51 protein-coding genes (1 of these 51 only partly in view) are annotated in these 57174 nt (G+C 74.4%); 31 read left to right on the plus strand and 20 right to left on the minus strand.

The window, feature by feature from the left end; all coding sequences use genetic code 11:
- Positions 1-94 precede the first annotated feature (94 nt).
- From ABT369_RS48545 to ABT369_RS48575, 7 genes are all read left to right on the plus strand, one after another.
- Entirely contained in the window at positions 95-1078 is a 984-nt protein-coding gene (locus ABT369_RS48545; protein WP_350623811.1) for a LacI family DNA-binding transcriptional regulator, read from the plus strand.
- A gap of 33 nt (positions 1079-1111) precedes the next feature.
- Complete coding sequence (locus ABT369_RS48550) at positions 1112-2299, plus strand: extracellular solute-binding protein (protein ID WP_350623813.1); 1188 nt, start codon at positions 1112-1114, stop codon at positions 2297-2299.
- Complete coding sequence (locus ABT369_RS48555) at positions 2296-3345, plus strand: ABC transporter ATP-binding protein (RefSeq protein WP_350623815.1); 1050 nt, start codon at positions 2296-2298, stop codon at positions 3343-3345. Before ABT369_RS48550 ends, ABT369_RS48555 begins: the two co-directional genes overlap by 4 nt.
- Positions 3345-4217 (plus strand): ABC transporter permease, encoded by an 873-nt coding sequence (locus ABT369_RS48560; RefSeq protein ID WP_350623816.1) that lies wholly within the window; start codon positions 3345-3347, stop codon positions 4215-4217. The genes ABT369_RS48555 and ABT369_RS48560 overlap by 1 nt, the downstream gene beginning before the upstream one ends.
- Complete coding sequence (locus ABT369_RS48565; protein WP_350623819.1) at positions 4214-5047, plus strand: ABC transporter permease; 834 nt, start codon at positions 4214-4216, stop codon at positions 5045-5047. The genes ABT369_RS48560 and ABT369_RS48565 overlap by 4 nt, the downstream gene beginning before the upstream one ends.
- Position 5048: 1 nt before the next feature.
- A complete protein-coding gene (gene manD, locus ABT369_RS48570) occupies positions 5049-6257 on the plus strand; it encodes a D-mannonate dehydratase ManD (protein WP_350623822.1) in 1209 nt (402 codons plus the stop codon).
- A gap of 143 nt (positions 6258-6400) precedes the next feature.
- Positions 6401-6862: a chemotaxis protein CheX gene (locus ABT369_RS48575; RefSeq protein WP_350623824.1), complete on the plus strand. Its 462-nt coding sequence runs from the start codon at positions 6401-6403 to the stop codon at positions 6860-6862.
- Between the two features lie 13 nt (positions 6863-6875).
- On the opposite strand, the gene ABT369_RS48580 is transcribed toward ABT369_RS48575, so the two are convergent.
- Both ABT369_RS48580 and ABT369_RS48585 read right to left on the minus strand, forming a co-directional pair.
- A complete protein-coding gene (locus tag ABT369_RS48580) occupies positions 6876-8024 on the minus strand; it encodes a molybdopterin molybdotransferase MoeA (RefSeq protein WP_350623826.1) in 1149 nt (382 codons plus the stop codon).
- Positions 8025-8214: 190 nt separating this feature from the next.
- Positions 8215-8928, minus strand: a complete 714-nt coding sequence (locus ABT369_RS48585; RefSeq protein ID WP_350623829.1) for an SDR family NAD(P)-dependent oxidoreductase — start codon at positions 8926-8928, stop codon at positions 8215-8217.
- Between the two features lie 82 nt (positions 8929-9010).
- Between ABT369_RS48585 and ABT369_RS48590 the strand changes: the two genes are divergently transcribed.
- The 4 genes from ABT369_RS48590 (at position 9011) to ABT369_RS48605 (ending at position 12629) form a co-directional block, all read left to right on the plus strand.
- Entirely contained in the window at positions 9011-9649 is a 639-nt protein-coding gene (locus ABT369_RS48590; RefSeq protein WP_350623831.1) for a TetR/AcrR family transcriptional regulator, read from the plus strand.
- The gene (locus tag ABT369_RS48595; protein ID WP_350623832.1) at positions 9649-10641 is read left to right on the plus strand and encodes an aldo/keto reductase family protein; all 993 of its coding nucleotides are present in this window, start codon (positions 9649-9651) and stop codon (positions 10639-10641) included. Before ABT369_RS48590 ends, ABT369_RS48595 begins: the two co-directional genes overlap by 1 nt.
- Before the next feature lie 78 nt (positions 10642-10719).
- Positions 10720-10911, plus strand: coding sequence for a CsbD family protein (locus tag ABT369_RS48600; RefSeq protein ID WP_350623833.1), 192 nt, complete (start codon positions 10720-10722; stop codon positions 10909-10911).
- A gap of 95 nt (positions 10912-11006) precedes the next feature.
- A complete protein-coding gene (locus tag ABT369_RS48605) occupies positions 11007-12629 on the plus strand; it encodes a copper resistance CopC/CopD family protein (protein ID WP_350623835.1) in 1623 nt (540 codons plus the stop codon).
- Between the two features lie 2 nt (positions 12630-12631).
- Here the strand turns inward: ABT369_RS48605 and ABT369_RS48610 are convergent, their stop codons facing one another.
- The 3 genes from ABT369_RS48610 to ABT369_RS48620 form a co-directional block, all read right to left on the minus strand.
- Positions 12632-13345, minus strand: coding sequence for a hypothetical protein (locus tag ABT369_RS48610; protein ID WP_350623836.1), 714 nt, complete (start codon positions 13343-13345; stop codon positions 12632-12634).
- A gap of 188 nt (positions 13346-13533) precedes the next feature.
- Complete coding sequence (locus ABT369_RS48615; RefSeq protein ID WP_350623837.1) at positions 13534-15126, minus strand: HAD-IIIA family hydrolase; 1593 nt, start codon at positions 15124-15126, stop codon at positions 13534-13536.
- Positions 15123-15290: a hypothetical protein gene (locus ABT369_RS48620; RefSeq protein WP_350623838.1), complete on the minus strand. Its 168-nt coding sequence runs from the start codon at positions 15288-15290 to the stop codon at positions 15123-15125. Before ABT369_RS48620 ends, ABT369_RS48615 begins: the two co-directional genes overlap by 4 nt.
- Before the next feature lie 97 nt (positions 15291-15387).
- Here ABT369_RS48620 and ABT369_RS48625 point away from each other — a divergent pair, with 97 nt between their 5' ends.
- On the plus strand, positions 15388-16782 hold the full coding sequence (locus ABT369_RS48625; RefSeq protein ID WP_350623839.1) for an aldehyde dehydrogenase family protein: 1395 nt from the start codon (positions 15388-15390) through the stop codon (positions 16780-16782).
- Positions 16783-16817: 35 nt separating this feature from the next.
- Here the strand turns inward: ABT369_RS48625 and ABT369_RS48630 are convergent, their stop codons facing one another.
- Genes ABT369_RS48630 through ABT369_RS48645 form a run of 4 tightly spaced genes read right to left on the minus strand, consistent with a single transcriptional unit; the run spans position 16818 to position 21623 of the window.
- Positions 16818-17954, minus strand: a complete 1137-nt coding sequence (locus tag ABT369_RS48630) for a SigB/SigF/SigG family RNA polymerase sigma factor (RefSeq protein ID WP_350623840.1) — start codon at positions 17952-17954, stop codon at positions 16818-16820.
- A 22-nt stretch (positions 17955-17976) separates the two neighbouring features.
- Positions 17977-19854, minus strand: a complete 1878-nt coding sequence (locus ABT369_RS48635) for a CheR family methyltransferase (protein ID WP_350623842.1) — start codon at positions 19852-19854, stop codon at positions 17977-17979.
- A gap of 9 nt (positions 19855-19863) precedes the next feature.
- Entirely contained in the window at positions 19864-20607 is a 744-nt protein-coding gene (locus ABT369_RS48640; RefSeq protein WP_350623843.1) for an ATP-binding protein, read from the minus strand.
- Positions 20604-21623, minus strand: a complete 1020-nt coding sequence (locus ABT369_RS48645) for a chemotaxis protein CheB (RefSeq protein ID WP_350623845.1) — start codon at positions 21621-21623, stop codon at positions 20604-20606. The genes ABT369_RS48640 and ABT369_RS48645 overlap by 4 nt, the downstream gene beginning before the upstream one ends.
- 122 nt (positions 21624-21745) lie before the next feature.
- On the opposite strand from ABT369_RS48645, the gene ABT369_RS48650 reads away from it, so the two are divergent.
- Entirely contained in the window at positions 21746-22753 is a 1008-nt protein-coding gene (locus ABT369_RS48650) for an LLM class flavin-dependent oxidoreductase (protein WP_350623846.1), read from the plus strand.
- 35 nt (positions 22754-22788) lie between these two features.
- On the plus strand, positions 22789-23820 hold the full coding sequence (locus ABT369_RS48655; protein ID WP_350623847.1) for a hypothetical protein: 1032 nt from the start codon (positions 22789-22791) through the stop codon (positions 23818-23820).
- A gap of 56 nt (positions 23821-23876) precedes the next feature.
- On the opposite strand, the gene ABT369_RS48660 is transcribed toward ABT369_RS48655, so the two are convergent.
- From ABT369_RS48660 to ABT369_RS48670, 3 genes are read right to left on the minus strand one after another with little or no spacing between them, the layout of a single operon-like run.
- Positions 23877-24821, minus strand: a complete 945-nt coding sequence (locus ABT369_RS48660) for an acyltransferase domain-containing protein (protein WP_350623848.1) — start codon at positions 24819-24821, stop codon at positions 23877-23879.
- 10 nt (positions 24822-24831) lie between these two features.
- Positions 24832-26067, minus strand: coding sequence for an MFS transporter (locus ABT369_RS48665; RefSeq protein ID WP_502891923.1), 1236 nt, complete (start codon positions 26065-26067; stop codon positions 24832-24834).
- Positions 26064-26639 (minus strand): TetR/AcrR family transcriptional regulator, encoded by a 576-nt coding sequence (locus tag ABT369_RS48670; RefSeq protein ID WP_350623851.1) that lies wholly within the window; start codon positions 26637-26639, stop codon positions 26064-26066. The genes ABT369_RS48665 and ABT369_RS48670 overlap by 4 nt, the downstream gene beginning before the upstream one ends.
- Positions 26640-26660: 21 nt before the next feature.
- Here ABT369_RS48670 and ABT369_RS48675 point away from each other — a divergent pair, with 21 nt between their 5' ends.
- The 14 genes from ABT369_RS48675 (at position 26661) to ABT369_RS48740 (ending at position 45368) form a co-directional block, all read left to right on the plus strand.
- Positions 26661-28088, plus strand: coding sequence for an FAD-dependent monooxygenase (locus tag ABT369_RS48675; RefSeq protein WP_350623852.1), 1428 nt, complete (start codon positions 26661-26663; stop codon positions 28086-28088).
- 105 nt (positions 28089-28193) lie between these two features.
- The gene (locus ABT369_RS48680) at positions 28194-28544 is read left to right on the plus strand and encodes a hypothetical protein (RefSeq protein ID WP_350623853.1); all 351 of its coding nucleotides are present in this window, start codon (positions 28194-28196) and stop codon (positions 28542-28544) included.
- A 91-nt stretch (positions 28545-28635) separates the two neighbouring features.
- Positions 28636-29799 (plus strand): hypothetical protein, encoded by a 1164-nt coding sequence (locus ABT369_RS48685; protein WP_350623854.1) that lies wholly within the window; start codon positions 28636-28638, stop codon positions 29797-29799.
- A 60-nt stretch (positions 29800-29859) separates the two neighbouring features.
- Positions 29860-31113, plus strand: a complete 1254-nt coding sequence (locus ABT369_RS48690; RefSeq protein ID WP_350623855.1) for an ABC transporter substrate-binding protein — start codon at positions 29860-29862, stop codon at positions 31111-31113.
- A gap of 86 nt (positions 31114-31199) precedes the next feature.
- Entirely contained in the window at positions 31200-33164 is a 1965-nt protein-coding gene (gene dxs, locus ABT369_RS48695) for a 1-deoxy-D-xylulose-5-phosphate synthase (protein ID WP_350623857.1), read from the plus strand.
- A 204-nt stretch (positions 33165-33368) separates the two neighbouring features.
- Entirely contained in the window at positions 33369-34760 is a 1392-nt protein-coding gene (locus ABT369_RS48700) for an outer membrane protein assembly factor BamB family protein (protein ID WP_350623858.1), read from the plus strand.
- A complete protein-coding gene (locus ABT369_RS48705) occupies positions 34757-36058 on the plus strand; it encodes an outer membrane protein assembly factor BamB family protein (RefSeq protein ID WP_350623860.1) in 1302 nt (433 codons plus the stop codon). Before ABT369_RS48700 ends, ABT369_RS48705 begins: the two co-directional genes overlap by 4 nt.
- On the plus strand, positions 36055-37401 hold the full coding sequence (locus tag ABT369_RS48710) for an outer membrane protein assembly factor BamB family protein (protein WP_350623861.1): 1347 nt from the start codon (positions 36055-36057) through the stop codon (positions 37399-37401). Before ABT369_RS48705 ends, ABT369_RS48710 begins: the two co-directional genes overlap by 4 nt.
- A gap of 12 nt (positions 37402-37413) precedes the next feature.
- Positions 37414-38772 carry an outer membrane protein assembly factor BamB family protein gene (locus ABT369_RS48715; RefSeq protein ID WP_350623862.1) on the plus strand — a complete coding sequence of 453 codons (1359 nt, stop codon included), beginning with the start codon at positions 37414-37416 and terminating at the stop codon, positions 38770-38772.
- An 18-nt stretch (positions 38773-38790) separates the two neighbouring features.
- Positions 38791-40170: an outer membrane protein assembly factor BamB family protein gene (locus ABT369_RS48720; protein WP_350623863.1), complete on the plus strand. Its 1380-nt coding sequence runs from the start codon at positions 38791-38793 to the stop codon at positions 40168-40170.
- Between the two features lie 81 nt (positions 40171-40251).
- Entirely contained in the window at positions 40252-40917 is a 666-nt protein-coding gene (locus tag ABT369_RS48725) for a response regulator transcription factor (RefSeq protein WP_350623864.1), read from the plus strand.
- Entirely contained in the window at positions 40914-42116 is a 1203-nt protein-coding gene (locus ABT369_RS48730) for a sensor histidine kinase (RefSeq protein ID WP_350623865.1), read from the plus strand. The genes ABT369_RS48725 and ABT369_RS48730 overlap by 4 nt, the downstream gene beginning before the upstream one ends.
- 81 nt (positions 42117-42197) lie before the next feature.
- Complete coding sequence (locus ABT369_RS48735; RefSeq protein WP_350623866.1) at positions 42198-43952, plus strand: diguanylate cyclase domain-containing protein; 1755 nt, start codon at positions 42198-42200, stop codon at positions 43950-43952.
- Between the two features lie 441 nt (positions 43953-44393).
- A complete protein-coding gene (locus ABT369_RS48740; RefSeq protein WP_350623868.1) occupies positions 44394-45368 on the plus strand; it encodes a LysR family transcriptional regulator in 975 nt (324 codons plus the stop codon).
- 154 nt (positions 45369-45522) lie between these two features.
- On the opposite strand, the gene ABT369_RS48745 is transcribed toward ABT369_RS48740, so the two are convergent.
- Entirely contained in the window at positions 45523-46104 is a 582-nt protein-coding gene (locus ABT369_RS48745) for a TetR/AcrR family transcriptional regulator (RefSeq protein ID WP_350623870.1), read from the minus strand.
- 64 nt (positions 46105-46168) lie between these two features.
- Between ABT369_RS48745 and ABT369_RS48750 the strand changes: the two genes are divergently transcribed.
- Complete coding sequence (locus ABT369_RS48750) at positions 46169-47191, plus strand: glycoside hydrolase family 113 protein (RefSeq protein WP_350623871.1); 1023 nt, start codon at positions 46169-46171, stop codon at positions 47189-47191.
- A gap of 91 nt (positions 47192-47282) precedes the next feature.
- Here the strand turns inward: ABT369_RS48750 and ABT369_RS48755 are convergent, their stop codons facing one another.
- From ABT369_RS48755 to ABT369_RS48765, 3 genes are read right to left on the minus strand one after another with little or no spacing between them, the layout of a single operon-like run.
- Positions 47283-48242, minus strand: coding sequence for an asparaginase (locus ABT369_RS48755; RefSeq protein WP_350623873.1), 960 nt, complete (start codon positions 48240-48242; stop codon positions 47283-47285).
- A complete protein-coding gene (locus ABT369_RS48760; RefSeq protein ID WP_350623874.1) occupies positions 48239-48925 on the minus strand; it encodes a Clp protease N-terminal domain-containing protein in 687 nt (228 codons plus the stop codon). The genes ABT369_RS48755 and ABT369_RS48760 overlap by 4 nt, the downstream gene beginning before the upstream one ends.
- A 24-nt stretch (positions 48926-48949) precedes the next feature.
- Positions 48950-49903 (minus strand): helix-turn-helix transcriptional regulator, encoded by a 954-nt coding sequence (locus ABT369_RS48765; RefSeq protein ID WP_350623876.1) that lies wholly within the window; start codon positions 49901-49903, stop codon positions 48950-48952.
- Between the two features lie 91 nt (positions 49904-49994).
- Between ABT369_RS48765 and ABT369_RS48770 the strand changes: the two genes are divergently transcribed.
- A complete protein-coding gene (locus ABT369_RS48770) occupies positions 49995-50513 on the plus strand; it encodes a VOC family protein (RefSeq protein ID WP_350623878.1) in 519 nt (172 codons plus the stop codon).
- 19 nt (positions 50514-50532) lie between these two features.
- Here ABT369_RS48770 and ABT369_RS48775 read toward each other — a convergent pair whose 3' ends face one another.
- From ABT369_RS48775 to ABT369_RS48790, 4 genes are all read right to left on the minus strand, one after another.
- On the minus strand, positions 50533-51675 hold the full coding sequence (locus tag ABT369_RS48775) for a peptidoglycan DD-metalloendopeptidase family protein (RefSeq protein ID WP_350623880.1): 1143 nt from the start codon (positions 51673-51675) through the stop codon (positions 50533-50535).
- A gap of 107 nt (positions 51676-51782) precedes the next feature.
- Positions 51783-53855: a 3-hydroxyacyl-CoA dehydrogenase NAD-binding domain-containing protein gene (locus ABT369_RS48780; protein WP_350623882.1), complete on the minus strand. Its 2073-nt coding sequence runs from the start codon at positions 53853-53855 to the stop codon at positions 51783-51785.
- Positions 53852-55045, minus strand: a complete 1194-nt coding sequence (locus ABT369_RS48785) for a thiolase family protein (RefSeq protein WP_350623884.1) — start codon at positions 55043-55045, stop codon at positions 53852-53854. Before ABT369_RS48785 ends, ABT369_RS48780 begins: the two co-directional genes overlap by 4 nt.
- An 80-nt stretch (positions 55046-55125) precedes the next feature.
- Positions 55126-56394: an HRDC domain-containing protein gene (locus ABT369_RS48790; RefSeq protein ID WP_502891924.1), complete on the minus strand. Its 1269-nt coding sequence runs from the start codon at positions 56392-56394 to the stop codon at positions 55126-55128.
- Positions 56395-56808: 414 nt separating this feature from the next.
- Between ABT369_RS48790 and ABT369_RS48795 the strand changes: the two genes are divergently transcribed.
- On the plus strand, positions 56809-57174 hold the start of the coding sequence (locus ABT369_RS48795; protein WP_350623886.1) for a S1C family serine protease. Its footprint extends 501 nt past the window's final position; 366 of the gene's 867 nt are visible here — the first part of the coding sequence; the start codon lies at positions 56809-56811; its stop codon lies beyond the right edge, outside the window.

Consider the following 57174-nt stretch of genomic DNA (forward strand, 5'->3'; position numbering starts at 1 on the left):
GTGCGCCGTGTCGTCGCTGCCCGAAGCGCGACCGGCCTCTTGACAAGATTCTGAAAAGGTTTGCAAACTCGACGGTGATCGATGGAAGGCATCGATGCCGGTGACGATCAAGGACGTGGCGCGTGCGGCTGGAGTGTCCGCGTCCACTGTCAGCCGCGCGCTTGCCTCGCCCGATCTCGTGCGCGCCGACACCCGGCTGCGGGTGCGCCAGGCCGTTGCCGCGCTCGGATACCACCCGAACCGGGCCGCCCGCGGGCTGATCACCGGGCGCACCGGCAACCTCGGGCTGCTCGTGCCCGACCTGGCCAATCCCTTCTTCCCCGGCGTCGTCAAGGGCGTGCAGGCCCGCGCCCGCGAGTTCGACTACGCCGTCTTCCTCGCCGACACCGACGAGGACCCGGCCGCCGAGGCGGGCCTGGTGCGCAACCTCAGCAAGCAGGTCGACGGGATCGTCCTGTGCTCGCCGCGGATGAGCGAGGACGAGGTGCGCGCGCTCACCGGCGACACTCCGATCGTGCTGCTCAACCGGCGCGTCGGGCGGGTGCCGTCGGTCACCGTGAACAGCGTCGGCGGGCTGCGGCACGCCGTCGGGCACCTGAGCGCGCTCGGCCACCGGCGGGTCGCGTACGTGCCGGGGCCGAAGGCCTCCTGGTCCAACCGGGAGCGGCTGCGGGCCCTGCGGCAGGTCACCGCGGCCGCGGGTGTCGACCTCGTCGAGACCGGCAACGCGGTGCCGAACTTCGCCGGTGGGGTCGCCGCGGCCGACCAGGTGCTCGCCACCGGCGCGACCGCGGTCTTCGGCTACAACGACCTGGTCGCGATCGGCATGCTCAGCCGGTTCGCGGCGCGCGGCGTCGCGGTGCCCGGGCGGATCAGCGTCGTGGGCTTCGACGACATCGTGCTCTCCGAGATGGTCAGCCCGGCGCTGACCACCCTGGCCCAGCCGAAGGAGCAGACCGGCCGGGCCGGTGTGGACCTGCTCCTGCAACTGCTCGAGGACCCGGCCCACCCGATCCGGCGCCGGGAGCTCGAGTCCCACCTCATGGTCCGCGACAGCACCGGACCCGCCGCCGCCTGAAGTGAAGCGACAGCAAGTGAAGGGAACTCCGCCATGTCCCTCACCCGACGCACCCTCGCCCTGACCGCGGTCCTCGCGCTCGCGGCCTGCGGCGCCCCCGACAAGCCCGCCGGCAGCACCGCCGAGAGCGGCGGCGCGGTGCCGGACACCCCGTCGGCCCCGGTCAGCCTCAACATCCTCGACGTCGCCGGGAACCTGCAGCTCACGCAGGGGATGATCGACGAGTTCACCAAGCAGAACCCGAAGGTCATCTCGAAGGTGACGTACGCCAAGGCGACCGCCCCCGAGCTCGCCGGGAAGATCAAGGCGCAGCAGGACGCCGGGCGGGTCGACATCGACCTCGTGCTCACCGGCGTCGACGGGCTCGCGGCCGGCATCGACCAGAACCTGTGGCTGCCGATCGCGAGCAAGGTCACCGCCGACTATCTGCAGGGCGCGCAGGCGATGCAGAAGCTGGCCGGCGAGTTCGGCGTCACCGTCACGTACTACCCGTCCGGGCCGCTCATCGAGTACCTGCCGGCGAAGGTGCCCAACCCGCCGAAGACCGCGCAGGAGCTGCTGGACTACGCCAAGGCGAACCCGGGCGCGGTGCAGTACGCCCGCCCCGCCAACTCCGGGCCCGGGCGCACCTTCCTGATGGGCCTGCCGTACCTGCTCGGCGACAAGGACCCCAAAGACCCGGTCAACGGCTGGGAGAAGACGTGGGCCTACCTCGCCGAGCTGAACAAGTCCGTGACGCTGTACCCGTCGACGACGAGCGAGACGATGAAGAGCCTGGCCAACGGCTCCGCGAAGATCATCGCGAGCACGACCGGCTGGGACATCAACCCGCGCGTGCTCGGCCAGGTGCCGAAGGAGGCGGCGATCGGCTCGCTGCAGGGCTTCCACTGGGTCACCGACGCGCACTACGTGACCGTGCCCAAGGGCGTCTCGGCCGACAAGCAGTCCGCGATCCTGCTGCTGCTCAAGTCCATGCTCACCAAGGAGCAGCAGGCGAAGGCGTACGACAAGGGGTACTTCTACCCTGGCCCGGCGGTCAAGGACGTGCCGCTGTCGATGGCGCCCGCCGACAGCCAGAAGGCGATCGCCGACTACGGCCGCCCCGAGTACGACGCGCTGATCTCCGGCAACCCCCTGGAGACGCCGCTGGACGCGAAGTCGCTCGTGGCCGCGTTCGACAAGTGGGACCGCGAGATCGGCGGCGCGAAGGTGAACAAATGACCGGGCCGGCCCTGAGGCTGGAGGGCGTGACCCGCAGGTTCGCGGGTCACGCCGCCCTGGCGGACCTCACCCTGGACATCGAGCGGGGCGAGTTCATCGCCCTGCTCGGCCCCTCCGGCTGCGGCAAGACCACGGCGCTGAACTGCCTCGCCGGGCTGTTGCCGCTGTCCGAGGGCCGGATCTGGCTCGACGACCGGCGCCTCGACACGCTGCCGCCGGAGCGGCGCGGCTTCGGCATGGTGTTCCAGAACTACGCGCTGTTCCCGCACCTGAGCGTGCGCGGCAACATCGCCTTCGGGCTGCGGATGCGCCGGCTGCCCCGGGCCGAGATCCGGCAGCGCACCGACGAGGCGCTGCGCCTGGTGCGCCTCGAGGAGCACGCGGCGAAGCTGCCCGGCCAGCTCTCCGGCGGCCAACAGCAGCGGGTCGCGATCGCCCGCGCGGTCGTCGTCTCGCCCTCGCTGGTGCTCATGGACGAGCCACTGTCCAATCTGGACGCCAAGCTGCGGCTGGAGATGCGCACCGAGATCCGCCGGCTGCACCAGCGCCTCGGCCTCACCACGGTCTACGTCACCCACGACCAGGAGGAGGCGCTGTCGCTGGCCGACCGGCTCGTGGTGCTGCGGGCCGGGCAGGTGCAGCAGATCGGCTCGCCGGAGGAGCTGCACGACCGGCCGGCCAACCCGCACGTCGCCGACTTCATGGGCTTCCGCAACCTGCTGCGCACCACGGCCGAGACCGTCGACGGCGACCGGGTCGGGTTCCGGATCGAGGGCGTGCCGTGCACCGGCTCGGCCGTCGGCGACGTCCGGCCGGGCGCCGGGGTCGTCGTGGCCGTCCGGCCCGAGAACCTGGTCCCGGCCGAGGACGGGCTGCCGTGCGTCGTGGACGTCGCGGAGTACCAGGGCCGCGACATGGCCGCGGAGGCACTCACCGGCGACGGGCTGCGGCTGCACCTGCGCACCACCGCGAGGCTGGCCCCGGGGGACCCGCTCACCGTCGCGATGCGCAACGCCCTCGTCTATCCGGCGGAAGGGCGGGACTGATGGTCGCGCTGCGGCACCGGCTCGCCGAGCGCGGCATCGACCGGCAGCTGTGGCTGCTCGCACCGGCCGCCGCGTTCGTCGTGCTGCTGTTCATCTACCCGTTCGCCTACGGGGTCGGGCTGTCGTTCCAGCCCGAACGAGGCGGCCCCTTCGAGGCGTACCGCAGCTTCTTCGCCGACGCCTACGACCGCGACACGATCTGGACGACGCTGCGCATCGCGCTGCCCGCCGCCGTGTTCAACGTCGCCGCCTCGGTGCCGATCGCCTACCGGATGCGGGGGCGGTTCCGCGGCAAGCGGGCCGTGACCACGCTGCTCGTCGTGCCCATCACGCTCGGCACCGTGCTCACCGCGCAGGGCCTGCTCAACTACCTCGGCCCGACCGGCTGGCTGAACCGGCTGCTGCTCGACGCCGGGGTCATCGACAGCCCGATCCGGCTCGTGCACAACTCCTGGGGCGTGTTCCTGTCGCTGGTCATCACCGGGTTCCCGTTCGCGTTCCTGCTGGTGCTGTCGTACCTGTCCGGCATCGACCCGAGCCTCGAGCGCGCCGCGGCGACCCTCGGGGCCGGCTGGTGGCAGCGGTTCCGGCGCATCACGCTGCCGCTGCTCGCGCCGGGGCTGGCGACCACGTTCTGCCTGACGTTCGTGCTCGCCTACAGCGTGTTCCCGTCCGCGGTGCTCGTCGGCGACCCGGCGGGGGAGACACGCGTGATCGCGTACGCCGCGTGGCAGGCCCGCTACCAGCACTACGACTTCGCGCAGGGCAGCGCCATCGCGATCGTCATGGGCCTCGTCGAGCTGGTCGTGATCGGGATCGTGCTCGGCGGCCGCTCCCTGCTGTACACCGGACCCACGGGAGGCAAGGGATGAGCCGCCGGATCGTCGCCCGCCCCGCGGCGTGGCTGGTGTGGGGCGCCGTCGTGTTCTTCATGCTCAACCTGGCCGGGGTCGTCGGCTCGGTGCTCGTGAGCTCGTTCGGCCGGCAGTGGTTCGACACCTGGCTCCCGCAGGGGTACACCGCGCAGTGGTACGCCCAGGCCTGGGACGAGTTCGGGCTGCCGCACGTGCTGCTGGTGACCCTGGAGGTGTCCCTCGCCGTCGTCGCGGTGTCCCTGCTCGTCGGGGTCCCCGCCGCCTACGTGCTCGCCCGGCGGAACTTTCCGGGGCAGCGGCTGGTGTACCTCACGTTCCTGCTCCCGATCCTGATGCCCCCGATGACGTACGGCATCCCGCTGGCGACGGTGCTGTACAAGTACGACCTCGCCGGGCATTTGTCGGGTGTCATCCTGGCCAACCTGGTGCCCTCGGTGCCGTTCGTCATCCTCACCATGACCCCGTTCATCGAGCAGATCGATCCCACCATCGAGCGCGCGGCCCGCATGTGCGGCGCGAGCACCCGCCAGGTGTTCCTGCGCATCCTCGCCCCGCTGCTGGTGCCCGGGATCCTCGCGGCGTCGATTCTGGTGCTGGTGCGTACGATCGGCATGTTCGAGCTGACGTTCCTCACGGCCGACGAGGAGTCCTCCACCCTGGTCGTGAAGCTCTACGCGGAGATGGCGTCGCCGGGCATCCGGGCCCAGCAGTCCATCGACGCGATGGCCGTGGTCTACACCGCGACCATGCTCGTGCTGCTCGTGATCGCGCTGCGGATCGTCAACCCGACCCAGCTCGTCGCCCGTGTCAAGGAAGAGGTCGACTGACGTGCGCATCGCCGACGCCCGGGTCATCGTCACCTGCCCCGGCCGCAACTTCGTCACCCTGAAGATCGTCACCGACGACGGTGTCACCGGGGTCGGCGACGCCACCCTCAACGGCCGCGAGCTCGCCGTGGCCGCCTACCTCACCGAGCACGTCATCCCGGCGCTCATCGGGCGCGACCCGCACCGCATCGAGGACATCTGGCAGTACCTGTACAAGGGCGCGTACTGGCGGCGCGGCCCGGTCACCATGTCGGCCATCGCGGCCGTCGACACCGCCCTGTGGGACATCAAGGGCAAGGTCGCGGGGCTGCCCGTTTACCAGCTGCTGGGCGGGCGCAGCCGGGAGGGTGTCACGGTGTACGGCCACGCCAACGCCGAGACCGTCGAGGACGTGCTCGTCGAGGTGGCCCGCTACGCCGACCTCGGCTACCGGGCGGTGCGGGTGCAGACGGGCGTGCCCGGGCTCCGGACCACCTACGGGGTCGGCAAGGACAAGCTGTTCTACGAGCCGGCCGACGCCGCGATCGCCTCGGAGGCGACGTGGTCGACGGAGGCGTACCTCACCCACGTCCCCACCGTCTTCGCGCGGGTCCGCGAGGAGTTCGGGCCGCGGCTGAAGCTCCTGCACGACGTGCACCACCGGCTGACCCCGATCGAGGCGGCCCGCCTCGGCAAGAGCCTCGAGCCGTACTCGCTGACCTGGATGGAGGACCCGGTCCCGGCCGAGCTGCAGGAGGGCTTCCGGCTCATCCGGCAGCACACGACCACCCCGATCGCCGTCGGCGAGGTGTTCAACACCGTGTGGGACTGCGAGGCCCTGGTCCGCGAGCAGCTCATCGACTACATCCGGGCCACGGTCGTGCACGCCGGCGGGATCACGCACCTGCGCCGCATCTTCGACCTGGCCGGGCTCTATCACGTGCGCACCGGCAGCCACGGCGCCACCGATCTGTCGCCGGTGTGCATGTCCGCGGCCCTGCACCTGGACCTGGCGGTGCCGAACTTCGGGCTGCAGGAGTACATGCGGCACACGCCGGAGACCGACGCGGTGTTCCCGCACGGGTACCACTTCGAGGGCGGCTACCTGCACCCCTCCGAGGCTCCCGGGCTGGGCGTGGACATCGACGAGTCGCTGGCCGCCGAGTACCCCTACCAGCCGGCCGCCCTGCCCGTGAACCGCCTGTTGGACGGGACGATGCACTCCTGGTGACCCGGTTCCCTCAAGGCACCCGATTCGCAACCGATTGGGCGCTTGGAGAGGGGACCGCACGTCCGCCGACCTGCGGCAGATCGTGTCCCGATTCCAGCTGATTTGGCCGTAATCATCAGGTTTTGTTGAGTAGGTTAGGTGGCATGGCCGACGAGCCGCTCACGCCCCAGGATCTCGAGGGCATCATCTGGCAGGTGTGGACCGCTTACCTCGGCACCAGCCCGACCGTCATCCTGGACGAGGAGCCGCCCGGGGCCGACGCGGAGATCACCGCGAGCGTCGGCGTGGCCGGCGCCTGGCTCGGCATGGTCGTGCTGCGCGGCGGCCTGGGCGCGGCGGCGGCCCTGGCCGCGGAGATGCTCGAACTGTCCTCGGTGAAGCCCGACGACATCCAGGACGCGGCCGGCGAGCTCATGAACATCGTGGCCGGGAACGTGAAGAGCTTCCTGCCCAAGCCCAGCCATCTCGCCCTACCGCAGGTCGTGGTCGGCCGGGCCGAGATCCTGTGGCCGGGGACGCGGCTGCTGAGCCGGGTCCGGGTGCGCTGGGACGACTACCAGGTGACGGTGGAGGTCCTCGAGGGCGTGCCGCCGCGCCGCGACTGACCGGCCCGGCCGGTCAGGGCAGCAGCAGGAGCGGGGCGGGCGTGCCGGTCGTCCATGCGCCGTCGAGCACGGCCAGGGCGTCCGCCGCCGCGGCGGCGCGCAGGCTCGCGGAGCGCGCGCCGGGCACGATCCGCGCCCCGTCGGCCGTCGTGGTGACCGGGACGATCCGGGCGTGGGCCGGGTGCGTCGCGGCCGGGCCGGTGACCGGCAGCATCGGCAGCGGGCGGCGCGCGCGGCCGGACAGGGCCGACAGCAGCGGCTCCAGCAGGGTCAGGGCGGCGACCAGACCCGCGTACGGGTTGCCCGGCAGCCCCACGACCCACCGGCCCGCCGCGGTGCGCGCGAGGGTCTGCGGGTGGCCGGGGCGGCACGCGACCCCGTCGACCGGCCAGGCGGCCGCGCGCGCGTCGAGCACCGCGCGGAGATGGTCGGCGGCCCCGGCGGAGGACGAGCCGGTGACCACCGCGACGTCCGCCGCGGACGTGTCGAGGCACGACGCCAGCGCCCCGGCGTCGTCGGGGACCGCGGCGTAGGTGCGCAGCGTCCCGCCCGCCCGCGCGACGACCGCCGTCAGCAGCGGGCCGAACGCGTCGCGGACCTGGCCGGGGCTGGGCCGCCCGTGCAGGATCACCTCGTCGCCCGTCACGAACACGTCCACGACCGGCCGCGGGTACACCCACACGCGATCGACGCCGATCTGCGCGCACAGCCCGGCGGCGGCCGCCGTCAGCGGGCCTCCGGAGGGCACCAGCACCTCGCCCGCGGCCGCGTCCTCGCCGGCCCGGCGGATGTGCGGGCTCGTGACGGCACCGGCCACCGTCTCGCCGGAGCGGTGGCAGTCCTCGTACGGCACCACGCCCTGGCACCCCGCGGGCACCCGTGCGCCGGTCGCGATCTCGATCGCCTCGCCCGGCGCCAGGGGACCGGCGAGCGCCGGCCCGCCGGCCAGGACGCGGCCCACCACCCGCCACGGCCCCGGCCCGGCGACGGCGTAGCCGTCCATCGCCGCGGCGTCGAAGGCCGGTGACGGGGCGGCCGCGACGATCGGCGCGGCGAGGACGCGGCCGGACGCGTCGCCGAGCGGCGTGAGCGCGGCCGCCGGTGGGCCGGCCGTGGCCCAGGCCGTGGCGTGGGCGTCGGACCAGGAGGCGACAGGTGTCATCGCCGGAGACTGCACCACACGAGCGTGTCGCCTCGGCGTCCAGGGCCTCTCGACCGCCGGAACCGGGCTGTGAGCTACCGTCGGCGCGTGACGGATGCGGGGGCGGTCCACTGGTTCACCGACACGACCGGGCCGCTGCCGCGGCCGACCCGGGCGAACCGGTCGTGACGGCGCACTTCCCGATCGCACCCTAGGACTCCGGGAGCACCCGCTCCGCCCGGTCGCGCCGGGCCAGCAGCTCCCACATGGCCTCGGCGATCTCGGCCGGGTCGAGCAGCGGGATGTTCGAGACGTCGACGCCCTCGCCCAGGGCGCCGGAGGTGATCGCCCGGTGCCCCGCGCTGCCGGTGACCATCGCCCCGACGTGCACGACCCCGGCGTAGACGCCCGTGCCGGCGAGCTCGGCATGCAGCGCGAGCACCCAGTTGCGCGCGGCCGCCATCGCCGGGCCGAGGCCGCCCAGCCGTGGCATCGGGTTGAGGGCGGAGATGCCCTGGGCGAGCACGAAGCCGCCGTCGCCGCGCTCGCGCCAGCCCGGCAGCAGCGCGCGCACGAGCTCGACCGGCGTGAGCAGGTGCAGGTTCAGGTAGTGCCGCAGCCCGTCCGCGTCCAGGCCGGCCGTCGAGGCGAACAGCTCGGTGGTGATCGGCGCGTACTCCAGCACGTCCACGGGCCCGAGACGGTCCTCGATGCGGCGCAGGAGGTCCGGTACCACGGCGGGATCGGCCAGATCCGCCGGGAACGCGGCGGCCTCGATGCCCCGCGCCGACAGGTCGGCCGCGAGCGCGCCGAGGCGCTCGGGGGTGCGGGCGACGAGCGCGACGCGGTGGCCCTCGCCGCCGAAGCGGTGCGCGACGGCGGTGCCGAGGCCGGTTCCGGCGCCGAGCACGGCGATAGTCCTCACGAATCCTCCTGAAGTTGACGGTGGCCTCACGTTACGCATAACTTGAGGGCAGGGTCAACTTTCTGGCTCGTAGGATTGGGGCGTGACGGAGGGGGTACGGCTGCGGCGTGACGCCCAGCGCAACCTGGAGCGGCTGATGGCGGCCGCGGCCGAGGCGTTCCGCGAGCGGGGGCTGCAGGTGCCGCTCGAGGAGATCGCCCAGCGGGCGGGGCTGAGCCCCGGGACGCTGTACAACCGGTTCCGCAGTCGCGACGCGCTCATCGACGCCGTGATGCCGGCGCTGGTCGAGGCCGCGGTCCGCGACGCCCTCGCCCACGCCGAGGCGATCGAGGACCCGTGGGAGGCGCTGACGGTGTACGTCACGATGGTCTGCGAGCTCCAGGCGGGCAACCCGGCGCTCAACGACGCGGTGAGCCGCCGGTTCCCCGACGCCGAGGCGCTCACCGCGATCTGCGACGCCCAGATGGACCACGCCCGCGGCCTGCTGCAGCGGGCCCAGGCGGCGGGTGCCGTGCGGCCGGACTGCTCCGTCGAGGACCTGGCGTACCTCTTCTGGGCGACGTCCACCATCGTGCGCGCCACCGTCGGCGTGGCCCCGCAGACCTGGCGCCGGGCCCTGGCCCTCAACCTCGACGGCCTGCGCGCCCGGGCGGCCGGGCCGGCACTGCCGGAGCCCCCGCTGACCAGGACCCAACTGCACACGGCGATGCTGGAGATGTGATGCGTTTTCGCAAGCTCGGAAGCTCCGACCTGGAAGTGTCAGAGATCTCGATCGGCTCGTGGCTGACCTACGCGGGCGGCATCGAGGCCGACCAGACCCGCGCCTGCACCGAGGCCGCCTTCGACGCCGGGATCAACTTCTTCGACACGGCCAACGTCTACGGCCGCGGCGCCGCCGAGGAGGCGTGGGGCGAGATCCTGTCCAAGCATCCGCGCGACTCGTACATCCTCGCCACCAAGGTGTGGGGCCAGATGTCCGATACCGATCAGGGCCTGTCCGCGGCCCAGATCGCCAAGCAGATCGACGCCTCCCTGCGCCGGCTGCGCACCGACCACGTCGACCTCTACCAGGCCCACCGCTTCGACACCACCGTCCCGATCGAGGAGACCGTCGAGGCGCTGCAGCTGGTGGTGGAGCAGGGCAAGGCGCGGTACCTCGGCTTCAGCGAATGGACGCCCGAGCAGATCCGCGCGGCCCTCGACATCGCCGGGCCGGACCTGTTCGTGTCGTCGCAGCCGCAGTACTCCATGCTGTGGCAGGCCCCGGAGGCCGAGGTCTTCGAGCTGTGCGCGGCCAACGGCATCTCGCAGATCGTGTGGTCGCCGCTCGCGCAGGGCGTGCTCACCGGCAAGTACAGGCCCGGTGCGCCGCTGCCGGAGGGGTCGCGGTTCGCCAGCGACGCGATGAGCGCGTCGAAGGACCTCGTGCTCCGCCCGGAGTTCCTGGAGGCGGTGCAGCGGCTCGTGCCGATCGCGGAAGGGCTGGGCGTGAGCCTGCCGACGCTCGCGCTGGCCTGGGTGCTGCGCCGCTTCGAGGTCGCCTCGGCCATCACGGGCGCGTCGCGCCCCGAGCAGGTCCACGCGAACGCGGCCGCGGCGGGCCTGCCCCTGAGCGACGACGTGCTGGCCGCGATCGACGCCGCCCTCGGGGACGTGCCGATCACGGAGCCGACCCTGGCACCGTTCGCGCAGGAGGGCGTGCTGCACCGCTGAACCGAGGCGCCGTTTGACCCGGGTCGATTCGGGCATCCACAAGGGTGGGAACACCGCATTCACACCTGGGAGACGGCGATGAGCTTCGGTGACAAGGTCGAGCACGAGGCGGAAGAGGTCAAGGGCAAGGCGAAGGAGGGCTGGGGCACGGCCACCGGCGACCCGGACCTTCGCGCCGAGGGCCGCGCGGACCAGGACGAGGCCAACCTCAAGCAGGCCGGCGACCGGGTCAAGGACGCCGCCCACGACGTCAAGGACGCGCTGAGCTAGAGCGCGGAAATCCGAGCCCGGCCCCGTTGAACCTTGGCGGGGCCGGGCTCGTATGCGTGGACGTGAGCCGGCGTACGACATGGTGGGTCCTGGCGATGCTGGCTGGGCTGCTCGGCGTGTTCGTCGCGCCCGCGGCGCCCGCCTCCGCGCACGCGGTGCTGACGAGCGCCAGCCCGGCCGCCGGGGCCGTCATCGCGTCGCGGCCGGCCGAGATCCGGCTCACGTTCAACGAGGCCGTCCGCGTGGTGCCGGGCCGCTCGCAGGTGCTCGCCCCCGACGGCAAGCGCGTCGACGACGGCGACCCGCGGCCGGTCCACGACGGCCTCGCCATCCGGCTGCGGGCGGGCGACCGGGCCGACGGCACGTACGTCGTCAGCTACCGGGTCATCTCCGGCGACAGCCACCCGGTGTCGGGGTCGTTCACGTTCTCGGTGGGCGCGCCGTCCACGCCCGCGGCCGTAGGTGGCCCCGTTGGCACCGACCCGATCGTGCGCGTCGCGATCCCGGTCGCGAAGTACGCCGGCTACCTCGGGCTCGTCCTGCTGATCGGCCCCGCGGTGATGCTGGCGCTGTGGTACCCCCGGCGGCTGCCCCGTCGCCCCCTGCTCCGCCTGGCCCGCGCGGGCGTGGTCGCGGTCGCTGCGAGCACCCTCGGCGCGCTGTGGCTGCAGGCCCCGGCGGCGTCCGGGGCCGCGCTCCTGGACGTGTCGCCCGCCGAGCTGCGCGAGGTGGTGCTGAGCCCGTTCGGCGTCACGCTGCTGGTGCGCCTGCTCGCCCTGGCCGTCGCCGCCGCGCTCGTCGCCCGCCTGCGCCGCCGCCCGGACCGGCGCGTCGCGGCCGGGCTGCTCGCGGCGGCCGTGGCGGGCCTGCTCACGTGGCCGCTGACCGGGCACCCGGTGGCCTCGCCGAACGCGGTCCTGGTGGTGGCCGCGGACGTCGTGCACCTGGGCACCATGGGCCTGTGGCTGGGCGGTCTCGTCGCCCTCTGGGCGGTGCTCCTGCGCCGCGCCGACCCGCGCGAGCTGCGCACGATCCTGCCGTCGTGGTCGCGCTGGGCGATGGCCTCGGTGTACTGGCTGGTCGCGGCTGGCGTGGTCCAGGCCCTCGTGCAGATGGGCGACTGGGCGGCGCTCACCGGCGGCACGTACGGCCGGACCCTCGTGGTGAAGGCCGGGCTGGTCGCGGCCGTGCTGGCGGTGGCCGCCGGCTCGCGCCGGATGGTCCAGCGCGACCGCGGGCCCGGCGGACACCCGGGCGGCGGGCCGGGCCGGCTGCGACGGGCCGTCGGCCTCGAGGCGGGCATCGCGGCGCTGGTGCTGGCCGCGAGCGCCGTGCTGGTGCAGCTGACGCCGGGGCGCACGATCGACGTCGAGGCCCAGGCGGCCGCCCGGGCCGCGGGCTTCGCCACGACGCTGACGAGCCCGCTCTACGCGCTGCAGCTCGAGGTGTACCCGGCGGCGGTGAGCGAGTACAACAGCTTCCACGCGTTCGCGTACACGCCCGAGGGCCGGCCGCTGCCGGTGGTGGAGTGGACGGTGACCGCGGCCCTGCCCGAGCGCGGCATCGAGCCGATGGACAACCCGGTGTTCACGGTCACGGGCAACCAGGGCCTCGGCAACATCACGTTCCCGGCGCCCGGCGCATGGAAGCTCACCATCACGCTGCGGGTGTCCGAGTTCGATCAGGCCACCGTCACGGCCCAGGTCCCGGTCCGCTGACGTCAGCGGTTGATGGTGAAGTCGGTCGCGGGGCTGACCTTGGAACCCACGCGCGCGACGACCTGGTAGGTGCCGGCCGGGGCCGGGCTCGGAGCCGGTGCGCACGTGTGCGGGGTCGTGCGGTAGCTGCTCCACACGAAGCGGTACCGCACCGCGTCGCCGGCCGCGAAGGCCCGCACGTCGCTGGTCGTCTTGGTGTCGCAGTCGTCCGAGGAGAACAGCAGGGTGCCGTTCCGCATGACGCGGATCTCCTGCGCGCCCGGGCCCAGGTCGCGCGAGCACCAGTCGGCGGCCTTGCTCGCGATGTTGATGCCGAACGTGAACGTGCCGCCGACGGGGCCGGGGGATGGGCTCGCGGTCACCGTGACGGCGATCTGCTCGTCGGTGCAGGGGGCGACGTTCGCCGGGGGCGCGCTGCGCTCGGTCGCGGGCGGCGCGCTGGGGTCCGTGCCGGTGTCGGGGCTGGCCGGCACGATCTGGGGCGCCGACGGCTCGGTCGCGGGGCCGCCGCCGGCCGCGCTGGAACCGAGCGGGCCGGGCCGGGCCGAGGCGGCGCCGCTGCTCACCGCCGACGGCTTGGAGTCGCCCCCGCCCCGCACCAAGATCCACACGATGAGCAGCACGCCCACGACGGCGACGACCACCATGGCACGGCGGCGCCAGTACACGGAGGGTGGTAGAGGTCCGACGGTCCAGCCATTCGCCGGTGGTTGCATTCGGGCAGTTTGCCAGAAGGCGGGCGACGCTTCAGCCCCGGATCTCCGTGTGTCGCCGAGTGTTGCGAGCCGCGTGCGTCACACCCAGGCCGCGAGCCGGTCGGAGAACCATGAGGGATCGTCCAGTCACGGAAAGTGACCGGCGACCGGCGCCCGTGGCCGAGGGCCGGCGGACCACAGGAGGATGTTCATCCGCGCCTCCCCGCACCCAGCAACTCGGCGGCGGCGACGACGTCGGCCGGGTCGACGCCGGACAGGCACGGGTGGCCGCCGATCGGGCACACGGTGGCGCGCGTGTCGCGGCAGGCGGCCGCGGCGTCGCCGAGGCGGACGACGGGCACCCGGAACGGCGCCCACTGTCCGAAGGGGACGGTCGGCGCGTAGAGGCTCACGACCGGCGTGCCGACCGCCGCGGCCAGGTGCGCCGGGCCGGTGTTGCCCACGACGAGGCAGGCGGCCCCGGCGAGCAGCCCGGCCAGCCCGGCCAGGTCGGTGGCGCCGCCGAGATCGACGCCGAAGTCGCCGGCGACCTCGGCGGTGAGCGCCTTCTCCGCGTGCGAGCCGGTGACGAGCACCCGCCACCCGGCCGCGGCCAGGGCCTTGACGATCCGGCGGTGCACGTCGGCGGGGCAGGCGCGGGCGGGATCGGACGCGCCCGGGTTCACGACGACGTACGGGGTGCCCGGGGCGTCCGGGATGCCCGGGATGCTCGGGATGGTCATGGCGGCCGCGGCGGGCGCGAGTCGCAGGCGGGCGTCGTCGCCGGGCGGCAGCGGGAACCCGGCCGCGGCCGCGAGCGACAGCGCCCGCTCGGCCTCGGGGATGCCGGGCGGCACGCGGTGGCGCACGTCGAGCAGGGAGCCGGGGTAGTCGTCGCTGATCGCGCTGACCCGCCCGACCCCGGCCACCCGCAGCAGCAGCGCGGTCGGCAGCGGTGACTGGTGGTAGGAGGTGAACACCACCGCCTCGTCGGCCCGGGCGGCGGCGAGGCGGTCGACGAGCGCGTCCATGGCGTCGGGGTCGACGGGGTCGGGCTCGGGGTCGATCCAGGGCAGCCGCCACTCGACGAGCTCGTCGATGCCCGGCAGCAGCTCGGCCGCGGCCCGCCCGCGCGGCCCGCACAGCAGCACCACCCGGGCCGCCCCGGCCGCGACCGCCCGGATCGCCGGGCCGGTCAGGAGCACGTCGCCGGCCGAGTCGGGGCGGACCACGACGACGGTGGCGGCGGTGTGCGGCCTGCGCCGGCCGGACGGGAACAGCTCGTCGCGGTCCAGTACGAGCTCGGCCGCGGCGCGCAGGTCTCCGGCGACGATCGGCGCGGCGGCGACGTCCCGGCGCAGGGTCACCGCCGTGGGCACGAGGATGGCCGCGGAACCGGCGGCCAGCGCGGCCTCCATGTCCTGGCCGAGGTCGCCGATGAGCACGCACCGCTCGGGCGTGGTGCGCAGGTCCCGCGCGGCCGCGTGGATGAGGCCGGGGCGTGGCTTGCGGCACCCGCACCGGTCGCCGTCGTCGTGCGGGCAGACCTGCCAGGTGTCGAACGGCCCGAGCAGCTCATCGACGCGGGCGTTGACCAGGGCCAGCTGCTCGGTGGTGAGCAGCCCGCGGGCCACGCCGGACTGGTTGGTGACGACGCCGAGGCGCAGCCCGGTGGCGCGCAGGCGGTCGAGGGCGGCCCGGACGCCGGGGACCGGGCGGACCAGGGCGGGGTCGTTGTTGTACGGCACGTCCTCGATCAGGGTCCCGTCCCGGTCGAGGAGCACGGCGTCGAAGAGGTTCACGCGGCGGCCTGCCGGCGGCCCGCGAGCCCGAGCGGCTCCGCGCCGGCCGGCCGCGGGCCGAGCGCGTCGAGCAGCGGGCGCAGGCTCGCGCGGCCCGGCGTCGGCACGACGATGCTCGGGTTCGCCGGGTCATGGAGGATCGCGTTGATGCCAAAGGCCCTCATGCCCGGCCCGCCTACCCCCGCCTGAGCGGGATCAACCAAAAACACTGCTCCGAGGTGAACCGTTTGAGGGGGCGGGCGCGGGGAAGCTCGCTCGCTTATGCACACCGTTGAGCACCTGATCGCCGGGGCGTGGACGGCCGGGTCGGACCGGTCGACCGTGATCGACCCGCACGACGGCACGCCGGTGACCAGCGCGCCGGCCGCCACCGCGCACGAGGTCGCCGCGGCGGTGGCGGCGGCCCGGGCGGCCCAGCCGGACTGGGCGGCGACCGCGCCGGACGCCCGCGCCGAGGCGCTGCGGGCCGCGGCGACCGCGGTGGAGCACGCGACCGGTGTGCTGGCCCGCACCATGTCGGCCGAGATGGGCAAGCCGCAGGCGGAGGCGGCCGCGTCGATCGCGGCGGGGGTCGGGACGCTGCGGCAGTACGCGGAGCTCGGCCCGCTGAGCGGCGGCCGGACGCTCGGCGGCGACCCGGGCGCGCTGGACCTCATGGTGCCCGAGCCGCGCGGGGTGGTGGCCGCGATCACGCCCTGGAACGACCCGGTGGCGGTCGCCTGCGGGCTGCTGGGCGCGGCCCTCGTCACCGGCAACGCGGTCGTCTACAAGCCCAGCGAGCGGGCCCCGGCGACCGGCTGGCTGCTCACGAAGCTGCTCGCCCCGCACCTGCCGCCGGGCGTGCTGTCGATGCTCGCCGGGGCGGCCCCGACCGGCGCGGCGCTCGCCGAGTCGGCCGTCGACGTGGTCGCGCACGTCGGCTCGACGGCCGCCGGCCGGTGGATCGCCGCCGCGGCCGCCCGCACCGGCGCGAAGGCGCTGCTGGAGAACGGCGGCAGCGACCCGCTCATCGTCGACGAGGACGTGGACCCGGCCTGGGCCGCGGCGCAGGCCGCGCTCGGCGCCTTCGCGAACGCCGGGCAGATCTGCGTCGCCGTCGAGCGGATCTACGTGCACGCGGCCCTGGCCGAGGACTTCCTGCTGGCGCTGGTCAAGGAGGCGGCCGCGTTCGAGATCGGGCCGCTGGTCGATCTGCGCCACCGGGCCGCCGTGCACGGGCAGGTGGTCGACGCGCTCGACCGCGGGGCGACGCTGCTGGCCGGGGGCGTGGCGCCGGACGGGCCGGGCGCGTGGTACCCGCCGACGGTGCTGGCCGACTGCACGGACGAGATGCGGGTGGTGGAGACCGAGACGTTCGGGCCGATCGCGCCCGTCGTGACGGTGGGCTCCTTCGACGAGGCGCTGCGGCGGGCCGCGCGGACGCCCTACGGGCTGGCGGCCACGGTGCTGACCGGCTCGATGAGCAACGCGCACTGGGCCTGGCAGCAGCTCGAGGCCGGTACCGTCAAGATCAACGCGGTCTTCGGGGGAGCGCCGGGCGGGGCCGCCCATCCCCGCCGGGGCAGCGGGCAGGGCTTCGGCTACGGCCCCGAGCTGCTGGACGAGATGACCGCGACCAAGGTCGTCCACCTCGAGGCGCCGCCCGGTGGCTGGTAGCCGGTTGGCTGCTGGTTCTGGTCCTAGTCCTGGTCCTAGTCCTCGGCCTGCAGGTGGCGGCGCAGGAAGTCGAGGGAGTGCGCGAGCAGCCGGGACACGTGCATCTGCGACAGGCCGACCTGCTTGGCGATCTCCAGCTGGGAAAGGTTGCCGTAGAAGCGCATGGAGAGGATCTTCTGCTCCCGCCGGGGCAGCCGGGCGATCAGGCGCTTGAGGGCCTCGCGGTACTCCACCAGCCCGAACTCGGGCGCCTCGCCGCCGAGCGTGTCGAGCATGGTGCCGTCCTCGTCCATGCCGGGCGTCGGCACGTCGAGCGACAGCGGGCGGTACGCCTGGGTCGCCTCGACCGCCTCGACCACCTGCTCCTCGTCCAGCCCCGTGTGCGCGGCGAGGTCGGGGATGGTCGGGGAGCGCCCGAGCCGCTGGGTGAGCTCGTCGCGGGCGTGGTTGACCGCCATCCGCAGCTCCTGCAGGCGCCGCGGGATCCGGATGCCGGAGGCCCGGTCGCGGAAGTGGCGCTTGAGCTCGCCGGTGATCGTCGGCGTCGCGTAGGTGCCGAACTCGGTGCCGTGCTGCGGGTCGAACCCGTCGACGGCCTTGATCAGCCCGAGCGCGGCGACCTGGGCGAGATCGGCGGCCGGCTCGCTGCCGCCGTCGTAGCGGCGGGCCAGCCGGTGCGCGGCCGGCAGGCACTGCTCGATCACCTCGTCCCGGACCCGGGACCGGTTCGGGTCGTCCGGGTCGAGCTCGGCCAGGCGCAGGAGGCGCTCGGTCACCCCGGCCGGCCACTGCCCGTGGCCCAGCTCGATCGTCTCGAGGTCGAGGGGCCGGCGCTGGCGGAACTCGACCGGCCAGTCCAGCTCCTCGTAGGCGCGCAGTTGCTTGGCCGCGCCGGCGATCTCCAGGGCCGAGAGCGCGACCCCGCTCGCCCCGCTCACCTGGACGTCCGCCTCGAGCTGCTCGCCGCGCCGGCGCAGGTAGAGCAGGATCTTGATCGCGGCCGCGTCGATCAGCCGAACGTGGGCGACATCGACCGCGACGCGGCCGGTGCGCGCGTCGAAGCGCTCGAACACGATCTGGCGCAGATATGGCGCCGACGCGTAGTCGAGCACTCCCGAGCACTCCAGCAGGGTCGCTTCCGGGCGTCGTGACATGGTGATCGTCAAGTCCATGACCGCCCCCTCAGCCCCCACGCTATGCCGATGGCGGCGCCGATGCACCCGTTGCGGCCGGATTCGCGCCCCCGGCCACCTCCATCACGAGGATCGCCCCGATCACCCCGGAGGTCTCGCTGGTGAGCGGCGAGCACACAACGCGCAGGTCAACCGTGCGCCCGCGGCGGTTCACGGCCGACTGCTCCTCCTCCTCGCGCCCCGAGCGGCCGGTCAGAACCTCCCGGATCGCGGGGCGCAGCCGGTCCGTGGACAGCCCGATGTCGATGTTGAGGAAGTGCTGGCCGACGGCCTCGTCGGGGCGCAGCCCCCACAGGTCCTCCGAGCGGCGGTTCCACACCAGGATGTGCATCTCGCGGTCGAGCACCACGACGCCGGCCTGCAGGCTGGTGAGGATCGCCTCCATGAACGAGTTGGCGTCGTTGAGCTCGGCGGTGCGCTCCCGCAGCTCGTCGTTGATCGACTGGAGCTCGTCGTTGGTCGACTGCAGCTCCTCGTTCATGGTCTCCAGCTCTTCGTTCGTGGACTGCAGCTCCTCGTTGGTCGTCTCCAGCTCCTCGACCGTGGACTGCAGCTCCTCGTTGGTGGTCTCCAGCTCCTCGTTGGTGGACTGCAGCTCCTCGTAGGCGGTCTCGAGCTGCCGGTTGGCGTGCTCGAGCTCGTCCTGCAGGCGCCGCGACGCGGTCATGTCCTGGAAGATCACCACGACGCCGAGCAGCCCGGCGTCGGAGTCGACGAGCGGGTGGATCTGGATGTTGAGGTACTGCTTCTCGCTCGCCGCGGTCACCAGCTCGACGTCGTCGATGCGGGCCACCCGGCGCTCGACCTGGGCCTGCTCGATGTACCCCCGAAGCTCCACCGGGCGGTAGGACAGGTCGAGGTCGCGGAAGGGCCGGCCGATGTCGCGCGGGGAGACCCCGAAGAGCGTCTCGGCGTGCCGGTTGGTGAGCGCGACCAGCCCGTCGGCGGTGACCACGACCTGCGCGACGGGGCTGGCCATGAACGCCTCGCTGCGCAGCCGGTCGAGGCCGAACAGCTCGGTGCGCGGCTGGGTGCGCGGCGGCTCGGCCAGGTAGACGCCCCCGTTGAGCACCGGCCGCGACACCTTGCGGAACATCCGCCGCTTGAGGTCGAGCGGGGTGAACAGGTTGGCGTGGCTGAGCAGCATCTCGGCCTTGCCCAGGAACAGCACCCCGCCGGGGGACAGCGCGAAGTGGAACCGGGACAGGATGCGGGTCTGGGTCTCGGCGTTGAAGTACATCAGCGCGTTGCGGCAGACCAGCAGGTCGATACGGCTTATCGGGGCGTCCTGCACCAGGTCGTTGCGGCCGAAGATGACCGAGCGGCGCAGGTCCTTGCGGAACGTGAACCGGGTGCCGGTGGGCTCGAAGTACCGCTCGAGCAGCTCCGGCTCCAGGTGCGCCACGTCCCGCTCGGCGTAGGTCGCCTGCCGCGCGTGGGCCAGGCTCTCCTCGTCGACGTCGGTCGCGTAGATCTTGACCCGCTCCCGGAACCGCTCGACGCCCATCGCCTCGGCCAGCACGATGGCCAGGGTGTACGCCTCCTCGCCGGACGCGCACCCGGCGCTCCACACCCGCAGCGGCCCCTCGTGCCCGTCGACCAGGCGGGGGAGCACCTCGCGGCTCAGCGTGGCCCAGGCGTCCGGGTCGCGGAAGAACCCGGTCACGTTGATCAGGATGGTGTTGAACAGCGCCGTGAACTCGTCCGGGTGCACCTGGAGGTAGTCGAGGTACTCCGAATACTCGTTCGGCGGCACCTGCACCATGCGCCGCTCGACGCGCCGCATCAGGCTCGAGCGCTTGTAGCCGGTGAAGTCGAAGCCGCGAGCTTCCTTCAGGTAGACCAGCAGCGCCTCGAAGTCCGGATCGGGTTGGGTCACCGCGCCACGCTACCGCCTCGGATGCAGGCGCAGCGTCGCCCACACCACCTTTCCGCCCGCGGTCTGCACGCAGCCCCACGCCGAGGACATGCCCTCCACGATCAACAACCCGCGGCCCGGCTCCTCGTCCTCGCCGCCGGAGCGCTCCAGCGGCAGCGGGCTCTCGTCGCGGACGGCCAGGTGGAGATGCCGGCTGCGCAGGGCGACGCTGACCTGGATCGGCGTCCCGGCGTGCTCGACGGCGTTCGCGACGAGCTCCGTGACGATCAGCGCGGCGGTGTCGGCCAGCGGGCCGACCTTCCACTGCTCGCAGGCCCGGTCGACGAGGTCGCGGGCCGCCCGGGTGGCGTCCGGCTCCGGGGACAGCTCGACCTCCATGCGCCGCGGGCCGGGCAGGCGCGCGTGGGCGGCCAGGGCGGCCTCGGGATCCCGGTGTACCGGCACCTGCCGGGCGATCCCGAGCCGCTCCAGCTGCTGGTGGAGGCGCTGGTCGGGCCCGACGAGCAGCACGTCGGTGCCGGTGTCCACGCCCTGCCGCGCCAGCATCGGGAACGCCGTGAGGGTGATGTCGTCGTCGGCGTGCAGGCGCGACACGTCGATGAGCAGCACTTCCGGGTGGTCGGTGAGCGCCTTCTGGGCCGCGTTGCGCAGCATGGGCACGGTGGCGAAGCCGAGCCGGCCGGTCGCGCGCAGGACGGCGACGGGGAAGTCCGGCTCGTGGGTGCAGATCAGCTCGTCGGCTTCGGCGGTCATGACAGGGCGTCCTCGGGTGCTTCGTGCTCCAGGGCGGCGAGCCGCTCGATGAGTTGCCGGATGCTCTTGCCCGCCGCCTCGGCCTCGTCGGCCGCCTCGGCGTACTGGTCCGCGGTGCTCTGGTGGCCCCGCACGGTCGCCGCGCCGGCCATCCGCCGGCTCAGCGCCGCCTTCTCCTCGAGGCTGCGCAGCGCCATCCACAGCGCGCCCTCGAGCGAGCCGCCGAGGTCGTCCAGCAGCCCGGCCGCCGACCAGCCGTGCCCGACCCGGCAGCGGAACCGCCCGATGGGCCCCGGCAGCTCGAACAGCGCGCCGTGGCAGGATGGGCAGCCGAACCCGGCCGGGATCCCGCCGATCTCGTCGGTGGTGACGTCCTCCATCGCCGCCATCGCATCCTCCGCATCGATCTCGGCCTGCTCCACCGCCGCGCGCGGGGCCGGCCCGGGCAGCTCGCCGAGCAGCTCGGCGAGCGCAGCCCCCATCATCGCGGCCGGCAGCGGCCGGGCCGACGGGGACTGGGCGGCGGCGTGGCGGGGCATGGACGGGTACAGCGCCTCGTGCGGGTCCTGGATCAGCCCCGTCCCGCCCTGCCGGACGATCTCGGACAGCCCGTAGGCGCCGTCGTCGCGGTTGCCGGACAGCACCACGCCGAGCGTGGCCGCGCCCCACCAGCGGGCGGCCGAGCGGAACAGCGGGTCGGCCGCGGGCCGGTGGCCGTTCTCGACCGGCCCGTGGGAGAGCGAGAGGTGGCCGTCGCGGACGAGCAGATGGCGGTTGGGCGGGGCGACGTACACGTGGCCGGCCTCGAGCGCGGCCCCGTCGGTGGCGTGCACGACCGGTAGCCGACCGGAGCGGTTCAGGATCTGCGGCAGCGCGCTGGTGCCGGTGCGGGGCACGTGCAGCACGACGCAGACCGCACCGGAGAGGTCGGTGGGCAGCCCGCCCACGAAGGTGCGCAGCGCCTCCACCCCGCCGGCGGAGGCGCCGACGACGACGATCCCCCGAGGCTCCGTCATGCTCGCTGACGCTACGCTTTCCACGGCCCCATCACGGATTGGCCATGTACCCCCTCCCCGCCGAGTCAAACCGCGCGGGCGCGCGGGACATCGCTCTGTGCGGGCCCGCGCTAGCATGCCTCGTGCAACCATTCGCGTCCGTCGAGGTCTACACGACCGCGCCCGCATCGGTGCAGGTCGACGGGCCCGCGTTCCGGCGCCGGCTCGCCGACGTCACCCGCTGGACGGACGCGGCGGGCGCGACCGGGCTGCTGGTCTACTCCGACAACACGCTCATCGACCCGTGGCTCGTCGCGCAGTTCATCCTCGAGCGAGCCGAGCGGGCGGTCCCGCTGGTCGCGGTGCAGCCGGTCTACGCGTCGCCCTACGCCGCGGCCCGGGCGGCGGCCACGCTCACCTTCCTGCACGGGCGCCGGTTGCACATCAACCTGGTGACGGGCGGCTCCCGGCAGCATCTGGAGGCGCTGGGCGACGCCGGCGTCGGGCACGACGAGCGCTACGACCGGCTGACGGAGTACGCCACCGTCCTGCGGCAGCTGCTGGAGTCCCCGCGCCCGGTCACCTTCGACGGCCGGTACTACCGCCTCCAGGCGGCGTCGATCCCGCAGCGGCCGCCGGCGGCGCTGTCGCCCCGGCTGGTGCTGTCCGGCTCCAGCGAGCGCAGCGTCCGGTGCGCCGAGGAGCTCGGGATGCTCCGGTTCGCCTACCCGCGCCCGGTGAGCGACTACCCGGCCGGCGGCCCGCTGCTGCGCGGCAACGGGGTGCGGCTCGGCGTCATCGCGCGCGCCGATCGGGCCGCGGCGTGGAAGGCGGCGCACGAGCGGTTCCCGGGCGACCCGATGGGGGAGCGCCGGCACCGGATCGTGCGCCGGCTGACGGACTCGCACTGGCACGCGGAGCTCTCGTCGCGCGTGCGGGCCGACGGGGATGCCGAGGACGTCTACTGGCTGCATCCGTTCGGCACGTACCGCACGTTCTGCCCGTACCTCGTCGGCGACTACGACGAGGTCGGCGCCTACCTGGCCGGATACCTCGCGCGGGGCGTCGAGTCGTTCATCCTCGACATCCCGGCCGAGGAGGACGACCTGCACCACGCGCGGATCGCCTTCGAGCGGGCCGCCCGTCCCTGACGGGCACGCTGGCGCGTGCGTTCTACCGTGTGACCATGAGCGCGGAGCAGGTGCTGCACGTCTCCACGACGCCGACCGGTCACCGGCGCACCCTCGCGGTCACCGTGGGCCGGACGCTGACGTTCTGGGAGAAGTACACCGGCGACGGCTCCGGCTGGATGGGCCGCTTCACGTCGTTCCGGGCGGAGGCGCGGCTCGACGGCCCGCCCGGCGCGCTGATCGCCGCGATGGCCGACCTCGCCGGCCGGGGCAAGCTCGACCTGCCGCCGATGGGCGCCCGGGAGCGGGTCGCGGACCTGCTCGCCGCGGCGGGGCTGCTGGTGCGCCGCGACAGCACCGTGCCGTGGGTGCACCTGCCCGGGCACGCGACGCTCACCATCGCGCCCGACGGCCGCCGGCCGGCCATCACGTTCGCTTCCTCGGGCGCTTCGTCCGGCGCTTCGTCCGGCGGCTCGTCCAGCGGCGAGGACGGGCGGCGGCAGATCGTCACGGAGTACGGCAACATCGACCGCCTGACCGACCACCTGACGGCGGCCCGCCCGGAGTCCATCGTGGACATCGCGCCCGGGGACCGGATCGGCCGGTTCGTCGCCGCCTTCACCGCGGCCTCGCACGCGGAGGTGCTCGAGCTCTACCGGGGCCTCGGCCTCGAGTTCGAGGAGCACTACGAGCGGCGGTACCGGCTGCTGAACACGAACCGCGAGGGCACCGGCTGCCTGTTCTCGCTGACCCTGCTGGTGTCCTCGATCGACGACAAGATCACCTTCACCGAGTTCTACGACTACGGCGCCCTCCCCGGCGATCCCGGCCGCGAGTACGGCTACAGCGCCGTCACGCCCTTCGACTCCCTCGCGCCGCTGACCGCGCACATTTCGGCCCGGCTCGGCCTCGTCGCCGTCGGCGAGGGCCCGGACGGCCTGGCGGCGTGCTTCCGGGCGCTGCTGGAGCGCGGCGTGCTCGGCGACGGCCGGGTCATCGAGTCCAACCGCAACGCGGTGGCCGAGCTGCTGGTCGCCGCGGGCCTGCCGTGGCAGCCCGACGTCTGGGTCTGGTTCAACAGCGACTGACCCGGGCCGGTCCGACGCCGACTGGATCGGGATGATCCGGCCGGATCGGGATCCGGCTAGATCGGGATGTGGCCGCGGCGGATCTGCCAGTGGCGGCCGGCCCGCAGATGGTCGGCGATCGCCCGCTCGAGCACCGTGCGGCGCGGCAGCTGATCCAGCGGCGTGCTCAGGGTGCGGAAGACGAACCGCATGACCTCGACGTCGGCGTCCAGCCCCTCCGGCTCCTGGTAGGGCTCCAGCTCGAAGCGCCGCTGGAACCGCACGATGTTGGAGTCCTCGGGCAGGTATTCCAGCAGTTGCGGGTCGAGCAGCCAGGAGCCGCAGGCGAACGCCGGGTAGGACTCGTCCGGGAAGTGGCGCCGGAAGAACGCGCGGCCGGCGTCGAGCGATGCCGTCACCGCCTCCGGGGTCATCGGGCCGGACTCCGGGATGTGCAGGTCGATGACGGCCCCGCCGCGGTGGTGCTGCAGGCGGCCGAGCTCGTAAATGGCCCCGCGGGCGTGCAGCGTCAGCCAGCTCTGCATGACCGGCCAGCCCTCGCCCCGCATCCGCCGGTCGACGGCGAGGTTGCGGCCGAGGTCCGCCAGCGACGCCCAGGAGACGGACTCGGGGACGCCGTGGTCGCGGTGGTAGGCCAGCACGACGTCGACCAGGGCCAGGTAGGCGTACACGTAGAGGTGCCGCCAGGCCGGGCCCCGCTCGCGCGGCAGCTCCGGGCCGGGCGGCAGCCAGCCGTGCCCGCCGAGGTCGGCGCGGACGAGGGCGATCGAGCGGTCGAGCAGCCAGCGCAGCTCCGGCGTCCACAGTGGAGACTCCGCGTCCGGCCAGGCCGCCAGGATCTCGGCGGCGTCGTCCGCGGGCACGGCGAGCCGGTCGAGGATCGCGGGCGCGTCGGTCCGGGCGGGGAGCGGGGCCGACGGCCGATCGCCGGCGAGCCGGTGCACGCGGTCGACGTCCTCGACGGCGACGCCGAGCCGGGCGGCGGTGTCCTGCAGATCCACGCGGCCGACTCTACCGGGCGGCGGTCGCCTCGGCGGGCTCACGGTGCTCGATGCGGCGCAGGCCCCGGACCGCGGGAATGAGCAGCAGGGCCACGCAGCCCAGGACGCTCACGCCCACCGAGAAACCCAGCACCGCCTCGGCGGTCAGGGCCGCCGCCACCGGGCCCGCGAGGGCCTGGCCGACGGGAAGGCTGCCGTCGGAGCCGAACACCTCGTACGACGTGATCCGGTTCAGCATCGCGGGCGGGACGTGCGTCTGGACGCTGGTCTGCCACATCACCGACCAGAACGACCACGCGGCGCCGTTCACCGCCGCGGCCGCCAGCAGCAGCGCGACCGGGGCGTGCAGGGCGATCGCGAGCGGGAGCAGGCCGTAGCCGAACATGGCGGCTGCTCCCGCCGCGAGCGGCCGGCCGGGGTGCAGGCGCAGCGCGACCAGGCCGCCGACGATGGCGCCGGCCGCGAGGCCCGACTCGGTCCAGCCGTACGCGGGGGCGCCGAGGCGGCCGCTGATGAGCACGGAGCCGAGCGGGATGAGGGGGCCGAAGAGCAGCACGCCGTACACCACCCAGACCAGGATCACGCTCCAGATCCACGTGCGCGTGCGGAACGCGTGCCAGCCGGCGACGAGGTCGCGCAGCGGGGAGGTTGACCCGTCGGGCGGCGGCACGGCACCGAGGCGCAGGCCCGCCAGGCACGCCGCGCTCACCGCGAACGTGGCGGCGTCGGTGGCGTAGAGCGGCCCGGCGCCGAGGAATCCGAAGACCACGCCGGCGGTGGCCGGGCCGAGCAGCTGGGCGATCGACTGGGAGACCTTGATGGTCGCGTTGGCCCGGTGCAGGTCGGTCGCGACCAGCGGGACGATGCCGTTGACGCCGGGCTGGAAGGCGGCCGACGAGACGCCGTGCACGGCGGAGCACACGAGCAGCAGCCACAGCGCGGGAGTACCGACGAAGAACGCCGCCGCCACCGTGCCCTGGGCGGCGAACCGCACGATATCGGCGCCGAGCATGAGCGGGCGGGCGCCGATCCGGTCCGCGAACACGCCCCCGAAGAGAATGCTGGCCACGAACGGGACGGAGAACGCGGCGAGCACCAGGCCGACGCCCGTGGCGCCGTAGAGGTGCCCGACGGCCAGGGCCGAGGCCACGATGAGCATCGCGTCGCCGAACACCGACACGGTCCGGGCGAGGAAGTAGCGCGTGAAGTTCGAGGTCCAGAGGGCGGCCCGGGGCGGCACGATCATGACCGTACCAGCGGGCGCAGGGCCTCGAAGGCCTCGCGGGCGCGGCGCGTGACGGCGGGGATCGCGCGGCGGTTCGAGGCGGCGCCGAGGTCCTCGACGGTCCGGACGAACACCGCCAGCAGCGCGTCGGCGAGGGCGGTCGCGGCCGCGGGCGCGTAGCCGGCCCGGTGCAGCCGCCCGGCGAGCGTGCCCGCCACGCGGTGGGTGAGGTCGAGCAGGCCGCGGCGCAGGGTGTCGCTACCGGCGACGAGCCGGACCATGCCGCCGGGGGACTCGAGGGCGCGGTGCGCGGCCCGGCCGAGCAGGAAGGCCTCCAGCCAACGGCGGGACGCGCCGATCGGGTCCTCGCCGTCGCCGACGACGGCCAGCAGGCTCGCCTCGAACGCCTCGGCCTGGTCGAAGACGAGCGACTCCTTCGTCGGGAAGTAGTTGTAGAGCGTCTGTTCGGAGACCCCGGCGGCCCGCGCGACCTGCGTCATCGCCACGGCGTCGTAGCCGTGCTCGCCGAACAGCGCGGCGGCCGCGTCGGCCATGGCGGCCCGGGCCCGCGCCTTCTTTTCCTCACGGAGCATTTTTGGGTTACCCTAAATTTTGTGGAACTCAAGCATTCGTACGAGGCGATCGTAGTCGGCGCCGGTCCGGTCGGGCTGTTTCTCGCCGCCGAGCTGCGCCGATACGGCGTCGACGTCGTCGTCCTGGAGCGGCTCGCCGAGCCCTCGCAGCAGATCAAGGCCGGCTCGGTCGGCCCGTCGTCGGCCGAGGTCTTCGACCAGCGGGGCCTGCTGGAGCGCTTCCCGTCTCCGGACCCGGCCGTCCTCGCGGCCGTGGGCTCCGGCCGGCCCCTCGGGCACTTCGCCGGCCTGTGGCTGCTGCGGGGCGCCCCCGAGCTGCGCACCATGCCCGTCTTCGCGCAGCAGCCCCAGGTCGAGGCGGTGCTGGAGTCGTACGCCCGCGAGCTCGGCGTCCCGGTGCTGCGCGGCTACGAGGTCACCGGGCTGGCCGGCGAGCGCGTCGAGGTGACCCACGCCGGCTCGGCCACGACCGTCACGGGGCGGTTCGTGGTCGGCTGCGACGGCGGCCGCAGCACCGTGCGGCGGCTGGCCGGATTCGGGTTCGAGGGCACGCCCGCCACCATCACCGGCCGGCAGGCGCTCGTCGACATCGCCGAGCCCAACCCGCTCGCCAAGGGCTGGAACCGCACCGGTACCGGCATGATCGTCGACGGCCCCGGCCCGCAGCGTGTGCTGACCGTCGAGTTCGACGGGCCGCCCGCCGACCGCGACCGCCCGCTCGACCGGGCCGAGATCGAGGCGAGCCTCCGCCGCGTGTCGGGCACCGACGTGGTGGTCGAGTCGCTGGTCACCGGCACCCGCTGGACCGACAACACGCGGCTGGCGACGACGTACCGCCGGGGCGGCGTCCTGCTGGCCGGCGACGCCGCGCACGTGCACCCGCCCTTCGGCGGCCAGGGCCTCAACCTCGGCTTCCAGGACGCGGCCAACCTCGGCTGGAAGCTCGCCGCGACCATCGCCGGCTGGGCGCCCGAGGGCCTGCTCGACACCTACGGCGACGAGCGCGCCCCGGTCGCCGCGGCCGCGCTGGCCAACACCCGCGCCCAGATCGCCCTCATGCGGCCGGACCCCCAGACCTCGGCTCTGCGGGAGCTCTTCGCCGACCTGCTCGCCTACGACGAGCCGAACGCGCACCTCTCCCGGCTCATGACCGGCGTCGACCGGCCGTACCCGATCGCGAGCGACCACCCCGCGGCCGGTCGCGTCGTGGCCGACCGGCCCGTGGGGTCGTCGCGCCTCTACGAGCTGCTGCGCGCGCCGGGCGGGCTGCTGCTGGACGCCACGCCCGACGGCGCCGGGGCCCGGGCCGCGTCGGCCTGGGCCGGTCGCGTGAGCGCCGTGCCCGGCCCCGAGAACCTGCTCATCCGCCCCGACGGCGTGGTGGCCTGGGGCGGGGCGACGCTCGACGGCCTCGACAAGGCGCTCGAAACCTGGTTCGGCCGCCCCTGAGGCGGGCATAAGCCGGGGCATGAGCGGTCCGGAGCGAAGCGGAGGGGCCGCTCATCATGGGCACAGTTTCCTCATGCCGGCGCCGGAGCTTGCGGAGGTGACGGCATGAGCGGTCCGGAGGAGCCGGAGGAGCCGCGGCGCGATCCGCTGCGCGCGCTGCGCAAGACGGTCGCGCAGACGGTCTGCGTGTTCACCATCCCGTTCGTGTTCGCGATCGGGCGGGCCGCGCTCGGGTTCACCAAGCTCAAGGTCGACCGCAGCCCCGCCGCCTGGACGGTGTGGGGGATCGGGATCGCGCTGATGCTCGCGGCCTCGGCCCTGGCGGTGCAGACGCTGCGCGGCAAGGCGCCCGCGGCCCTGGGGCAGCGCGCCGCGTGGGTGGCCGGCGGCGTCTGGCTGGCCGGGCTCGCGTTCACGATCGTCTACTCGCAGATGGTCCCGCCGCCCACCCGCTGACTCGCCGGCAGGCGGAGGGAGGGCAGCGGAACTGGCGGGCTGGCCCTATCTTCTGTGTCGTGCGGCAGCGCGCCCGCGATACGGAGGAGTCATGACCCAGCCCCCGACCACCCCGGGACCCGACGAGCCGGCGGGCCTGCCGTCCCTGCGGCCGTCCGCGCCGGGCGGGCCCGAGGACGACCCGGCGCCGCCGCTGTTCGCCCCGCCGCCGGAGCCTCCGGTGCCGCCCGCGGCCCCGGTCGAGCCGGCCGGCTACGACCCCTCGCAGTCCTACGTCGTCTACCAGGCCGCGCCCAGCTTCGGCTACGGCGTGCCCACCGTGGGCGGCCAGGCGGGCTACGACCCGATGATCAGCCCGGACTACGGCGGCTGGTGGCAGCGCAGCCTCACGATCTTCAAGGGCGCCTGGAAGCAGCTCGCGATCCTGCAGGCCATCGGCTTCGTGCTCACCCTCGCCGTGGTCATCCCCGAGGCCGTCTGGTCGGTCAAGGCGAGCGCCGACCTGCTCGACGCCGCGGACTCGGGCGACGGCCAGCCCTCGCTGACCCCGCTGCTGGCGCCGTTCGCGCTGCTCTTTCTCGGCGCGGTGGTGGCCGGGATGGTCGGCTCGCTGATCACGGTGGCGGCCAACCAGCTCGCGGTCACGGTCGCGGCCGGGCAGCCGCCGCGGCTCGGGCCGGCCTTCGCGGTGGCCGCGCGCCGGTTCCTGCCGCTGTGGGGCTGGCAGATCCTCTCCGCGCTGATGATCGGCGTCGGGCTGTGCCTGTGCGTGCTGCCGGGCATCTACCTGTACGCGATCTTCCTCATCCTCCCGGCCGTGGTCACGTTCGAGCGCGGCGGCTCGGCGATCTCGCGCTGCTTCCAGCTCGTGCACCGCGACTTCGGCAGCGCGGTCGCCCGGATCGCGAGCATCATCGGCCTGTCGGTGCTGGTCGGGATCGTGTCGTACTTCGTCGGCCGGATCATCGAGCTGGCCATGGGCGCGGCGGTCACGCCGGACTCGCGGACCGGCACCGGCGTGGTGCTGACCTCGTCGCTGATGGCCGCGCTCGTGGTGAGCCGGCTCGTCACCACGCTGCTCGAGAGCGGCGTGAAGATGCTCACCGACGTGCTCACCGTGACCGCGTACGCCGACATGCGCGCCCGCAACGAGCCGCTCTCGACCGCGGCGCTCGCGGCCGAGGTGGGCGTGCAGCCGGCGTCATCGTCCATGGGTGAGACGGAGTGGACGGTTCCGCCGGGGGCCGTGCGCTGAGCCGGGAGCGCTTTTCCGGTACCGCACCATAGGCCCGATTTGCCGGACGATACTGCTGGCATGGGAGTCAGCCGCAGGGGCCTGCTCGCCGCCGGTCTCGCGGCGCTGGCCCTGCCCGGGTGCGGCGACGGCGAGGCCACGACGGAGACCCCGGACCGCAAGGTCGAGGTCTTCTCGTGGTGGGCCGGCCCGGGGGAGAAGGAGGGGCTGGAGGCCCTCGTCGCCGACTTCGCGAAGCACAACGCGGGCATCGCGTTCGACAACGCGGCGGTGGCGGGCGGCGCCGGCATGATCGCCCGCTCGGTGCTGACCACCCGGCTGCAGAACGACGACCCGCCCGACTCCTACCAGATCCACGCCGGGCGGGAGCTCGCCGACGACATCAAACGCGGCTACGTCGAGGACCTGCGCGACCTCTACACCGAGCAGGAGTGGCTGGACAAGCTCCCCGCCGGGCTGGTCCAGGCCATCACGGTCGACGGGGCGATCTACTGCGTGCCGGTCAACATCCACCGGTCCAACCTGCTCTGGTACGACCCGAAGATCCTGGCCGGCCTGGACCTCACGCCGCCGTCGACCTGGGAGGACTTCCTGACCCAGGCCGACGCGATCGCGCGGCGCGGGCTCACGCCCCTGTCGATCGGGCCCACCTGGACGCAGAAGCACCTGCTGGAGAACGTGCTGCTGGGCCAGCTCGGCGCGCAGACGTACGCGGAGCTGTGGACCGGCGGCACCGACTGGGAGGGCGCCGCGGTGCTGGCCGCGCTGCGGCTGTTCACCGAGGTGCTCGCGCGCACCGACGCGGCCGCGCCGGCCGGGGACTGGCAGCCCGCGCTGGACAGGGTGGTCGACGGCGGCGCGGCGTACAACTGCATGGGCGACTGGGCGGACGCCTATCTGCGCACCCGGGGCCTGGTGTTCACCGAGGGTTACGGGGTCGTGGCGAGCCCGGGCACGGACCGCGTCTACAACTTCCTGTCCGACTCCTTCACCCTGCCGAAGGGCGCGCCCCACCCCGGCGCGGCCCGCAAGTGGCTCGTCGAGTGCGGGTCGGTGAGCGGGCAGGACGCGTTCAATCCGCAGAAGGGTTCGGTGCCGGCGCGGACGGACACCGACCGGTCGAAGTACACGGGCTACCTGGCGGCCGCGGTCGCCGAATGGGCCGACGCGGGCACCCGGGTGGTCGGCTCGCTCACCCACGGGGTGGTCGCGGACACCGCCTGGAGCACCGCGATCGATACGGCGCTGGCCGCGTTCGTGCAGGACAAGGACGCGGTGAAGTTCGCCCGGGCCGTCGTCGCCGGGCGGGCATGAACCGGGACCGAGCCGGATGTGTGGAACCTGTCAAGATTCGTCCGGCCAAGGTGCGCGACTTGGCGGCCCCATTAGACTCGGCGGGCATGAGCACAGAAGAGAACGAGGCCGCGTCCCTGCTGAGCACGGTCCAGGCCCCGGGTGATCTTCGTAGTCTGACCGCCGAGCAGCTCGACGTGCTCGCCGCGGAGATCCGCGACTTCCTCATCGCGAAGGTCTCGCGCACCGGCGGACATCTGGGCCCGAACCTCGGTGTGGTCGAGCTGACCCTGGCCCTGCATCGCGTCTTCGACTCGCCCAAGGACCGCATCCTCTTCGACACGGGCCACCAGGCGTACGTGCACAAGATCGTCACCGGCCGGCAGGACGGCTTCGACCTGCTGCGCAGCCGCGGCGGGCTCACGGGCTACCCGAGCCAGGCCGAGAGCGAGCACGACATCATCGAGAACTCGCACGCCTCGACCGCACTGTCGTATGCCGACGGGCTCTCCAAGGCGTTCGCGCTGCGGGGCGAGCCGCGGCACACCGTCGCCGTGGTCGGCGACGGCGCGCTCACCGGCGGCATGTGCTGGGAGGCCCTGAACAACATCGCGGCCGCCAAGAACCCGGTGGTCATCGTCGTCAACGACAACGGCCGCTCCTACTCCCCGACCATCGGCGGGCTCGCCGACCACCTCTCCCACCTGCGGCTCAACCCCGGCTACGAGAAGGTGCTCGACCTCGTCAAGGACTCCCTCGGCCGCACCCCGCTCGTCGGGCCGCCGCTCTACGAGGTGCTGCACGCGGTCAAGAAGGGCATCAAGGACGCCGTCGCACCGCAGGCCATGTTCGAGGACCTGGGGATCAAGTACGTCGGGCCGGTCGACGGCCACGACCGTGAGGCCGTCGAGTCGGCGCTGCGCAAGGCCAAGAACTTCGGCGGCCCGGTCATCGTGCACGCCGTGACCCGCAAGGGCTTCGGCTACCGCCCGGCGATGGAGGACGAGGCCGACTGCCTGCACGGCCCGGGCGCATTCGACATCAAGACGGGCAAGCTGCTCGCCCCGGCCTCGCTCAAGTGGACCGGCGTCTTCGCCGACGAGCTCGTCGCGATCGCCGACGAGCGCGCGGACGTGGTCGGCATCACCGCCGCCATGGCCGAGCCGACCGGGATCGCGAAGCTCATGCGGAAGTACCCGGAGCGCGCCTACGACGTCGGCATCGCCGAGCAGCACGCGGCGACCTCCGCGGCCGGCCTGGCCATCGGCGGCCTGCACCCGGTCGTCGCCGTCTACGCGACCTTCCTCAACCGCGCCTTCGACCAGGTCCTGCTCGACGTGGCCATGCACCGCCTGCCGGTCACGTTCGTGCTCGACCGGGCCGGCGTCACCGGCCCCGACGGCCCGTCGCACTACGGCATCTGGGACATGTCGGTCTTCGGCGTGGTGCCGGGCCTGCGCCTGGCCGCGCCGCGCGACGCCCAGACGGTGCGCGAGGAACTGCGCGAGGCGGTCGGCATCGACGACGGCCCGACGATCCTGCGCTTCCCGACCGGCACGGTCCCGGCCGACCTGCCCGCCGTGCGCCGCGTGGGCGGCGTCGACGGCTTCGGCGGCGTGGACGTGCTCGCCGAGCACGAGCGCAAGGACGTGCTGCTGGTCAGCGTCGGCGCCTTCGCGCACATGGGGGTGGACGTGGCCGCGCGCCTGGCCGAGCAGGGCTACGGCGTGACCGTGGTCGACCCGCGCTGGGTGCGCCCGGTGCCGGTCGAGCTCGTCGCCCTCGCCCGCGAGCACCGGCTCGTCGTGACCCTCGAGGACGGCGTGCGGACCGGCGGCGTGGGCGACGCCATCGCGAAGTCCCTGCGCGACGCCGACGTGTGGGTGCCGCTGAAGGACCTCGGCGTCGAGCAGGGGTGGCACCCGCACGGGTCGCGCAACGAGATCCTGGCCGACCTGGGGCTGACCGCGCAGGACGTGGCGCGGCAGGTCACCGAGTGGGTGAGCCGCATGGAGGAGCCGGCGCCGCTGACGTCGGCGCCGCCGGCCCGGGCCCGGGCGCCGCGCCGCTAGGTTGTGTTCCCTGGTCGCGGGCCGCTGTGGTCCGCGACCAGGGCTCTTCTTTGCCCGGGCAACGGACTGTGCATCCGCTGTGCCGCCCGTTGGGGTATAAATCCGACATGTCGTGACGCGGAGCGTCCGACATGTCGCCGCGCGGGACCTCACGCAACCTGGACGGTGTGCGGAAGACTCTCTTCTGACGGAGAGAGGGGGCCCGTGCCCGACGCCATCATCGAGCTCGACCTCAGTGTGCCCTGGGAACCGCCCGAGCGGCCCGGGCCCGCCGTCGCGCGGCGGCGGCGCGGGTGGCGGCGCGCCCTCCTCGGGGTGGTCGTGCTCGGGATCGCCGCGGTGCTGCCCGGCGGGGCGGACCACCGGCCCGGGCTGGAGCCGCTGTGGACGGCCGAGTTCCAGGTGCTCGCGTTCGACACCGCGGGCGGGCGGATCCTCGTGCACCGGTACCGGACCGCCGGCGCCGACCCGCTCATCGAGGCGCTCGACGCGCGGACCGGGCGGGTGCTCTGGCAGCGGGCGGGCGCCGCCGACGAGTCCTACGTCGCGTTCACCGGCCGGAGCGCGATCGCGCAGGTCGAGCGGGCCGACACGGGCGGGGCGTTCCAGGGGTGGGTCGCCGGCTTCGACGCCGCCACCGGGGCGCAGCGGTGGCAGCGGGAGCGGGCGCGCTTCGCCGGGCTGGCCGGGGACATCGTCGTGGTGCAGGAGCTCGCGTGGCCCGGCGAGGAAGACAAGTTCGACACCTCCTACGGCAACCCCGACGACCCGGCCGTCGCGCTGCCGCGGGTGCCGCACCACGAGCGGTACCTGGGGCTCGACGAGCGCACCGGCACTCCACGGTGGACGGCCGAGCTGGCGCCGGGGACCGAGAGCTGGCTCGACTACGCGCCGTACCCCCGGCTGCGGGGGCTGCGCGAGCTCGACCGCGACGGGGCGCTGCGGGTGCGGGACCCGGCCGGCGGGGACGTCACCGGGCGCTTCCGGCTCGACTTCGCCGGCGTCGTCTCGCGCCATCAGGCCGGGCTGCCCGGGCAGGAGCTGGTGCTGCCGGCCGGGCGCGGCGGGACCCAGGTGTTCGACCTCGCCTCGGGGCGGCGGCTGTGGACGTGGGCGGGGGAGTCGCCCGCCTGGAACGGGCCGGTCCCCTGCCTGCGCGTGCACTACTGCGTCTTCGGCGACGGCGGGACCGACGTGCTCGACGCGGCCACCGGGGCCGTGCTGTGGCGGGCCCCCGGCTACTCGGCGCTGCTGGGGGACACCGGCGACCGGCTGGTGATGTTCCGCCCCGCGGCCGCGCTGGACCAGCCCGACGACGTCGCGGCGTTCCCGGCCGGGCGGGGCGGCGGCGTCGCCTGGGAGCGGCGGGGCTGGTTCCTGGCCAACGGGCCCTTCGAAGCGCCCGGCACCGCGGCCTTCGTCTGGCGCCCGGCCGGCACCACCGACGCGATCGTCGGGCGGCTCGACCCCGGGGACGGGTCGGTGCACGTCATCGGCCGCGCCCCCGACTTCTACGGCACGCCGCAGTGCTCCGCCACCGCCGACCGGGTCGTCTGCCTCGCGATCGGGGTGCTGTACGTGTGGAGGCTGCGGTGAGCCTGATCGATCTCGGCGACGCCGGGGCGTGGTCGCCGCCGGACGAGCCGGTCCGCCGGGGCCGGGGGCGCCTGGCCGCGGCGGTGGTGGCCGTGCTCGCCGCCGCGCTGCTCGTCGCCGACGGGCCCCGCGACGGGCGGCCGCTGTTCACGCTCGAGGACCGGGTGCTCGACGCGCAGCTCGCCGGGGGGCTGCTGTTCGTCTCGCGGTTCGAGGACGGCGGGCCCGGCCGCTTCGAGGCGCGCACGGTCGGCGGGCGGATGCTGTGGAGCCGGCCGCGGTCCGGGGAGAACGAGGGCCTCGCCTTCGCCGCGGGCGAGGAGCTGATGCTGACCTCGGCGTACGGCCGGCAGTCGGCCCAGGAGGCCACCGCCACGGCGCTCGACCGGCGCACCGGCGCGCAGCTGTGGCACCGGTCCGCGTCCGTGGTCATCGGGTCCGCCGGCCCGGTCGTGGTGCTGGAGGACGTCGACGGGGTGACGCAGCCGTACACGCGCGTCGGCACGGACACGCCGACCCGGGTGCTCGGCGTCGACCCGCGCACCGGCGCGACCGCGTGGGAGCAGACGCTGCCGGCTGGCTCGCTGGTCTCCTACGACGGCTCGGACACGCGCCCGGACACGATCGGCTCGATCGACGAGCTCACCGCCGGCGGCACCCTGCAGCGCCGCGACCCGGTCTCGGGCGCGGTGACGACCCGCACGCCGCTGGCGGGGCTCGGCGGCAACGCCTCCGACTTCACCGTCTCCGGCGACCGGGTCGTGGTGGGCCGGATCGGCCTGCGGGGCGCGGACGTCTACGACCTCGCCTCGGGCCGGCTGCTGTGGCGCCTCGACCAGCCGGACGGGGGGCCGTTTCCCTGCGGGCCGGAGCGCTGGTGCGCCGTGGGCGGCGACGGCATCCACGGCCTGGACGCGGCGAGCGGGCGCCGTGTGTGGGACGTCGGGCAGTACAACGACATCTTCAACCTCTCCGGGGACCTGATCGTGGCCGGCGGCCTGGGCAACTCGACCTCGCTCACGCACGAGCCCGTGGTGCTGGCGATCGACGCCCGCACCGGCGTCGTCACGCACCGGCTGACCGGCTGGGTCGCCACGTACATCCCCGCCGGCCCGCTCAGCGTGGTCACGCACACCGACGCCGGGCAGTGGCAGGGTCTCGTCGGCCTCTACGATCCGCGGACCGGCCACGTGCGGGTGATCGGCCGCGGCCGCCTCGGCCCGGTGCCGCGCTGCCGGACCGGCGAGGGAGTGGTCGTCTGCCTGAGCAGCGGGCTGAGCGTCTGGAGGCTGCCGTGAGTGTGATCGATCTCGGGGACGCGGCGCCCTGGTCGCCGCCGGAGACCCCGCGGCCCCGGCGGCCGCGGCTGTCCGGGTCCACGCGCTGGGCGGCGGCGCTCGCCGTGGCCGTGCTCGCCGCCCTGGTGCCGTCCACCGCCTCGGCCGTCTCCGCGCCCGTGCTGCACATCGGCACCGGGGCGCAGCGGGCCGACCTCGGGGGCGGGCGGATCTACGTCACCCAGTACTCCGGCGAGGGGCCGCACCGGCTGGAGGTGTACGGCCCGACCGGCGCCCGGCTGTGGGGCGTCGACCTCGGCGAGGCGCAGCAGCTCGCCTTCGCCGACGCGGACGTCGCCCTGCTGCACGTGTGGCTCGGCGACGGGCGGGCGCTGGAGAACGTGCGCGCGCTCGACCCGCGCACCGGCCGGCAGCTCTGGCAGCGCGGCGGCGTCTCGCTGATCGGGCGCTTCGGCGGCCGGCTCCTGCTCGAGGACACCACGCAGCCGCAGGTGACGGAGGATCCGGCGCAGCACCCGCCGATCGCGGTGCTGGCCGTCGACGAGCGCACGGGCGCGACGCTCTGGAGCAGCACCGTGCCCGCCGGGCGCGAGCCCTCCGTCGGCCGCCCGATCGGCGGGGGATGGGAGCTGACCTCGCTCAACGTCCTCGGCCCGGACGGCGTCCTGACCGGCTACGACCTGGCCACCGGCGCCCCCGCGCGCACCGAGCGCCTGCAGCGGCCCGGCGCCGCCGCCTACTTCGAGCTCGGCGAGGACCGCGGGGCCCCGGGCGCCCGGGCCGGGCAGGTCGCGGTCACGGCCGCCGGGGGCGACGACGTCTACGACCGGGCGAGCGGGCGGCCGCTGTGGCACCTGCCCCCGGCCGAGCTCGGCGGGCTCATCGGCTGCGCGCCCGGGCGGTGGTGCCGCAGTGACGGCGGCGGGTTCGCGGCGTTCGACGCGGGCACCGGCCGGCCGGCGTGGCGGGTCGAGGGCTACGACACCATCGTCGGCGCGAGCGTGCAGCCGGCGACGCTCGTGCTGACCGCGGGCGGCCGCCAGGGCGATCCCATGGCCCGGGGCGTGCTCGTCGACGCGCACACCGGCGCCGTCCGGGTCCGCCTCGACGACTGGCGGCCCGTCGGGGTGCAGGGCGGCCGGGTCGTCGTCTGGCGCCGCGACGACGGGCAGCTCGACACCCGGCTCGGGCTGCTCGACCCCGCCGGCGGCGGGATCACGGTCATCGGGACCGGCGCGTCCTGGGTCGGCGTGCCGGCGTGCGCCGCCGACGAGCGGCTCGTGGCCTGCGGCGTCGCCGGAGAAGTGACTGTCTGGCCGCTGCCGGAGGCGGCCCGGCGTTAGCACAATGGACGTGTGCCGCCGAGCACACTGCCGACCGCCGACCGCGCCGCCGTGATCGATCTCGGCGACGCCGGCCCCGCCTGGACCACCGACACCGACGCGGGCCCGGCCGGGCTGCCCCGCGGCTGGGGGCTGGTGCTGTCGCTCGGGCTGGTGCTGTCGCTCGTGTCGGCGGCACCGGGGCCGCAGCGGCCGGCCGAGGTCGCCCGCCTGCCGCTGCGCAACGGTGCCTACCAGCTCGCCGGGGACGTGCTGCTGATCCTGGAGAGCGACCGGACGCCGACCCCGGTCGAGGCCTTCGACGCCGGCGACGGGCGGTCCCGGTGGACGTTCACGCCGGGCGAGCTGGTCACCCTCGCCCACGCGGCCTCCGCGCCGGACGCCGGCGACGTGGTGGTGCTCTGGCCGGACCTGTGCCGCTCCGCGACCACGGGCACGACGTTCGCCGTCGACCGGCGCACCGGCCGCGAGATCTGGCAGGCGGCGGGCGTTCCCGTCCGCACCGCGCCCGCCGTCCCCGGCACCGTGGTCACGCGCAGCCTGTGGTCGGACGGGTGCGGGGCCCTGGCCGCCGCCGCGCCGATCGGCGGCGCGCTGCGCTGGCAGGCCCTCGGCGCGGGCGGGCAGGCGCGCTGGGAGGTGCCCGTCGACGCCGGCACCCGGATCGCCCTCGACGCCGCCGAGGTGGGCGCGGCCTGGGCGGCGCTCGCGGACCGGCAGGGGGCGATCAGCGTCGTCGATTTCGTGACCGGCCGCCGCAGCGCCGCCGGGGCGCTCGCCGCCGGGCCCGCCGAGCTCGTCGCGGCCGCGGGCGACCTGCTCGTCCTCGCCGGCTTCGGCGCCGGGCCGGACGGCGGCACGCTGCTGACCGCCTTCCGCCGCGACGCCTGGTCCACCCCGGCCTGGCGGGCGACGGTGCCGACCGGGCCCGCGTCCGGGCGCACCGACCGGTTCACCGTCCGGCCCTGCGGACCGGCGCTCTGCGTCGCCGGGCAGCGCACGTTCGTCCTCGACCCGGCGAGCGGGACGATGCTGTGGACCCCATACGTGCGCGCCGATCTCGTCGCGGCGCCCGGCGGCCGGCTGGCCGTGGCCGGGACGCGCACGGCGACGCTGCTCGACCCCGCGACCGGCGCGCCCACGCCCGAGCTGCCGGGGTGGGAGCCGCTCGGCGCGGACGCGGACCGCCAGCTGCTCGGCACCGCCTCCGGCGAGGACGCGACCCTGCTCGGGCTGCGCGCGGGGGACGGGGTGGCGCCGATCGGTACCGTCGACGGCCGCCTCGACGCGTGCGAGCTGGACGGCCCGCGCCTCGCCTGTGAGACCGGAGCCGGCGAGGTCGTGCTCCTTCGAATGGCGACCAAGAGCTGATGCGGGGACGCTGGTAACGTGGGCGAACTGATCGATCTGGGTGAATCACACGGGGTTGTCGACGGCGAGGCGATGCTGGAATGGCCGCCCCCGCGCGGGGCCGGGCGCCGGCAGTGGCCGATCGTGCTGATGCTGACGCTCGTGGTGCTCTTCGCCGCCGGCTCGCGGCCCGGGAGCGCCGTCGAGGAGGCCGGCACCCTCGCCGAGCACGCCTCCGGCCTGGTCGCCGACCGCTCCGCCGTCTACGCCATCCGCGACGAGCCCGGGCTCACCGCCTACGACTGGACCACCGGCAAGGTCAGGTGGACCCGCTCACTGGCCGGGCCCGGCGGCGGGCAGGCCTACCTGGCCGCCGACCGCGCGTACGTGCGCCACCGCCCCTGCACCGCGACGACCGGCTGGAGCCTGGAGCGGATCGACCCCGCCACCGGCCGGGCGCAGTGGTCGCGGGGCGGCGCCCCGATCGCCGTCGTCGCCGGCCCGGCCGGCGGCGCGCCCGGGCTGCTCACCATCGACGACGAGGCCGCCGTCTGCCCGCCGGTCGTGCCGCCGCGCGGCGCCGCCGCGAACCCGGTCCGCCTGGCCGGCCTCGACGCCGAGTCCGGCGCCGTCCGCTGGGCGTTCGACGTGCCCGGCGGGGCCCGCGTCGTCTCGCCCGACGTGCCCGGCAGCGCCTGGTTCGCGGTCTGGTACTCCGGCGGCCGCACCGAGATCCGCAGCGCCGTCACCGGGGGCGTGACCGTCGCCGCCGACGTCCCCGAACTCGCCGACACCCCGCCGACCAGCGTCCGGGTCGTCGGCGGCCTCCTCGTGATCGTCGCGGTGCGCGCGGACGGGGCGCTCATCACGGCGTACGGCAGCGACACCCTGCGCTACCGGTGGCACATGCTGTTCTCCTCGTCGGAGCAGGCGCCGATCGCCGAGATCGCCTACGGCCCCGTGGTCGTGATGTGCGGCCCGATGGTCTGCGTGCCCAACTGGCGCGACCTCGCCGTGCTCGACCCGGCCACCGGCGCCCAGGCCTGGCGGCGCCCGGTGCAGCTCGACGCGGCCGGCCCCGGCGTGCTCGTCGCCCGCGACCGCGACGACTTCACACGGGTGCGCGTCGTGGACTGGTTCACCGGCACCGACCGCGCCGACCTCGCGGGCTGGGCGGTGGTGCCGACGGCCAGCGACGGCACGGACGACGACGACATCGGCTTCGCCCCGGCCGGCTCGGTGCTCGTGCAGCGTCCGGAAGGCGACGGTTCCCGGCTGGCCCGCATCGACCTGCGCACCGGCGCCATCAGCCCGCTCGGCAACGTCAGCCCGATCCCGTCGCGCTGCTCGGTGCGCCATCACCGGCTCGCCTGCCTCGCCGGCGGGGACTCGGTGCGGCTGTGGCGGTTGCCCGGGTAGCTACATTGGCACCCAGGGCTTTCACGGGAACTTCACGTCCCGTGAACCACACTGGCCCGGATTCGGCTGGGGGTGAAGGGCGTGCGCGTGCTGGTGATCGAGGACGAGACGAATCTCGCCGACGCGATCGTCCGGGGACTTCGGCGGCAGGGCATGGCCGTCGACGTCGCCTACGACGGGACCGCCGGGCACGAGATGGCGATGGTCACCCGCTACGACGTCGTGGTGCTCGACCGCGACCTGCCCGGCGTGCACGGCGACGACATCTGCGCCGACCTGGTCGCCTCCGGCGCGCTGACCCGGGTGCTGATGCTCACCGCCAGCGGCAGCGTCGCCGACCGGGTCGAGGGCCTGCAGATCGGCGCCGACGACTACCTGCCCAAGCCGTTCGCCTTCGACGAGCTCGTCGCCCGGGTGCAGGCCCTGGGCCGGCGCGCCACCCCGGCCGCGCCGCCCGTGCTCACCATCGCCGACCTCGTGCTCGACCAGGCCAAGCGGGTCGCGACCCGGGCCGGGCAGCCGCTGGACCTCACCCGCAAGGAGTTCGGGCTGCTCGAGGAGCTGCTCAAGGCCCGCGGCGCGGTGGTCTCCAGCGAGGAGCTGCTCGAGCGGGTCTGGGACGCCAACGCCGACCCGTTCACCACGACGGTGCGGGTCACGATGATGACGCTGCGCAAGAAGCTCGGCGAGCCGGCGATCATCGAGACCGTGGTCGGCGCCGGGTACCGGACGCGGCCGCCCCAATGACCATCTACGACGCCCGCCGCACCGCCTTCTTCCGCCCGACCCTGCGCCTGCGGCTCACGCTGCTCAACGGCATCCTGCTCGTCGGGGCCGGGCTGGTCCTGGTCGTGCTGGCCTACATCCTGGTCGACGGCGCGCTCAAGCCCGCCGACCAGCTCCAGCCCGGGACCAGGGTGGTGCTGGCCGACGGCAGCGAGGTCGACGCGCACACCTGGCAGACCGACCTCGTCGACTCCGCCGAGTGGGAGCTGCTCACCCGGGGCAGCCTCGCGCTGCTGCTCATCGGGGCCGTCGGGGTCGCGGGCGCCTACGTCGTGGCCGGGCGCTCCCTGCGGCCGCTGCAGCGGGTCACCACCACGGCCCAGCGCCTCTCCGGGGAGTCCCTCGACGCGCGGATCAACTACGACGGGGCCGACGACGAGGTGGCCGAGCTCGCGAAGACGTTCGACGCGATGCTCGACCGCATCACGGCCGCGTTCGAGACCCAGAAACGGTTCGTGGCCAACGCCTCCCACGAGCTGCGCACCCCGCTGGCCGTGATGCGCACCGAGGTCGACGTGACGCTCGACGACCCGGAGGCGGACGTCGCGGAGTACCGCCGCATGGCCAAGGTCGTGCGCGACGCCTCGATGCGGGCCAATGCGCTGGTCGAGTCGCTGCTGCTGCTCGCCCGCACCGAGGCCCAGGCCGGGCGGCGGCTCGGCCGGAAGGTGAGCACCGACCTGGCCACCGGGGTCACCGTCGCCCTGTCGGCGATGGGCAAGGAGGTCAAGCGGCTCAACCTCGACGTCAGCACCGACCTGGCCCCGGCCAACGTGGTCGGGGACCCCGGGCTGCTGGAGCGGCTGGCGGGCAATCTCATCGAGAACGCGGTGCGGTACAACCATCTGGCCGGGCGGATCTGGGTGCGCACCGGCACCGACGAGACGCTCGCCTGGCTCGTGGTCGGCAACACCGGCTTCGAGGTCGAGCCGGCCGACCTGCCCGCGCTGTTCGAGCCGTTCCGCCGCGGCGGGCGGGAGCGCACCGGCGCCCGCGGCACCGGGCTCGGGCTGTCGATCGTCCGGGCCGTGTGCGAGGCGCACGGCGGCGGGGTCTCCGCGGTCGCCCTCGACGGCGGCGGGCTGGAGGTCACCGTCTCGCTGCCGGCCGCCGCGGTCACGCCGGTGCTGAGCGGCACCGCGCCCGTCCCCGTCGTGTGACGGCGGGCACTTCCGCTCAGAACCTCCGCGCGCCGGACCGATCTGTCCTACGTTTCCCCGGATGCGTTGGAGGCGGGTCGGATGCGGCTGCGCAGCTGGCTGGTGGTCGGTGTCAGCGTCGCGCTGCTGCTGGCCATCGGCGCCGTCGGCATCTCGGTGAACCGTTCCGCGCTGCGGGCGGCCGAGACCGTGCACCGCGCCGACTCCCTAGCCCTGGCCACCAACAACGGCGGCCTCGCCGCGCAGGTGCTGCTCGTCTCGGCCAAGGAGCTCAACGACTTCGCCACCGGCCACCCGCTGTCGATGACGCCCGGTGACCCCGGCGACGCGGCGGCGCTGCAGGAGTACGCGGAGAAGTCGCCGTCGTTCGGCTACGGGCTCATGCTCACCGACCTGACCGGCAACCCGCTCAGCGCCAGCGGCCCGGACACCATGTTCCCCGACCCGCTGTCGGCCGCGTTCAAGCCGCTCATCTCCTCGCTCGCGCTCGGCCGGCCCGGGTTCTCCTCGATCATGACGGTGCGCGGCACCCTGGTGCAGGCGGTGGCCGTGCCCATCGTCGTGGGCAGCCAGCCGGCGGCGATCCTGTACGGGTTCATCCCCCTGACGAAGAGTCAGCTGCAGGAGTACCTCGTCAAGCTCAAGGACGACTCGCACGTCTCGCTGCTCGTGGACGCCGCGGGGGTGATCGGCGCGTCCAGCGACCCGGCCCAGCTCGGCAGCCGCGTGGACCCGGCGATCGCGGCGAGGGTCACCTCCACCGACTCGGTGTTCGTCACGTACGCCGAGCGCGGCCACTCGATGATCGCCACGGTCCACGGCGGGCTGCCGGGCGGCTGGGCCTACGTGCGCACGCAGTCCACGGCCACCTTCGACGGGCCGGTGCGCAACCGCAGCCTGACCATCAACCTGGCGCTGCTCACCATGCTGCTCGTCGGGGTCGCGGGGCTGGCCATCCTCGGGTACCGCTCGCAGCTCGTCCGCCGCCGCGCCGAGGAGCGCTTCTCGGCCCTGGTCGAGCACGCCCCCGACGTCGTGGTGGTGCTCGACGACGAGGGGCGGGTGGTGTACTCCAGCCCGAGCGGCCGGCGCATCCTCGGCGTCACGCGCGTGGGCACCCCGGTCTTCGAGATCGTCCACCCCGACGAGCGCCCGCACCTGCGCGAGCGGTTCGCGGCCCTGACCGGGGAGAAGGGCGCCCTGGAGCGCATGCAGGTGCGGGTGCGCCAGGCCGGCGGCGACTATCGCTGGTTCGACCTCACCGCCTCCAACCAGCTGCACAACCCGGCCCTCGACGGCGTGGTGATCAACGCCCGGGACATCACCGACTCGCGTGAGATGCAGGACCGCCTCGCCCACGACGCCCACCACGACCCGCTGACCGGCCTGCCCAACCGCCGCCGGCTCCAGCAGCGCCTCGCCGACTCGCTGGAGGCCGAGCCGGTCGCGGTGCTCTTCGTCGACCTGGACGGCTTCAAGCCGGTCAACGACGAGCTCGGCCACGAGGCCGGGGACGAGCTGCTGCGGCAGGTCGGGGCGCGGCTGAGCGGCTGCCTGCGGCCGGTCGACGTGCTGGCCCGGGTCGGCGGGGACGAGTTCGTGCTGCTCCTGCCGGGGATCGGCACCGAGGACGAGACGCACTCGGTCATCGCCCGGCTGCGGGCCTGCGCGGACGCGCCGTTCGTGATCCAGGGCGAGGAGGTCCGGATCGGGGCGAGCATCGGGGTGCACCTGGCGGCGCCGGGGGAGCATCCGGACGCGGTGCTGCGCACGGCCGACCAGGCGATGTACGCCGTCAAGAACGGCCGCGACCGGCCGGGACGGCATCGGGCCTGACGGCGGCGACCGGCATCAACGTCTTCGCGACGGGCGGGGCGGGGGAGCGGACGGTCAGCGTGGTGCGCACGGCACCCCGCTGCACGAGCTCGATCCTCAGCGCCGTGACTCTGGGTGTCACCTGGTCCCCCTCGGTTCCGTGCCCGCCGCCGCTCACCTGTCTACCGCCCCCGTCGCGCGTGCGCACCGTAGTTGCCGAAGGCGTGCGCACCCGAGTGGTTCGATCACTCGGCGTAGAGTGATCCGCCCTCTACGGACCGTGTAACACGCTCGGAAGCGGCGCCGCGTTACGGTCTATCTCACACAGCGTTACGAAGTCCCTGATACGTCAGGTAACCGACGGTCACGAATGCAAGGGGGTATGGGCGGTTTTTGCCCCTGTGGCGAAAATCCGATACACGGCTTCCGCCGGTGCCCGCGCGCCTTCTAGGTTCTCCGGACATGGCCGTCAGCGACGACGTGGCACCCGACGAGTGGGAGTGTCGCGTCTTCCTCGCCGTCGCCGAGCACCGCCAGCACACGAAGGCCGCGGAGGCGCTGTCGCCGACGCGGCCGTCGCACCTGCGGGACCGGCCCTACGCGCGGCAACTGGTGGGCAAGACCATCGCCCGGATCGAGCGCTGGTGCGGGGAGCCGCTCTTCGAGGGCAACCGCGGGCAGCTGCGCCTGACCGAGCGCGGGCGGGACTTCGAGCGGGCGGCCCGCAGCGTCGTCGGCGAATACGAGCTGATGCGCCGGCCCGGCCCGGGCGACGGGCTGCCGCGGCTGGCGTGCCTGCCCCACCACGCGGCGTTCGTCGCGCCCGCGCAGGCGCGGCTGGTCGAGCGGTTCGGGCGGCCGCGGGTCGCGGTCGAATACCTCGAGCCCCATCGGCACGCGGCCCCGGAGCTGCATCGGCACGCGCTGCTCATCGGCCCGCCCCCGGCGGCGGGCGGGCGCTCGGTGCGCCTCTACACGGCGCGCCTGGAGGCCATGGTCCCCGCGGCGCACTTCCCGGGCGTGCGGCTGGCGCTGCCGGAGCTGCTGCGGCGGTACCGTCCGATTCCGCACCTCACCGGCGTCCCCGAGGACCGCCGCGCGGCGTGGGGCCTGGACCGGAACCCCGGCGCGGGCACCGGGCGGCCGACGGCGGACACCGCGGCCGCGGTGTTGCGCCTGCGCCACGAGACCGCGGCGCGCTGGGACGGCCGGGTGCTCGTGGTGCCGTCGGACGTGGCGCTGCCGTTCAAGGCGGGGATGGAGTTCGGCGGGCGGTACGCGGACCGCTTCAAGTGGGTGCCGGTCGTCGCCGATGCGCCGCTGACCTACGAGGTGCACCTGACCGTGCGCTCCGGCGGGCCGGACGAGGCGGTGGAGGCGGCGGTCGCCGCGGTGCAGGCGGCCGCGCGCTCCCTGCCCCACCTCGGCGGCGGCTGAACGGTTTCCCGGCCCGGCCACGCCCTGCCGGGCGCCGTGCCGCGGGGTTGCCGCCCGGCCGTGCGCGGGTGGCGTGCGCCGTTGTCAGTCGCGGCCGCCGCGCGGGTGGCGTGCGCGGCTCGGGCGCGGCCGCGCGGGTGGCCGTGCGCCAGGGTCAGGCGCGGCCGCGGACGAGCGGCAGGAAGACCTCGTCGACGATCTCCACCAGCACCTCGTCCGGGACGGTCGGGATGCCGCGCATCGCGTACTCGGCGCGCAGCAGCATCATCGGGGTCGTCGCCACGCGCGGGTGCGCGGCCGCGGGCGGCGCCTCGTCGCGCGCCACGGCGCGTTCGAGCATGGACAGCCAGGCGCGGTCCATGGTGGCCGCGCCCGAGCGCTCGCGCATGAGCTCGAGCAGCGCCGGGTCCTCGGCCGCGGCGGCCAGCAGGCCGCGCAGGATCGCGCCGTGCGGGGACGACCAGGTCTCGTTGGCCCGGCGCAGCATCTCCAGGGCGTCGCCCCGCAGCGTGCCCGTGTCCGGGTTCGGCATCACGGCGTCGGAGAGGTGGCGGTACGCCGCGATGCCCAAGGCCGCCCGGTGCGGCCACCGGCGATAGATCGCGTTCTTGTTGGTCCCGGCCCGGACGGCGACCCGGTCCATGGTCATGCCCGCGTAGCCGGACTCGCGCAGCTCGTCCGCGGCCGCGCGCAGGATCGCCTGCTCCAGCTCGGCGCCCCGGCGTCTCGTGGTCATGGCTTGCAGGGTACTCGACGTACCCTATAAGGTACTGGCCGTACCGTATTCGGAGGGTTGGGCGATGCGCGTCTTCGGCATGAACTACGACACCGGTTTCGTCAGCGGCGGGTCCACGACCCACGAGCCGTGGGACCCCGAGACCGTCCGGCGCGACCTGCGCGTCATCCGCGACGAGCTGCACTGCGACGCGGTGCGGATCACGGGCGGCGTCCAGGACCGGCTCGAACTGGCCGCGCGGCTGGCGGCCGAGGCCGGGCTCGAGGTGTGGTACTGCCCGTTCACCAACGGCCTCGACCGCGCCGCGCTCATGGCGTTCGTGCTCGACGGCGCCGAGCGGGCCGAGCGGCTGCGGCGCGGCGGGGCGCGGGTCGTCTTCCTCACCGGCTCCGAGATCGCCATGTTCACCGACGGCTTCCTGCCCGGCCGCGACCTGGCCGAGCGCATGGCGCTGTTCACCGACCCGATGCGCATGCGCGAGGCGGTCCCGGCCGCGCGGGCCGCCGTGCACGACTTCCTCGCCGAGGCCGTGCCCGCCGTGCGGGAGCGCTTCGGCGGCCCCGTCGGCTACGCCTCGATCCCGCTGGAGGCCGTGGACTGGGCGCCGTTCGACATCATCGCGAGCGACGCCGGCTACCGCGACGCGACCAACGCGGCGGCGTTCCCGCAGAGCCTGGCGGCCGCGGTGGGGCAGGGCAAGCCGTACGCCGCGACCGAGTTCGGCTGCTGCACGTTCCGCGGCGCGGGGGACGTCGCGGGGGCGGCGGAGCCGGTGACGTACGAGGCGCACGGCGCGGCCGCGACGATCACCCCCGGGCTGGAGCGCGACGAGGAGGGCCAGGCCCGCTACATCCTGGACCTGCTGCGCGACTACGAGGCCGGCGGCGTGGAGGCGGCGTTCGTCTACACCTTCGCGAACCGGCACCTGCCCACCACCGGGGACCCCGAGCGCGACTTCGACCTGGCCGCGCGCGGGATCGTGCGGGTGCTGCCGGACGGCTCGTGGACGCCGAAGGCCGCGTTCCACGCTCTCGCCGAGTACGGCCGCGCCCGCGCTCAGAGCGGGAACGGACTTCGGGCTGAGTAGCCGCGACCGGCCGCGACCTTGCCCGAGGCGCGTTCAGGGCGGGCTTGGGGCGAGGTGGCCGCGACCGGCCGCGACCCTGCCCGAGGCGTGCTCAGAGCCGGGCGAAGTAGTCGCGCGCGGCCGCGACGCCGCCCTCGGCGCCCAGCGCGACCATGAGCGCGGCCCAGGCCTTCCCGGCGGTCAGGTCCGGGGCGAGGATGGCGCCGACGGTGGCGGCCAGCCCGTCGGGGCTGCGGGGCGCCCCGCCCGCGCGGGCGCGGGAGGTCACGACGACCGGGATGTCCCAGGACACCAGGTCGGCGACGGCGCCCAGCAGGGGGACGGGGACGTTGAGCGCGCCGGTGCCCTCCAGCACGACACCCCTCGCCCCGGCGTCGGTGGCGGCGGTGAGCAGCGCCGGGCCGATCCCCGGGTACACCTTGATCAACGCCACGTTCGTCTCCGGCTCGCCCGGCGGCGACGGGGGCGGGGGCGGCGCGGCGGTCAGGGTGACGCGGCCGCCGAGCACGCGGCCGAGCGGCTCGTGCGGGGCGGAGGTGAACGCGCCCGGGCGCGACGCGGCGGCCTGGCGCACCCGCGCCGCCGCGTGCAGCTCCCCGTCGAAGCAGGCGACCGCGCCGAGGCCGGCCGCGGCCGGGTCCGCCGCGGCGACCAGGGCGGCCGTCAGGTTGGCGGGGCCGTCGCTGCCCGGGGCGTCGAGCGGGAGCAGGGCGCCGGTGAAGACGATGGCGCCCCGGGCTGTGGCCGGGTTGGAGGCCGCGCCCGCGACGAGGTCGGTCAGGTAGGCCGCCTCCTCCAGCGTGTCGGTGCCGTGGGTCACGACGACGCCGTGGAAGCCCTCCTCGCCGAGGGCCGCGCGGACGCGGCGCGCGGTCGCGGCCATCGTCGCGGGGGAGGCGTCCCACCCGGGCTCGGCCAGGACGTCCTCGACCGTGACGTCGGCGTCGGCCGGCCGGCTGGCGGCGGCGAGGAGGCCGGCGCCGGTGGCGACGGAGCCGGCGCGGTACGCGATGGTGTCCTTGGAGGCCAGCAGGAGCACTCTGCGGGTCATGGGAGGCGGTTCTCCAGCCGCTCGATGCGCTCCAGCAGCGGGGCCAGCGCGGACTCCAGCGAGGGGGACTGGGCCTGCAGGTGGACGTAGCCGGCCAGCGCCGCGGTCACGGCGCGGCGGGTCAGGCGCAGCTCGGCGCCCAGGGAGCGCAGGGCCTGACCGGCCGCGCCGTCCGGCTCGGCGACCAGGCCCAGGAGCAGGTGCTCGCAGCCGACGTAGTTGTGGCCCAGCGCGGTCGCCTCGGTGACCGCGAGCTCCAGCGCGGCCGCGGCCGGGGCGCTGAACCGGCGGCCGTCCGCGGGCTCGGCCGGCTCGGGCGTCGCGCTGATCGCCGCGGCGATGCCCGACGGCTCGATGTCGATGGCGCGCAGGACGTGCAGGGCCAGGTTGCCGCCCTCGGCGACGATGCCGGTCAGCAGGTGGGCGGTGCCGACGGCCGGGGCCCGCTCGGCGGCCGCGCGCTCGGCGGCCAGGCGCAGCACGGTGCGCACGCGGGCGGTGAAGTGGGGCAGGCGGGCGGCCAGGGCCGCGTCGTCGAGGTCGCCGAGCACCGTCTCGCGGATCGCGGTCACTCTCCGGACGGCCTGCTCGAGCGCGCGCTGACAGATGGCCGAGACCGGGATCCCGGCGGCCTTGACGGCGTCGGCGAGCTCGTCGGGGAGGTAGACGTTGATTTTCGGCACACCTCAGGTATACCCCGCATGGGGTTATACGTCGAGCGTCGCGGCCCGGAACAGGGCGGCGATCGACCTGAGGTGGCCGGCCAGCTCCGGCGGGCCGCTGACCTCGAACGGCAGCCCGATCGAGGCCAGCCGGCGCGCATGCCATTCGCCGGTGTCGGGCGGCGCGAGCCACCGGCAGGTCCCGTCCGGCCGATCGGTCAGGGTCCCGGGCGGCGGCCCGCCGAGGCGGTCCACCACGCGGGCGGCCGGTGCGCGGATCACGACGTCGGCCGGGTAGGTCGGGGCCATCCGCATCGTCCGGTCGGCGACGAAGGCGGCGACGTCCCCGCCGGGCACCTCCCGCGTGGCCGCCCGGGCGCCGGTCGCGGCGAGCTCGGTGACGCGGTCCAGCCGGAAGGTCCGCCAATCGTCGCGGTCGAGGTCGAACGCGAGCAGGTACCAGCGCCTCCCGGCCGTCACCAGGGCGCGCGGCTCGACGTGGCGGCCCTCGTCGCGGTACCGGAACCGCAGCCGCTCGTGGCCGGCGATCACCGCGGCGGTGACGACCAGCGCGTCGGGGTCCACCGGATCCGCGGCCAGGGAGAACGGGTGGGGCACGGTGGAGGAGGTCAGCGTGTCGACCCGGCGGCGCAGCCGGGACGGCAGGACCTGCAGCAGCTTGCGCAGCGCCCGCACCGCCGCTTCGTCGGCCCCGGTCACCGCCTGCGTCGCCGCGGTGCACAGCCCGATGGCGACGGCGACCGCCTCGTCGTCCTCCAGCAGCAGCGGCGGCATCGCCGCGCCGGCCGTCAGCCGGTATCCACCCAGGCCGCCCTGCTCGGCGTGCACCGGGTAGCCCAGCTCGCGCAGCCGGTCGACGTCGCGCCGCACGGTCCGCACGGACACCCGCAGCCGCCGCGCCAGCTCGCTGCCCGGCCACAGCCGAGGGGTCTGCAACAGCGACAGCAGGGACAGCAGCCGGGCGCGCGCGTCTGACATGCCTGCCATGGTGGCCCGCGACTAGGACGGGAACTGGCCTATACCGGCCCTACCGTGGGGCGAAGTTCCGCCACGACACGAGGGAGAGTTCATGAGCAGCACGCCACCGGCCGGGTACACGACCGTCGCGCCGTGGATCGTCACGCCCGACACCGGGCAGTTGCTGGACTTCGTCACCGCGGTGTTCGACGGGGTCGAGATGGGCCGCGTCCGGCTGGAGGACGGGACCATCGGTCACGCCGAGATCCGCGTCGGCGACACCGTCCTGCTCGCCTTCGACCGGCTGCCCGACTGGCCGGCCATGCCGTCGCTGCTGCGGGTCTTCGTCGCCGACGCCGACCGGGCGATCGAGCGCGGGGTCGCCGCCGGGGCCCGCGTGGTCACCGCGCCGGCCACCCACGCCTTCGGGCAGCGGGGCGGCCGGATCCGCGACCCGTTCGGCAACATCTGGTGGATCAGCGCGGTGGTCGAGGACGTCGCGCCCGAGGAGGGCATGCGGCGGCTCGCCGAGCCGCGGTACGCCGACGCGATGCGCGACGCCCAGGAGAGCCTGGACCGGGAGCTGAGCGGCCGCACCCACAGCGTCGTCAGCCGCCTGCCGGCCGGCTGATCCCGCGCCGCGGCCCGGCTCAGCCGATCGGCGCGCCGTGCGTGCGCATGAAGGGCAGCGGGTCGATCGCGTTGCCCGGCGAGGTCGGCGGGGTGTTCACGTGGACCTCGAAGTGCAGGTGCGGGGCGGAGGAGTTGCCGGAGCTGCCGACGTAGCCGATGACCTGTCCGGCCGCGACCTTCTGGCCGGGCTTCACGACGCCCTTGCGGACCATGTGGCAGTACAGGGTCGAGATGCCGCCGGCGTGCTGGATCTTCACGTACCAGCCACAGCCGCCGACCGAGGCGCTGCCCGTCTGGTCGCAACTGTGGCCGGCCTCGATGTTGCACACGACCTCGAGCACGGTGCCGGCCGACGCCGCGTGGATCGGGGTGCCGACGAACGACATGATGTCGACGCCCACGTGGTTGGGGTTCGTCGGGGTGCGGAAGCCGGGCCGGGCCGAGAAGCCGGGCAGCGGGCTCACCCAGCGGCCGGCCTCGGTGACCGGGGCGCCGCCGGCTTGCGGGGCGCCCGCGGGGGCCGGGGCGGCGGCCGGCGGGGCCGCGGCGGGGGCGGTGCACGACGGCGGGGTCGCGCCGCGGTTGACGTAGGCGTCGGAGACGTACGCGCCGGAGTCGAGACGGTCCCACATCGCGGTGACGCGCAGGGTGCCGGTGATCTGCTCGCCCTGGACCTGGCAGGCGATGTTGAGCGGGGTGCCGTTGGGCAGGCCCGCGTAGAGGATCGCGCTGCGGGCCGGGCCGCCGCGGGTCTTCAGCGGGATGGCGCCCGACGCCACGGTGCCGGCGGTCGTCGGGGCGCCGGGAGCGGCGGCGGGGGCGGCGGTCTGCTGCTCCGCGGTGCACGGGGGTGGGGCGGCCTGCGGGCGGCGCACCCACGCGTCGCTGATGAACGAGCCGTCGGTGAGCCGGTCCCACTGGTCGGTGACGCGGACCGGGCCCTGGTCGATGAGCTGGCCCTTGACCTGGCACTCGATGGCGACCGCCGTGCCGTTGGGCAGGGTGCGCAGGGAGCGGGTCCAGACGGCCGCGCCGGCGCGGGCGTTCAGCGGGCGCTTGGGCGAGACGACCGTGGCGCCGACGCTCGCGGCCTGGGCGCCGGACGGGGGCACCAGTGCGGCCGCCAGCATGCCGGCCACGACGAAGATCGTTTTGCGCATGGTGCACCCCCGGGATCGAGCTGGCTCCGCGCTCGGGCCGGGGGGACCGCGAACCCCGCCAACGCTAGGCGCGGGCGGGGTTCGCAGTCCGATATTTCAGTATGTATTCACTCTTTCGGGGCGTTTGCCGCGCCCTCGGGCAGGAAGCGAGCGCCGGTCACCTTCTCGGAGATGCCCTCGCGGTCCAGGTACGGCGTGACGCCGCCCAGGTGGAACGGCCAGCCCGCGCCGAGGATCATGCACAGGTCGATGTCGCGCGCGTCGGCGACGACGCCCTCGTCGAGCATGAGCCGGATCTCGCGCGCGAGCGCCTCGGTCGCCTCGGCCCGCAGCTGCTCGGCGGTCGACGGGGAGTCGCCGACCTCCAGCAGGGCGAGGACCTCGGGGTCGGGGTTGCCCTCGGCGTCGGTGAAGCCCCGCTTGCCGGCCCCGACGACCTTGGCCAGGTTGGCCGAGACGCCGAAGCGGTCCGGGAACGCGTGGTGCAGCGTCTCGGCGACGTGGTGCGCGACGGCCGGGCCGACCATGCTCAGCAGCGCCATCGGGCGCATCGGCAGGCCCAGCGGGTCGAGCGCGGAGTCGGCCACGCCGATCGGGGTGCCGCGGTCGACCGCGGCGGTGACCACGCCGAGGAAGCGGGTCAGCAGCCGGTTGACCACGAAGGCCGGGGCGTCCTTGACCAGGACCGAGGACTTCTTCAGCGCCTTGCCGACGGCGAACGCGGTCGCGAGGGTCGCGTCGTCGGTCTGGCCGGCGCGCACGATCTCCAGCAGCGGCATCATCGCGACCGGGTTGAAGAAGTGCAGCCCGACGACCCGCTCCGGGTGGGCGAGGTCGGCGGCCTGCTCGGTGACCGACAGCGAGGAGGTGTTGGTGGCCAGGACGCAGTCGTCGCGGACGATGGCCTCGACCTCGGCCCACACCTGCTTCTTGACCTTGAGGTCCTCGAAGACCGCCTCCAGCACCAGGTCGGCGTCGGCGAACGCGGCCTTGTCGACCGAGCCGCCGATGAGCCCCTTGTACTTCGCGGCCCGGCCCGCGTCCAAGCGCCGCTTGCTCACCAGCTTGTCGATCTCGGCGTGGACGTAGCCGACGCCCTTGTCGACGCGCTCCTGGTCGAGGTCGGTGAGCACGACCGGCACCTCGAGCCGCCGCACGAACAGCAGCGCCAGCTGGGAGGCCATGAGGCCGGCCCCGACGATGCCGACCTTGGTGACGTCCCGGGCCAGGTTCCTGTCCGGGGCGCCCGCGGGCCGCTTCGCGCGCCGCTGCACCAGGTCGAAGGCGTAGAGGCTGGCCCGCGCCTGGTCGCCCATGATCAGGCCGGCCAGCGCCTCGTCCTCGGCCGCCGTGCCGTCCTCGAACGACGCGTCCTTGGCCAGCGCGAGCAGCTCGAGTGCTGTGTTCGCCGAGTGCACCGCGCCGTGGAGGCGCTCGTCGAGCTGGTGCTTGGCGAAGTACAGCACCCCGTCCCACATGTCCCGGTCGATCTCGGGCCGGGTCACCGTGATCTCGCCGTCGACCACGCCCTCGGCCCACGCGAGGGAACGCTCCAGGTAGTCGGCCGGCTCGAAGATCGCGTCGGCGATGCCGAACTCGTGCGCCTGGGCCGGCTTGAGCTGCTTCTGGGTGAGCGGGTTCTGCAGGATGACCTGCGCGGCCGGGGCGATGCCGATGAGGTTGGGCAGCAGCTGGGTGCCGCCCCAGCCGGGCACGAGGCCGATCGCGACCTCGGGCAGGGCGAGGGCCGCGGCGCCGGACGAGACGGTCCGGTAGTGGCAGTGCAGCGCGACCTCGAGGCCGCCGCCCATCGCCGCGCCGTTGATGAAGGCGAAGGTCGGTACCGGGGAATCCTTGAACTTCTTGAAGACCCGGTGACCGAACCGGCCCAGCTCCACCGCCTGCGCGTGCTCGGTCAGCAGGGGCATGGCGGTGATGTCGGCCCCGACGCAGAAGATGTAGGGCTTGCCGGTCAGCGCGATGAACTTCGGCGCCGCCGCGATCGCCTCGTCGACGGCGGCCTCGAGGCTGGCCAGGCCGCCCGGGCCGAACGAGTTCGGCTTGGTGTGGTCGAAGCCGTTGTCGAGCGTGATGAGCGCGGCGCGCTCGCGGCTCGGCAGGGTCACGAAGCGCAGCAGCGCCTTCGTCACGACCTCGTTCGGGTTCGTCAGCGCCGTCACTTGCCACCCTCCCAGTTGGGGTTCTCCCAGATCACCGACGCGCCCATGCCGATGCCGACGCACATGGCGGTGAGGCCGTAGCGCACGTCGGGCCGCTCGGCGAACTGCCGCGACAGCTGGGTCATGAGCCGCACGCCCGAGGAGGCGAGCGGGTGGCCCACGGCGATCGCGCCGCCCCACGGGTTCACGCGCGGGTCGTCGTCGGCGATGCCGAAGTGGTCGAGGAACGCGAGCACCTGCACGGCGAACGCCTCGTTGAGCTCGAACAGGCCGATGTCGTCGATGGTGAGGCCGGCCAGCCGCAGCGCCTTCTCCGTCGAGGGCACCGGGCCGAAGCCCATGACCTCGGGCTCGACGCCGACGAAGCCGTAGGACACCAGCCGCATCCCGACCGGCAGCCCGAGCTCGCGGGCCACCTCCTCGGCCGCGATGATCGACGCGGTGGCGCCGTCGTTCAGGCCGGCCGCGTTGCCCGCGGTGACCCGGCCGTGCGGGCGGAACGGCGTCTTGAGGGTCGCGAGCTTCTCCAGGCTGGTCTCCCGCGGCGCCTCGTCGACGGTCGCCAGGCCCCAGCCGGTCTCCGGGTCGCGGGTGGCGATGCTGACCAGGTCGGGCTGCAGCTTGCCGGCGGCGTAGGCGGCGGCCGTCTTCACCTGCGAGGCGTAGCCGAACCGGTCGGCCCGCTCCTTGGTGATGCCGGGCAGCCGGTCGTGCAGGTTCTCCGCGGTGGAGCCCATCACCAGCGCGGACGGGTCGACGAGCTTCTCGGCGAGGATGCGCGGGTTGGGGTCGACGCCCTCGCCCATCGGGTGGCGCCCCATGTGCTCGACGCCGCCGGCGATGGCGACGTCGTAGGCGCCGAACGCGATGCCGCCGGCCACGGTGGTCACCGCGGTCAGGGCGCCCGCGCACATGCGGTCGATGGCGTAGCCGGGGACGGTCTTGGGCAGGCCGGAGAGCAGGGCGGCGGTCCGGCCGATGGTCAGGCCCTGGTCTCCGGTCTGCGTGGTGGCCGCGATGGCCACCTCGTCGACCCGCTCCGGAGGCAGCTGCGGGTTGCGCCGCAGCAGCTCGCGGATGCAGCGGATGACCAGGTCATCGGCTCGGGTGTTGGCATACATCCCACCGGCCTTGCCGAACGGGGTGCGCACGCCGTCGACGAAGACGACGTCGCGGACAGCACGGGGCACGGAGTCCTCCTAGCAACGAATTACCGGCCATGTTACTCGCCAGTAGGTCACTGGGGGCTGTGAACCCTTTCACCACCGTTTCAGGCCGTTTTGAGCGCCTCCGTCAGTCCCGGGGACACGAGGCCGACCTGCCACGGGCGCGCCCCGTAGCCTGAGAGCACCGCGGCGACGGCGTCCGCCGTGAGCTCCTCGGGGGGTGACCAGGCCAGGCGGCGTACCGAATCCGGGGTGATGAGGTTCTCCGGCGGCAACTGGTGCGCGCCCGCGAGCCCGGTCACCAGCTCCCGGCACCGCGCCAGCCGGGCCGCCGCGACCGGGTCGCGCTCGGCCCACCGGTGCGGCGGGGGCGGCCCCTCCGACGGCGGTGTGGTCGGCAGCTCCTTGTCCGACAGCGCGCGGGCGTCGGAGAGCGCGGTGAGCCAGGTCGGGGCGAGCCGGCGCACCGAGCGCCCGCCGAACCCGGCCAGGGCCAGCAGCGAGCGCTCGTCCTTCGGGTCGGCCTCGGCCGCGGCGATGATCGCGGCGTCGGCGAGGACCCGGCCGGGGCTCGCGTCGCGGCGCTGGGCGATCTCGTCCCGGGCCGTCCACAGCGCGCGGACGCGGGCCAGGGCGCGGGAGCCTCGGACCCGGTGGATGCCCGAGGTGCGCCGCCACGGATCGGCGCGCACCCGCGGCGGGTCCCCGGCCGAGGCGACCAGCGCGGCGAACTCCTGCGCGGCCCACTCGGTCTTGCCCTGCTTGGCCAGCTCCTCGGTGAGGGTGTCGCGCAGCTGGAGCAGCAGCTCGACGTCGAGGGCGGCGTACGTCAGCCAGGAGGCGGGCAGCGGGCGCGTCGACCAGTCGGCGGCGGAGTGGTGCTTCTCCAGGGTGTACCCCAGCAGCGACTCCGTCAGCGCGGCCAGCCCGACCCGCTCGAACCCGCACAGCCGGGCGGCCAGCTCGGTGTCGAACAGCCTGGTCGGGCGCAGTCCGAGCTCGGTCAGGCACGGCAGGTCCTGGCTGGCGGCGTGCAGGATCCACTCGGCCGGCGAGATCACCTCGTCGAGCTCGGGCAGCTGGCCGAAGGGCAGGGGATCGATGAGCACCGTGCCGGAGCCGGCTCGTCGCAACTGCACCAGGTAGGCGCGGTGCGTGTACCGGTAGCCGGAGGCGCGCTCGGCGTCCACGGCCACCGGGCCGGTGCCCTGGGCGAACCGTTCGACGGCACGCGCCAGCTCGGCCCGGTCCGCGATCGGCTCGGGGGTCCCGTCTCGGGGGGCGGTCAGCAGGACGGGCTCGGTCTGGTGGTCCGGATTGCCCGGACTGTCTGGCTCCTCGTCCCGACGCCGCATGGGGGGTTCGTCGGTCACGCGACAACCGTACGTTGCGCCATAGGTCCCTGTGTGCAGCCGGTCCGGCGCGTCGGCGTTCTTGAGTGTGTAGAGACACCGTGAACGGGACGGACAGGCCGTCCGTGTAGCCGGTACGGTTCGCGTGCGCGGGCGGTCCGGTTACTTACACAGGCTGCATCGGAGGTCGCGGCACTTGTGCTCGCCGTTTAGGGTGAGGGCCGACTGCGGTATCGCCGGACGCCCTTCACACTCCGGCGAAACGGGTGGAACCGTGACAGGAAGGAAACGAGAAGCATGACGGCCGGGTATGACCCCTCCAACCCGGTGGCTTCCGGCAGTTCCGATGGCTTCGACGACCGACCGCGGCACGCGGCCGGCGACGACCCGGAACGACTCGGTCCACTTCCCCCTCGGATCACCCAGACCGGGACGATGCCCACCAGCTCGATCCCGCCGCAGCCCACCAGTTCCTGGCCGGTGTCGGCGGGTCCGGTGTCGGCAGGTCCGGCCCCGATGGCCGCGCCCCGGCGCAGCCCCCTGGCCGGGATCGCGCTGGCGCTCGCCGTGCTGCTGCTCATCGTCGTCGGGGTGCAGACCGCACTCATCGTCGACCTCGAGAAGAAGGTCGACAAGGCCAACGCCACCGCCAAGTCCGCCGCGACCGACGACGCCGCCCGGCTCAAGACGCTCGAGGACCGAGCCGACAAGCTCGAGCAGAAGACCGGCGGCAGCCTCGACGCCGCCGCGGTCGCCGAGTCCGTGCGCCCCAGCGTCTTCCGGGTCACCACCAAATACGCC

It is taken from the genome of Dactylosporangium sp. NPDC000244, assembly GCF_040300725.1.
GTDB lineage: Bacteria > Actinomycetota > Actinomycetes > Mycobacteriales > Micromonosporaceae > Dactylosporangium.

Excerpts from the sequence above, each read along its gene's own strand:
- ABT369_RS48550 (WP_350623813.1), top strand. The coding sequence starts at position 1,112 with ATGTCCCTCACCCGACGCACCCTCGCCCTGACCGCGGTCCTCGCGCTC.
- ABT369_RS48680 (WP_350623853.1), top strand. The coding sequence starts at position 28,194 with ATGAGCGGTCCGGAGGAGCCGGAGGAGCCGCGGCGCGATCCGCTGCGC.
- ABT369_RS48690 (WP_350623855.1), top strand. The coding sequence starts at position 29,860 with ATGGGAGTCAGCCGCAGGGGCCTGCTCGCCGCCGGTCTCGCGGCGCTG.
- ABT369_RS48640 (WP_350623843.1), bottom strand. The coding sequence starts at position 20,607 with ATGACCGCCGAAGCCGACGAGCTGATCTGCACCCACGAGCCGGACTTC.
- ABT369_RS48600 (WP_350623833.1), top strand. The coding sequence starts at position 10,720 with ATGAGCTTCGGTGACAAGGTCGAGCACGAGGCGGAAGAGGTCAAGGGC.
- dxs (WP_350623857.1), top strand. The coding sequence starts at position 31,200 with ATGAGCACAGAAGAGAACGAGGCCGCGTCCCTGCTGAGCACGGTCCAG.
- ABT369_RS48730 (WP_350623865.1), top strand. The coding sequence starts at position 40,914 with ATGACCATCTACGACGCCCGCCGCACCGCCTTCTTCCGCCCGACCCTG.
- ABT369_RS48580 (WP_350623826.1), bottom strand. The coding sequence starts at position 8,024 with ATGACACCTGTCGCCTCCTGGTCCGACGCCCACGCCACGGCCTGGGCC.
- ABT369_RS48545 (WP_350623811.1), top strand. The coding sequence starts at position 95 with ATGCCGGTGACGATCAAGGACGTGGCGCGTGCGGCTGGAGTGTCCGCG.
- ABT369_RS48560 (WP_350623816.1), top strand. The coding sequence starts at position 3,345 with ATGGTCGCGCTGCGGCACCGGCTCGCCGAGCGCGGCATCGACCGGCAG.
- ABT369_RS48605 (WP_350623835.1), top strand. The coding sequence starts at position 11,007 with ATGCTGGCTGGGCTGCTCGGCGTGTTCGTCGCGCCCGCGGCGCCCGCC.
- ABT369_RS48625 (WP_350623839.1), top strand. The coding sequence starts at position 15,388 with ATGCACACCGTTGAGCACCTGATCGCCGGGGCGTGGACGGCCGGGTCG.
- ABT369_RS48775 (WP_350623880.1), bottom strand. The coding sequence starts at position 51,675 with ATGCGCAAAACGATCTTCGTCGTGGCCGGCATGCTGGCGGCCGCACTG.
- ABT369_RS48655 (WP_350623847.1), top strand. The coding sequence starts at position 22,789 with ATGAGCGCGGAGCAGGTGCTGCACGTCTCCACGACGCCGACCGGTCAC.
- ABT369_RS48685 (WP_350623854.1), top strand. The coding sequence starts at position 28,636 with ATGACCCAGCCCCCGACCACCCCGGGACCCGACGAGCCGGCGGGCCTG.
- ABT369_RS48750 (WP_350623871.1), top strand. The coding sequence starts at position 46,169 with ATGCGCGTCTTCGGCATGAACTACGACACCGGTTTCGTCAGCGGCGGG.
- ABT369_RS48755 (WP_350623873.1), bottom strand. The coding sequence starts at position 48,242 with ATGACCCGCAGAGTGCTCCTGCTGGCCTCCAAGGACACCATCGCGTAC.
- ABT369_RS48610 (WP_350623836.1), bottom strand. The coding sequence starts at position 13,345 with ATGCAACCACCGGCGAATGGCTGGACCGTCGGACCTCTACCACCCTCC.
- ABT369_RS48555 (WP_350623815.1), top strand. The coding sequence starts at position 2,296 with ATGACCGGGCCGGCCCTGAGGCTGGAGGGCGTGACCCGCAGGTTCGCG.
- ABT369_RS48630 (WP_350623840.1), bottom strand. The coding sequence starts at position 17,954 with ATGGACTTGACGATCACCATGTCACGACGCCCGGAAGCGACCCTGCTG.
- ABT369_RS48745 (WP_350623870.1), bottom strand. The coding sequence starts at position 46,104 with ATGACCACGAGACGCCGGGGCGCCGAGCTGGAGCAGGCGATCCTGCGC.
- ABT369_RS48575 (WP_350623824.1), top strand. The coding sequence starts at position 6,401 with ATGGCCGACGAGCCGCTCACGCCCCAGGATCTCGAGGGCATCATCTGG.
- ABT369_RS48565 (WP_350623819.1), top strand. The coding sequence starts at position 4,214 with ATGAGCCGCCGGATCGTCGCCCGCCCCGCGGCGTGGCTGGTGTGGGGC.
- ABT369_RS48765 (WP_350623876.1), bottom strand. The coding sequence starts at position 49,903 with ATGTCAGACGCGCGCGCCCGGCTGCTGTCCCTGCTGTCGCTGTTGCAG.
- ABT369_RS48665 (WP_502891923.1), bottom strand. The coding sequence starts at position 26,067 with ATGATCGTGCCGCCCCGGGCCGCCCTCTGGACCTCGAACTTCACGCGC.
- ABT369_RS48735 (WP_350623866.1), top strand. The coding sequence starts at position 42,198 with ATGCGGCTGCGCAGCTGGCTGGTGGTCGGTGTCAGCGTCGCGCTGCTG.
- ABT369_RS48645 (WP_350623845.1), bottom strand. The coding sequence starts at position 21,623 with ATGACGGAGCCTCGGGGGATCGTCGTCGTCGGCGCCTCCGCCGGCGGG.
- ABT369_RS48620 (WP_350623838.1), bottom strand. The coding sequence starts at position 15,290 with ATGAGGGCCTTTGGCATCAACGCGATCCTCCATGACCCGGCGAACCCG.
- ABT369_RS48670 (WP_350623851.1), bottom strand. The coding sequence starts at position 26,639 with ATGCTCCGTGAGGAAAAGAAGGCGCGGGCCCGGGCCGCCATGGCCGAC.
- ABT369_RS48770 (WP_350623878.1), top strand. The coding sequence starts at position 49,995 with ATGAGCAGCACGCCACCGGCCGGGTACACGACCGTCGCGCCGTGGATC.
- ABT369_RS48595 (WP_350623832.1), top strand. The coding sequence starts at position 9,649 with ATGCGTTTTCGCAAGCTCGGAAGCTCCGACCTGGAAGTGTCAGAGATC.
- ABT369_RS48740 (WP_350623868.1), top strand. The coding sequence starts at position 44,394 with ATGGCCGTCAGCGACGACGTGGCACCCGACGAGTGGGAGTGTCGCGTC.